This is a genomic window from Niveibacterium sp. (assembly GCF_041909475.1).
Taxonomy (GTDB): domain Bacteria; phylum Pseudomonadota; class Gammaproteobacteria; order Burkholderiales; family Rhodocyclaceae; genus Niveibacterium.
The window spans coordinates 1-56690 of the sequence record NZ_JAYRDJ010000024.1; the positions used below are offsets into that span (position 1 = coordinate 1).

Below are 56690 nucleotides of genomic sequence, written 5' to 3' on the forward strand. Positions count from 1 at the left end.
GCAGATGCGCGCCGGGCGCCAAAGATCGGCGCCCGGCTCGGTTAAGGAAAGGGCGTGCGGCGAGAAACTCAGCCGCCCACCGCATGCGTGTCGGGTACACGTTCCACCAGCAGCGTGTAGACGCGCCGGCTGTCGGCGCGCAGCACCTGGAAGCGGAAGCCTTCATGCTCGACCACTTCGTTGCGCGTCGGCAAACGGCCCAGCAGATGGATCACGAGGCCACCGACGGTCTTGTAGTCCTCGTGCGGCCAGTCGGTCGCGAAGGCCTCGTTGAAGGCCTCGACCTCGGTTGTCGCCTTCACGCGGTAACGGCCGACCTGGTCGGCGATGATGTTGCCGGCGTCTTCATCGAAATCGTATTCGTCCTCGATGTCGCCGACGATCTGCTCAAGCACGTCCTCGATCGTGATCAGGCCGGCGACGCCGCCGTACTCGTCCACGACGATCGCCATGTGGTTGCGGCTGACGCGGAACTCGCGCAGCAGCACATTGAGGCGCTTGGATTCGGGAATGAAGACGGCCGGCCGCACCAGCTCGCGCAACCCAACCGGCTGGCCCGCAAAGTAGCGCAGCAAATCCTTTGCGAGCAGCACGCCAATCACATCATCACGGTTCTCGCCAATGACCGGGAAGCGGGAGTGGCCCGCCTCGATCGCAAACGCGGCGACCTTGTCGAGCGGGTCATCGACATGCACGACATCCATCTGCGTGCGCGGGATCATGACGTCCTGCACCTGGATGTCTGCGACACCGAGGGCGCCCTCGAGGATCGTGAGGACGTCGGCGTCGAAGATATTGCGTTCGTAGGCCGCGTGAAGCAGATCGAGCAGTTCGCCGCGGTCTTCGGGTTCGCGCGTCATCAGCGCGGAGAGTCGTTCGAGCAGGGTCGGCCGACTACTGGAAGGTTCCATAAAAGGAAGGGTGAGTGGTAAGGGGCAAACTGTCGGTACTGCCCGGCAGCTTGCCGCTGACCGCTCCCCACAAATTGAGCCGCGGGGGTACAACACCCCCGCAGCGGGTTCTTCAAGGCCGATCAGGCCGCATAGGGATCAGGATAGCCCAGCGCCGCGAGGATTTCGCGCTCGACCGATTCCATCTCCTCGGCGTCATCGTCGTTCTCGTGGTCCCAACCCTGTAGGTGCAGGGCGCCGTGCACGATCATGTGGGCCGCATGCGCTTCGAGCGTCTTGCCCTGCTCTTTCGCCTCGCGCTGCACCACTGGCCAGCACACGACGAGATCGCCCACCACCAGCGGCTCCTCGGTGTAGGGGAAGGACAGCACGTTGGTCGCGTAGTCCTTGCCGCGGAACTCCAGGTTCAGCGCCTTGCTCTCGGCCTCGCCGACAAAGCGCACGGTGATCTCGGCATCGGTGCCCAGCGCGGCGGAAATCCACTCGCGAACCGCAGCCTTGGACGGCAGGCCCTTCTTCTCGTCCTTGCCAAGTTCCTTCTGCACGGTGAGTTCCAGGTCGTGTTCGGCCGCCTCGGCCTCGCCTTCCTGTTCAGCCACCGCCAGCACATGCAGGGTCGCGAGGTTAGCCGCGCCCGGTTGCACCAGCATGACAGGCAGCCCCGTTTCCGCATGCGCTTCGATCGCGAGGTCACCCATATCACCGGGCGGGAAGGCGAGGCGCAGGTAACGGCCATCGGTGAGCGGGATCTCGATCGAGGCAACCTCGATCTCGCGGCGCTTACCCTTGGCGTTCAGGACGGTGATGGTCTTCATGGTTTTGCTCCGCGGCGTCTTTTTCGTAGGCTGCGACGATGCGCGCCACCAGCGGGTGGCGCACGACGTCTTCTTTCTGGAAACGGGTCGTGCCGATGCCGCGCACCCCCGTGAGTATCCGGGTCGCCTCCGAGAGGCCACTCTTGTGGCCGCGCGGCAGGTCGATCTGTGTGATGTCGCCAGTGATCACCGCTTTGGAGCCGATGCCCATGCGGGTCAGGAACATCTTGATCTGCTCCGGCGTGGTGTTCTGCGCTTCATCGAGGATGATGAACGCGTGGTTCAGCGTACGCCCACGCATGAAGGCGAGCGGCGCGATCTCGATGCACTGGCGCTCGAAGAGCTTCGCCACGCGATCGAAGCCCATCAGGTCGTAAAGCGCGTCGTACAAGGGCCGCAGGTAAGGATCGACCTTCTGCGCCAGATCGCCAGGCAAAAAGCCGAGGCGCTCGCCCGCCTCCACAGCGGGCCGCGTCAGCACGATGCGCTCGACCTGCTGGCGCTCGAAGGCGTCGACTGCGCAAGCGACGGCAAGATAGGTCTTGCCGGTACCGGCCGGGCCGATGCCAAAGGTGATGTCGTGTTCCTGGATGTTGCGGATGTACTCGGTCTGCCGTGGCGTGCGGCCGTGCAGATCGCCCTTCCGGGTTAGCAAACCCGTCGCCGGCTGCATCGCCTGCGAGGTGTTGTTGAGTTCGACCATGCCGAGCTGGATGTCCTCGATCGTCAGCTCCTCGTCGGCCCGCTCGTACAGGAAGTTGATCGCACGCGCAGCAAGCCGCGCCTGGGCGACATCACCGCGCAAGGCAAAGCGTTCGCCGCGACGGGCAATCGCTACGTCGTACGCGGCTTCGATCTGGCGGATGTTCTCGTCGAGCGGCCCGCACAGCTTCGCAAGGCGATCGTTGTCGAGCGGGTTGAGCGAGATCTCGATCGGTTTCATCAGTCGGCGATCACCACTTCGCCACGCAGCGAGTGCGGCAACGCGGAGACGATCTTCACATTGATGAAGTGGCCGATCTGGCGTGCGTTGCCCAGGAAGTTGACGATGCGGTTGTTATCCGTGCGGCCTGCCAGCTCTTCGGCGTTCTTGCGCGACGGCCCTTCAACGAGGATGCGCTGCACGGTACCGACCATGCGCGCGCTGTGCTCGGCGTATTGCTCGTCGATGCGCTTCTGCAGCCGCGCCAGCCGCGCGAGCTTCACTTCCTGCGGCGTGTCGTCGGCCATATCGGCGGCCGGCGTACCCGGGCGCGGACTGTAGACGAAGCTGAAGCTGCCATCGAAACCGATGTCGTCGATCAGCTTCATCGTCGCTTCGAAATCGGCCTCGGTCTCGCCGGGGAAACCGACGATGAAGTCCGAGGTCAGCGACAGGTCCGGCCGAGCGGCGCGCAGCTTGCGCACGATCGACTTGAACTCAAGTATCGAGTATCCGCGCTTCATCGCCGCCAGCACACGATCCGAACCGCTCTGCACCGGCAGGTGCAACTGCGACACGAGTTTCGGCAGTGTGGCGTAGGCCTCGAACACCCGCGGCGTCATCTCGCGCGGATGCGAAGTCGTGTAGCGGATGCGCTCGATGCCGGGCAGGTCGTGCACGCATTCAAGCAGGAAGGCGAAATCACCCATCTCCTCGCCCCCCTTGGTCAGCGGCGCGCGCCAGGCATTCACGTTCTGGCCCAGCAGCGTCACTTCCTTCACACCCTGCGCGGTGAGGCCGGCGATCTCAGTCAGGATGTCGTCGAGCGGGCGCGACACTTCCTCGCCGCGGGTGTAGGGCACGACGCAGAAGGTGCAGTACTTCGAGCAACCTTCCATGATCGACACAAAAGCGCTCGCGCCCTCGACGCGCGCCGGCGGCATCGAATCGAACTTCTCGATCTCGGGGAAGCTGATGTCCACCTGCGCACGGCCGCTTTCCTTGCGCTGCGCGATCAGGCTGGGCAGGCGGTGCAGCGTCTGCGGTCCGAACACCACGTCGACATAAGGCGCGCGCTCGACGATCGCAGCACCTTCCTGCGACGCAACGCAGCCACCCACGCCGATGATCAGGTTCGGGTTGAGCTGCTTCAGGTGCTTGACCCGTCCGAGGTCGTGGAACACCTTCTCCTGCGCCTTCTCGCGCACCGAACAGGTGTTGAAGAGGATCACATCAGCCTCTTCCGGGTTGTCGGTTTTTTCGAGCGTTTCGTTGGCGCCCAGCACGTCGGCCATCTTGTCCGAGTCGTACTCGTTCATCTGGCAGCCAAACGTGCGGATATAAAGCTTCTTCGTCATTGCAATACCCTGCGCGTCGCTACCGGCTTCTCGGCACGGAACGCGACACGCGATCAACTCTGGTCAATTTCTTCGGCGGAGAGAATCCACACCCGCCACACTGCGCCCTGGCTGTCGAACTGCACGCGGACCTTCAGGCGCATGTCGCCAACGAGGTTGGCCGGCAGCACAAGCAGGTTGTTCTGATCGCGAATCTGCAGCCCCGGCGCCACCGCGAAACTCTGGTTGCGCTCGAACAGCAACAGCACGCTGGTGCCGAAAGTCATCGCGCTGCCATCGAAGGCCTTGAGCGTCGTGACCTGGCTATCGACCGGGAACTGCCGCGGTGCGCCCGCCCAAGCCGCCCCCCACACAAACAGCCCCACCAACAAAGCCATCATCGTTCGCAGCATCGGATTTCCTTAGGCCCCCAACGGGCGGCGAATCAAAACAAGGACTTGCGCGGATTATAGCCCAAGCAACGCTTGACCCGGCTTTCCGACCGCGCTATATTTGCGGGCTGCGTGGTGATGTAGCTCAGATGGTTAGAGCGATGGATTCATAACCCATAGGTCGGCGGTTCGACTCCGCCCATCACCACCAACGCATTCAAAGCCGCTGATTCCGCAAGGGTCGGCGGCTTTTTCGTTTCTCGCCACGGGCGTCGCAGTGCGTTGCTCCGCACGGTTACGGCCGCCCGAGGCCCCCGGTCAGCATACTAGGGATCGACGCGGCATGCGGCAATCGGGCAGCCGTGGCGCCGATATCGCGTCGCCAGGAGCGTCGCCCTAGCTTCACGCTCGAATCATCGCGGCGAACATCCGGCGTCCAAACGGGGGCCACCTCGTTCGAGCGACCGCACAGTCGTACGCCAACGCGCTGCGCCGCGGGCCACAAGCACCTCTGCAGCAAATGCCCCCTGCTGTTTTGCCGGCCAAGCGACTACGATGGAAGTCGGCGTCGCGCCGCTGCGGCAGGAGGTCTGCACATGAGAGCTTTGATTGCGCTGCTGTCAGTGCTGTTGCTCGGCGCCTGCACGTCGCTGGAGCCAAGCCCGGACGCACGCGCGCTCTTCGACGACAAGGCCTTCACGCCACCCGCCGAACCGATTTCAGCCCAGCGCGTGTTTGCCGTCAGCGACGCGATGCGGCGTTATCTGCAGGGGCCCGCAGCCGAACGCATGAGTCAGCTCGGCTTGAAGGCAGGCTTGGTCGACGCGCTCTACAAGCAGGACCAACTCAAGCTCGAGTACGACTCCGAAACCACGCGCACCGCGGCCGAAGCCTTCGACGCAAAAGCCGGCAACTGCCTCTCGCTGGTCATCATGACGGCTGCCTTTGCGAAAGAGCTGGGGCTGGCCGTGCGCTTCCAGCGCTACACAGCGGACCCGACGCTGGGGCGCAGCGCCAATCTGCAGTTCTCGATTGACCACATCAACGTCACGCTGGACACCCGCCCGCCCGACCCGCGGCTGGGGCAGTTGATGGTCGATTCGATGACGGTCGACTTCCTGCCGCCTGAAGACCTGCGCGGGCTGCGCGTACGGCAGGTGAGCGAAGCGACGGTGATTGCGATGTTCATGAACAATCGCGCGGCCGAATCGCTGGCGCAGGGGCAGGTCGACGCGGCCTACTGGTGGGCGCGAGAAGCGATCCGTTCGGATCGGCGGTTTACCAGCGCGTACAACACGCTGGGCGTGATCTATCGGCGACACGGCCAGCCGGCCGCTGCGATGCGCGCCTTTGACGAAGCGCTCGAACTCGAACCGAACAACACGCAGGCCCTCTTCAACCAGGCCGATGTAATGGCCGAGCAAGGCCACGTGGCCGAAGCGGCGGCGCTGCGCGAGCGCCTCGCGAAGATCGACCCGGAACCCGCCTTCAGCTTCTTCGAGCGCGGTCGCACCGCGATGGATGCCGGCGACTACGCCACCGCGCGCGACCTATTCGCGCGCGAGGTCGCGCGTGCGCCCTACTATCACGAGTTCCATTTCTGGCTGGCGCTTGCGCACTTCCACCTCGGTGAGCTGCCGCTGGCGCAACGCGAGCTGCAACTCGCGCGCGACAACAGCACCACCGGCAAGGATCGCTCACGCTACGGGGCTAAACTCGAGCATCTTCGCCGCCTCCAATCCACCCGTTGACCACGCCCGACCCACACACCCTGCCGATTCGCCGCGCTGCGCGCCTGATCGTGCTGGATGCTCGCGATCGCGTGCTGCTGTTCCGCTTCGAGCACACCGAAGGCCCGCTCGCCGGCAGCACGTTCTGGACAACGCCCGGGGGCGCATTGGCACCCGACGAATCATGGCGCGACGCGGCCTCGCGTGAATTGCTCGAAGAGACGGGGCTCGGCGGCCTCGCGATAGGGGCCGAGCTGGGCGAGCGCAGCTTCGCGATGCAGCTGCCGGATGGCGACTGGGTGCGCGCCGAGGAGCGCTTCTACCTCGTCCGCACGACGCAGACGGAAATCAGCCGCACCGGCTGGAGCGAAGCGGAGCGCCGCATCATGCGCGAGCACCGTTGGTGGTCGCAGGACGAGATCGCCAGCGCGCAACACGAGCGCTTCCCGCGCCCCCTACCCGATCTGCTCGCCAAGGCTGCGGCGACCTCAGCGCTGCGCCGAAGCCGCTCCGCGCGGAGTGATGTCGACCTCCTTGCCGTACATCGTGTGCATCATGCAACCGTAGTCCGCAATCGGCGGCAGGCCCGTCGAGGCGCGCCGGTGATCGAGTGAGTCGGAAGGAAGCATGTCAGCCGTGGCCATGAGCACGATCGTAGCGCGCCCGCGGCGCGGCGCCGGCGCTCAGGCCGTCTGCGCGCCCGGCTCGCTGGGCAGCGAGGTCAGCGTCGTATGGCCGTGGTTGATTTCGCCGGCGGTAACGACCTGCCCACGCCCCCCGTTCTTGGCGGCGTAGAGGGCCTCGTCAGCCAGTTCCAGCAGTTCGGTGCCCTCGCCCGCGTCATCCGGGAACAACGCAAGACCGGCGCTGGCGCCGACCCGCAGCACCTTGTCCTCATGGCGGATCGGGCGCGAGATGCGCAACACCAGGTCGCGTGCTCGGCGCACCGCATACACCGGGTCGTCGACCTCGCCAATGATCACGACGAACTCGTCGCCCCCCATACGGCAAACCGTATCTTCACTGCGCAGGGCGCTCTTCATGCGTTTGCTGACCCGGCGCAATACCACGTCGCCAATCGCATGGCCGTACGTGTCATTGACCGGCTTGAAACCATCGAGGTCGATCACCACCACCGCTGCATGGCAACGTCGCCGCCGTGCGCGCAGGACCGCCTGCTCAAGGCGGTCCTGCAACAGGCGCCGGTTCGGCAGGCCGGTCAGCGGGTCGCGGTTGGCCTTGGCCTCCAGCGACGAGATCCGTGCATGCCCCTGGTGCGACAGGTGCCGCATCACTCGGATCAGCACCAGCCCGAACAACAGCGCCGCAATCAGCGCCGCCGCAACCGCCCACTGCACCCACTGCAGCGATTCGAGGTGACGAACCTGGCTCAGTTCCAGGCGGTCTTCGAGCGAGACCTTCATCGCATCGATCCAGGCGTGCGCAGCCAGCAGTACATAGGTGTTGCCCAACTCGCCCGGCTGCATCGCACCAGCTTCCGGATCCAGATCGGGATTCAGCGGCGGCTGGCGTTGGCGCATGTCCAGCAGCGCACCAAGCTTGGTCAGGCGCCGCTGCTGTGCCGCATCATCGGCGGCCAACTGCAGGCACTCAGAGAGCAACCGTGACACGTTCGCGTCGTCGTCCGGCGCCACAACAGCCGGAATCGCGTTGGCGAGGATGGCCGCACGCAATGACTCAAGGCGATGCAGCAAATGCGCCAGCCGTTCGCCCTCGCGCTGCGCGTCCATCATGCGCGACGCCGCCCAGCCACCGAAGACGCAGCAGACCAGCGCGAGCAGGCTCAGCGCAATCAACTTGCGGCGCGACGGGGCATCGAGGATGTATTTGACGGACATGCGCAGGGGGGCTCGGATCAAGGCGCACCAGCCGGCGTGAAGCCTGCACCACCCGATACGCAACCGGGGATGTTAGCAGCGCCGCCAGGGCCTGAAACCGTAATGACCGCACGTCCGCGACGGGCGTCACGCCGTACTGTCAGGGCAAGGGTTCAGCCACTCTGCTCAGGGCAGAAAGTGCTGCGCCAGCCACAGCGCCAGCAGGCCGGCCCCGATCGTCAGCGACACGCTGCGGGTGTAGAGCGCAACCAGGGCCGCAAGCAGTGCGGCGATCGGCCGGGGGCTCAGCAACGACAGCGCCACCGCCCCGTCGCGCACGAAGATCTCCGGCGCGATCAGAGCCGCCAGCACGGCGGGTGGCACATAGCGCATCAGGGCTTGCAGGCGGGGGCCGAGCGCCAGCCGCCGCCCACCCGCGATGAACGAGAAGCGGGTCAGGAAGGTGACGGCGCCGCAGGCAACGAGGGTGAGAACGAGGCCGATGCCGTCACGCATGTCCCGCCCTCCGGTCGAAGCGGCGGCTGGCAGCCCCCGCGGCAATGCCGGCAACGGCGGCCGCGATGATCCACAATTTATGCGGCAAGCCTTGCGCAGCGAGCGCCACGGTGCCCGCAACCAGCGCGGCGACCAGCTCACTGCGGCGGTGAATGCCGGGCAGCAGCAAGGCGATGAAGGTCAGCGCGATCGAGAAATCGAGCGACCAGGAAGCGGGTATCGCCGCGCCGAGCAGCACGCCGGCACCGGTGGACAGCTGCCAAGAGGCCCACAGCGTGAAGCCGGCGCCGAACAGGAACCAATGCCGATTCGGCGTCGCCGGGCCATCCGCAAAGCGGCGGATCGTCGGCGCATAGGCTTCGTCGGTCAGCAGATAGGCCAGCAGTACCCGCCAGCGCATCGGCAATTCGCGCAGGTACTGCGCAAGGCTGGCGCTGTAGAGCGCATGCCGCAGGTTTACCACCCCCACGGTCGCAGTGATCACCGGCGCCGGCACCTGTGCCCCCCAAAGCTGCGCAAACACCACCTGCGATGAGCCGCCGAATACCACCGACGACATCGCGACCACCCCCCAGGCCGGCAGGCCCGCCGCGAGGCCGAGCACGCCGAAGATCAGGCCGAAGGGGACCACCCCGAGCAGCAGCGGGAGTTCAGCTTTGATGCCGGCGAGGCACTCGCCCCAAGCGGATGCGGGGGCTGTTTGGTTGGGATCAGTATCGGCTGACACGAGGCAGGACTTCTTCGGGCAAGAGCCGGGATTATCACCGAGCCAACACCCGCGCGTCGCCGCCGAACACATCTTCGACACATGGCGTTGCTATGCTGCAGCCGAATCCAATCACCGCACACGGAGGGCCCGATGTCGCGTGTTGTCCAGATCCTGATCGCTGCCTCGGAAGGCGCGCCGATGTCGCCGATGCAGGAAGTAGAGGCCGTCGCCGGCTGCGGCCTGCGCGGCGATCGCTACTTTCGCCCTGCAGGGGACGCGGACCCCGCCTCGCAGATCACGCTGATCGAACGCGAATGCATCGATGAATTCGTTGCGAACTCGGGACTTGCGCTGGCCCCCGAGCAGCCGCGGCGCAACCTGGTGACCAGCGGCGTGCGCCTCAACGATTTGTGTGGCAAGCGTTTCCGGGTCGGCGACGTGGTACTTGAGGGAATCGAACTGTGCGAGCCCTGTCGCACCTTCGCCGAACGCACCTATGCGCAGATCGTGAAAGCCTTCGTCGGCAAGGGCGGCCTGCGTGCGCGCATCGTCAGCGGCGGCCTGATCCGGCCCGGCGATACGGTCAGCGAAGTGGCCTGATCAGGCCGGTTTGCGCGGCGTGCGGTAAGGCGCCGGCCGCTCGTTCGCGAGGCGATCCAGTTCGTCTTCGCTGAAGCCAGCCTGCAGACGCGCCGGCACATTGAAGGGCGGCTTGGGCCAGGGCGCGTCGAAACGCACGATCAGCTCACGGTAGGTCGACTCGGCTTGCAGGCCGCGCGCCGCACAGCCAGCGCGGAACCAGCGGTCGCCGATTGCGACATGGCCGATCTCGTCGCGCAGGATGATCTGCAGCACCGCCACGGTGTCGGCATCGCCACCCTTGAGCAGCTTGTCGATCATCGGCGGCGTCGCATCCAGCCCGCGCGCTTCGAGCAGTCGCGGCACCAGGGCCATGCGCGCGACGAAGTCGCCCGCGGTGTCGCAACACATGTCCCACAGCCCGTTGTGGGCCGGGAAGTCACCATAGCTGTAACCATCTGCCGCAAGTCGACCGCATACCAGGCCGAAGTGCTGAGCTTCCTCCTCGGCAACGCCGAGCCAGTCGGTCACGAACGCGTCGGGCTGATCCCAGAATCGCGCGACGCAATCGAGCGCGAGGTTGATCGCGTTGAACTCGATATGCGCCACCGCGTGCAGCAGGGCCGCATGGCCCTCACGGCTGCCGGGCGCGCGTCGCGGCACCGCATCGGGTGACACCAGTTCCGGCCGCGGCGGGCGCCCGGGTACGAACACCGGTTCGCTGACGACAGCGCAACCCGCGCGCGCCAAGCGACCGGCCCGCCAGTCGGCATTCAGCGCACGCACTGCGGCAGATTTATCCGCCGGGTCCGCGCACATCAGCGCCGCCAGCGCGGCGGCTTCGACCGTGGCCAGCTGCGCCGAACTCATGCGCCAGCTTCAGCCTCGTCACCATCCGGCAGATGGATCAGGCCCGTGTGGTAGTTGTACTCGAACACCTCGCCGTAACGGCCCCACTCGATCGCGGTACGCAGGGTGTGTTCGGCGTCCGCCGCGTCCATGGTTTCGGCGAGCAGACGAAGGAAGGGCTCTTCGGCCAGCTCGCCTGAAGCCTCTTGCTCCAGGCTGTGGCGGATATGCGCGGCGATCGGCACATGCGCGAGCAACTGCTGGCCGAAGAGTTCGTGCCGCAGCGTGTTCTGCCCTTCCACATAACGGCGCCCGAGCGGCGTGACCGAGATGTCGCCGCGTGCCAGATGAACGAAGCCGAGCAGCTGCAGCGCCTCGGTGAGCGGCAGCAGCTCTTCGTCGGTGAGTTCGGATTCTTCGGCGAACTGCGGCAAGTCGGCGATGCCGTTGAAGGGCTCGCCGACCAGCAGCTCCAGCACGCCTTCCATGCGGCTGACGTCGGCTTCCGGCAGGCGGTCACCCAGATGCAGGCGCACCGGCTCTTCTGCCGGGCGGCCGGCTCGCGGCGCGCTGGCGGTCATCAAGGCATACACCTCGTCGATCAGCGCACGGATCTCGGTGCTGTCCACTTCGCGCGGGCGGCGCAGGTCGATCGCGAGTTCGGCGCGCACCCGGCCCGGGTTGTTCGCAAACACCAGCACGCGGTCGGCCATCATCACCGCCTCTTCGATGTTGTGCGACACGATCAGCATGCCCTTGGTCGGCATCTTGCCGCTGTCCCACAGCTCCAGCATGTCGTCGCGCAGGCGCTCGCCGGTCAGCACATCGAGCGCGGAGAAGGCTTCGTCCATCAGCAGCACTTCGGGGTCGGTGACCAGCGCACGCGCGATACCTACACGCTGCCGCATACCGCCGGAAAGCTCGCGCGGCAGCGCGCCTTCGAAACCAGAAAGGCCGATCAGGTCGATCGCCGCCTCGGCTTTGGCCTCGCGTTCGTCCGGCGATACGCCGCGCGCCTCCAGCCCCAGCTCTACGTTCTGCTGCACCGTGAGCCACGGGAACAGCGCGAAGGATTGGAACACCATGCTGATGCCGCGCGCCGGCCCGTACAGCGGCTGGCCACGGTAGCGCACATCGCCAGCATCCGCCGGGATCAGGCCGGCGAGGATGCGCAGCAGCGTCGACTTGCCCGAGCCGGACTGACCCAGAAGCGCAACGATCTCGCCTTCGCGCAGTTCGAAGTCGACGTTCTCCAGCACCGCACGCGGGGTGCCGTCGCTGCTGCGGTAGGACTTGCCCACGTCCTTGAGGGAAATGATCGGCCCGGTCATCGCGGACTCCTAGAAATGCATCCGGTCTTCGGCGATGCGATACAGGCGCCGCCAGACGAAATGATTGAAACCCATCACGAACACGCACATCACGCCGATACCCAGCGCAATGCGCGGGAAGTCGCCGGTGGCCGTCATCCGTGCGATGTAGCTGCCAAGCCCGTGCGCCTCAAGGGTCGTATTACCCCAAGTGACGTACTCGGACACGATGCTCGCGTTCCACGAACCACCGCTGGCAGTGATTGCGCCGGTGACGAAGCTCGGGAATACCGCGGGCAGCAGGTAGCGCTTCCACTTCAGCCAACCTTTCAGCCCGAGGTTCTTCGCGGCATAGCGCAGTTCGGTCGGCACACTCGATGCGCCCGCGATCACGTTGAACAGCAGGTACCACTGCGTGCCCAGCACCATCAGCGGCGACAGCCAGACATCCGGATTCAGGTGCCAATGCACGATCGCGAGCACCGCGATCGGGTACATCAAATTGGCCGGGAAGGCTGCGAGGAATTGCGCCACCGCCTGCAGCCGATCGGCCGCGCGCGGATGCAGCCCGATCCAGATGCCGACCGGCACCCACACCAGCGCTGCGAGCCCGATCAGTACCATCACGCGCAGCAGCGTGATGAGCCCGAGCCCGAACACATGCGCGACTTCGCCCCAACCAACTTCGGCATGCACGAAGCTGGCAAGCCGCCAAGTGGCGAACAGCACCAGCGCCGCGAGCACCGCATCCCATGCGCGGCGTACGCCCTCGCTGACCGGCTTCGGCCGCGCGCGGATCGAGGTGCCGTCGTAGTCGCGCTTGAACAGCGTGAAGGAGCGTTCGAGCAGCTTCGCCGCGCCGACCGCAATGCCCTGCAGGCGGTCGGTCCGCCGCAGCCAGGTCAGCAGCCACGAAGATTGCGCGGTCTCGCCCGAAGCCTGTTCGAAGCGGAACTTGTCGGCCCACGCCAGCAGCGGGCGGAAGAACAACTGGTCGTAGCAGATGATGCCGATCAGCATCGCGCCGATCGCCCAGCCGATCGCAACCATGTTCTGCTCTTCGATCGCACACGCGATGTAGGAGCCGATACCCGGCAGCTTGATGCTCTGGTTCGACACCGAGATCGCCTCGGACGCCACGACGAAGAACCAGCCGCCGGACATCGACATCATCATGTTCCACAGCAGGCCCGGCATCGCGAAAGGCAGCTCCAGCCGCCAGAAGCGCTGCCAGCTCGATAGCTGGAAGATGCGCGCCGCTTCCTGCAGTTCGCCCGGCACCGTCTTGAGCGACTGGTACAGGCTGAAGGCCATGTTCCAGGCCTGCGAGGTGAAGATCGCGAAGATCGCCGCACATTCCACCCCCAGAAGATTGCCGGGAAACAGCGCGATGAAGCCGGTCACCGTGATCGACAGGAAGCCCAGAATGGGGATGGACTGCAGGATATCCAGCGCCGGCACCAGCACCTTTTCGGCGACCCGGTACTTGGCCGCCAGCGCGGCGAAGATGCAGCTGAAGATCAGCGAAGCGCCGAGCGCAAGGAACATGCGCAGCGTGGTGCGCATCAGGTAATACGGCAGCCACACCGGATCGAGCGACAGCGGCAACTGCTCGCCGATCGCATAGGGGCGCGCCATCTGCGACGCGCCGTAGGCCAGCATCGTCAGCAGCGCGAGAAACAAGGGCAGCAGGGCCCAGTCCCAGCGGTTACCACCAGACTCGACCACCTGGCGCGGGAAAAACTGTTTCGGATTCATCATGTCAGGTGGTGCCGGCCGTCGGCGGCGCGAAGCGGCGGTGGAGTCTACCGGGAAGCCGCGTCAGCGATGTTACGAATCGTCAGCGGCGCCCTACCCCGGCGTTGATGGCGTTCAACTCAGGTAGCGCGCCTCCAGATGCAGGCGGAAGTGTTCCGGGTTCAGCGCCTCGCCGCTGGCGCGCTGCACCAGCTCGGGCGTGGTCCAGCGGCTGGCTTGCGACCAGATGTTCGTTCTCAGCCACTCGAACACCGGCGCATCGTCGCCTACGGCGATGCGTGCATCCAGATCCGGCGTGCTGCGGCGGATCGCAGCGAACCACTGCGCGGCATACAGCGCACCCAGCGTGTAACACGGGAAGTAGCCGAAGGCACCGCCAGCCCAGTGCGGGTCCTGCATGCAGCCATCGCGGTAGTCGCCGCGGGTGTCGAGGCCAAGCAGGTCACGCATGCCTTCATCCCACGCGGCTGGCGCGTCTTCGGCCTGCATGTCGCCGGCGATCAGCGCGCGCTCGATATCGAAGCGCAGCATCACGTGACAGGGGTAGGTCGCCTCGTCCGCATCGACGCGGATCTTGCCGGCCACCACGCGGGTCGCGGCGCGCACCCAGTTTTCCGGCTCGAACGCAGCTTGCGCGCCGAAGTAATGAGCCAGCCGCGGCGCAAGTCGCTCGAGAAAACCACGCGAGCGCGCCAGTTGCATCTCGAATGCGAGGCTCTGGCTCTCGTGGATGCCCATCGAGCGCCAAGACCCTATCGGCCGCCCCAGCCAGGCGCGCGGGCTACCCTGTTCATAGCGCGAGTGGCCGGTTTCGTGGATCGTGGAGAACAGCGCGACCGAGAAATCGTGCTCGCGGAATCGCGTGGTCATCCGCACATCCTCGGGCACGCCGCCGCTGAAGGGATGAGTGCTCTCGTCGAGCCGGCCGCGTTCGAAATCGAAGCTGAGCGCTTCGGCGATTTCGCGCACCAGCGCTCGCTGCGCATCGAGCGCGAAGGGGCCGACGGGTTCGATCACCGTTTCGCTTGCCTGCTTCTCGCGAATCCGCGCGATCAGCCCCGGCAGCCAGCCGCGCATCGCGCCGAACACGCGGGCCACTTCGTCGCTGCGCATGCCGGGCTCGAAGCCTTCCAGCAAAGCATCGTAGGGCGACACGCCCAGCGCGTCGGACAAACGTGCCGCCTCTTCACGGCTCAGGCGCAGCACCTCGCGGAAGTTCGGCAGGTAGGCCGCCCAGTCATTCGCCTGACGTTGCGCGCGCCATTCGTACTCGCAACGCGAGGCGGCCAGCCCCTTCGCTTCGACCAGTTCCGCCGGTAGCGCGGTGGCGAGCAGGTAGGCGCGCTGCATCTCGCGCAGATCGGCGCGCGCCTCGTCGTCGAGCGTCTCCTGCTCAGCCGCTTTCAGCTCATCGGCGATCACCGGATCCGTACTGCGCGCGTGCATCAGCTGTTGCAGCTCCGCCAGCGCGAGCGCTCGCGCCTCGGCGCCGCCCGGCGGCATGAGGGTCTCGCGATCGACGCTGGCGATCTGCACCAGATGATTCAAGCGGTGCAGCGAGCGGCTGCGCGCCATCAGCGCGTCGTAAGCAGGGGTGTTCGACATTGGTGGTGTCCTTCCAGTCAGTACGGCGCGACCTCGTGAGTCGCGCCGGTGGGTATGGCAAGCGTATGTGCTGCGCGGTGGCGTCAGCCCTTGGGCGGCCAGCTCGGCAGATCCAGGCGCGGGCGTTGCGAAAAGTCAGGCACCCGCGGCGGCTGTTTGCTGAGTGCCGCGAGTGCCACGTCGACCGCCTTGTCGAGCTGCGGATCGCGGCCGTTCGCGTAGTCCTGCGGCGCGATGTCGACATGCACATCGGGCTCCGTGCCCCAGTTCTCCACACCCCAGCCAACATCCTTGAACCAGAAACTGAACTCGGGCTGCGTGGTGATCGTGCCGTCGACCAGGCGATGGCGCGGCCAGATGCCGATCACACCGCCCCAGGTGCGCGTACCCACCAGCGGGCCGAGGCCCATCAGCTTGAAACAGTGCGAGAAGATGTCACCATCCGAACCGGCATGCTGGTTCGTCACGCACACCACCGGGCCGGCCACGGCATGGGCCGGGTAGGGTTCGGGCGCGCCCCAGCGCGAAACGTCGTAGCCCAGCACGCGGCGCGCGAGCTTTTCCAGCAGCAGTTGCGAGACATGGCCGCCACGGTTGAAGCGCGCATCGACGATCAGCCCGTCGCGCAGGCTTTCGGTGCGCAGGTAGCGGTGAAATTCCGAGAAGCCCCAGGTCACCATGTCCGGGATGTGAAGGTAACCGAGCCGACCACCCGAGGCTTCGCGCACGCGGGCGCGGTTGGCCTCGACCCACTCGCGGTAGCGTGCGGCATCTTCACCCGGCAGGGCACGCACCACTGCACGGCGGCGGTTGGCGCCGTCGGCATCGGCGAGCAGCAGTTCCACCTTGCGGCCGGCACGCGCCACCAGCCGCGCTTGCGGCGGATGTTCGCGGTCACAGGCGAGGCCGTCGAGCGCCAGCAGGCGCTCGCCCGGCTTGGCTTGCACGCCCACGGCAGCGAGCGGCGAATCGTGCCCCTCGCGCCACGCATCGCCGCGCACCAGGCGCTCGATGCGGTAGCAGGCGTTCGCTTCGTCCCACGAGAATTCGGCGCCCAGATGGCCCAGCGGCAGCGCGGCAACGCGCTTGCGATCGCCGCCCGATTCGTAGCAATGCGAGGTCGCCAGTTCGCCCTGCATTTCCCAGATCAAGTCCGACAGCTCTTCGCGCGTCGAGATCCGTTCGACCAGCGGCGCGTAGCGCGCCCAGATGCGGCCCCAATCCACGCCACTCATGTCGGCCGTCCAGAACTGATCGCGCTGCAGGCGCCACACTTCGCGCAGCATCTGGCGCCACTCCGAACGCGGGTCGACTTCGACCTGCACGCGATCGAGATCGACCCAGCCGGATTCGCGCGAGAAGTCGCCGACTTCGGTCTCCTCCTTCGGCTTCTCGCCGATCTTGAAGGCGCGCACGCCCTCGCTGGTGTCGGCGATCAGCGCCTTGCCAGGCAGCGCGAGCAGGAAGCCGGCCACATCGCCGAGCACCGTGTCGAGCTTCTGCTCACGCATATCCCAGCTTTGCAGCAACGCGTCGGCGACGTCGTGATCCTCATCGCTCTCGGTGGTCACCGGGTGCAGCGTCCAGTAGACGATGCCCTTCGCGGCATCGATGCGGCCGTAGCGACCGGCCCCGACCGGGAAGGCGCGCACACGGTCGGCAAGGCCTTCGAGTTCGACGACGACCGGCTTGGGCGGGCGCTTGCGCTCGGCCTGTTCGGCCTTCTTGTCGCCCTCCTCCTTGCTATCGCTTTCCTCGTCGCCGTCGTCCTCATCCTCGTCGTCTTCGTCCTCGTCGTCGCCAAAGCCACGCGGCAGGGGCTCGAACGGGTCAACGCCGTCGGCCTGCAAGGCCACCAAGTAGGGGCGCGTCGCACGCGGGAAGGAGAGGTCGAACACGATCTCGTCGTAGACCGGCTCGAAGGCGCGGGTCGAGAGGAAGTACAGGTACTTGCCGGACGGGTCCCAGGCGGGCGAGAAATCGTCGAAATCCTCGCCGCTGGCCATACCGCTGCGGCCGGTGGCGATTTCCAGCAGCTTGATGGCACGCGTCGCGCGACTCACCGAAAAGTCGTACGCGAGCCACGCGCCATCGGGCGAGAAGGCGGGCTCATCGATGCGCCGATAGTCGCAACGGTCCAGCAGTCGCACTTCGCGCGTGACGAAATCCGCCAGCCACAATTCATTGCGATGGTTCGTCACCACCACGCGCAGGCCGTGCGGTGCCGCAACGATGCCGGTAACACGGCCGAAATCCGCCTCCAGCACGCTAACGCCCTCTTCGGCATGCAATTCGAGGCGCTCTTCACCGCTGGCGTCGGACACCATCACGACGCCCACGCCTTCGGCCAACCACACCGGCAGCCGGTAGCGCGCGCCCTGCTCTTCGCCGAGCTGGCGCATCGCGCCTTCCCACAGCGGCAGGCTCACCGCCTTACCGCGCACCGCGAGCGCCACGGTGTGACCATCCGGATGCACGCTGAGCGCTTCGAGTTCCGCATCGCCGCTGACAAACTTGCGCGCCAGCTGCGGCCGCGCGGCCGGCACTTCGATGTCAATGCGCGTCGCATCGCCGCCCGCCGGGTCGAGCCGATACACATCGCCACCGCTCTGGTAGACGATCGTCGTGCCATCGGTGGAAGCGTGCCGAACATAGTGTTCGCCGTGTTCGGTGTGCCGCTGCAGATCAGCACCGGACGGCTCGCACGAATACAGGTTGCCGATGCCTTCATGGTCGGAGATGAACCAGATCCGATCGGCTATCCACATCGGGCACGCCAGGTTGCCCGCCTTGCGCGGATCACCGAAGGGGTCGAGCGCTGCAAATTCGCCCTTGCCGTCGACATCCACCCACAGGTGGCCGACGGTGCCGCCGCGGTAGCGCTTCCACAGTGCCGGGTCGCTGGTGTTACGGCCCAGCACGCAGGCGCCCGTGGCGGACCACGACGCCTCACTCGCCATGCCCCACGGCAACAACACCGGCAGCGGCGCATCCAGCGCCACGGTGAACAAGCGCCGCATGTGGAAGAAAGGCTGATCGGCGTTGCTCGCGACGACCACGCGGCCGTCCGGCGTCCAGCCGGTCACCGCAGTGTGTGCGCCAAGCCAGGTCAGCCGGCGCGCCGCGCCACCCTGCGCGGGCATCACGTAGACCTCGGAATGGCTTTCGTCCGTCGCAATGAAGGCGAGCCACTTGCCGCACGGCGAGAAGCGCGGGAAGCCGACCAGGCCCCGCCCCCCGGAAATCCGCCGCGCCACCCCGCCCGCCAGCGGTACCGACCACAGATCATCGTCGGTGACGAACACCAGGGTGTCACCCGAAACGGTCGGAAAGCGAAGATAGGCGGGAACATGGGACATGCGGTGAACTCCAGCCGGGGCGCAACAACGGCAACGCCCCGTCAAATCAAGGGAAACCGCGAATTATGCCACCGCCCCTGCCCCCACCACCCGCCCCCCACTTGGCAGGAGAAAAAAACTAGCTATAATTGCGGCCTCGCGTGGGGGGGTAGCTCAGCTGGGAGAGCGCCGCGTTCGCAATGCGGAGGTCGGGAGTTCGATCCTCCTCCTCTCCACCACCGAATTCAAAGCCGTTGATTCCGCAAGGATCAGCGGCTTTTTCGTTTCCGGACTTCAGCGCAGACGCGACAGATCAAACAAACAAGCCACCGCGTGGGCTAGGCTTTGAAGGTCCCACTCCGACTCAACGGCGAAAGGCTCGGTATGCGGCTCCTGGCGATCTTGGGTGTGCTGTTGGCAGCGTTTGTGTTGTCCCCCGCCTCGGCCGCTGCGGAAGCGCCAGCGGCAAAGCGCCCGAAGATCGGGCTGGTACTCGGCGGTGGTGGGGCGCGGGGCTTGGCGCATGTGGGGGTGCTGGAGCAGCTTGAACGCCTGCGGGTGCCGATTGACTGCATCGCGGGCACCAGCGCGGGCGCACTGGTCGGCGGGGTCTATTCGAGCGGCATGCCGCTGCCGGAAATCCGCCGGCAGGTCGAGTCGGCGGATTGGGAGAAGCTCATCGGCGGCGTGCCCGACCGGCGCAACCTGCCTTACCTGCGCAAGCAGGACGACTTCAAGAACCTCGCGGCGATGACGCTGGGGCTGGATTCCGACGGCGTAAAGCTGCCCCGCAGCGTGGTGAACTCGCAGTTCATCGATGCCTTCCTGCGCGAGCTGACCCAGGATCTGGTGATTGACTCCTTCGCGCGGATGCCGATCCCCTTCGTGGCGATCGCGACCGACCTGGAATCCGGTGACATGCGGGTCTTCAAGGACGGTGATCTGGCGATCGCGCTGCGCGCCAGCATGGCGGTGCCGGGCGCCTTTGACGTGGTGCACGACAGCGGGCGGATGTATGTCGACGGGATGTTCGTGCGCAACCTGCCGGTCGAGAACATCAAATCCAAGGCACCGGAGGGCTGCGGGGCGGATGTGACGATCGTGGTCGACGTTGGCACGCCGATGCTCAAGCGCGACGACATCAAGAGCTTTCTCGATGTGGCGGCGCAGGCGATGAACATCGCGACCGGGCGCAACGTGCTCGAATCGCGCAAGTTGATCGGCGAGCGCGACATCCTGATCGAGCCTGATCTGAACGGTTACACCCCGGCGAGCTTCACCGAGGCGAAGGACATCATCGAGCGTGGGCGCAAGAGCGTGGCCAGCGTGGAGGCGCGCCTTGCCGAACTCTCGCTGCCGGAGGCGGACTACCAGGCGTGGGCCCACCATGTATCGGGCCGAGCGACGAAGGAGCCGGTGCATTACGACCGGGTGGAGGTCGCTGAAACCCGCTTCGTGCCACCCAAGCGTGTTGAGGAAGTGCTGACGGCGCCGCCGACGCCGACGAGCCAGGACGAGCTGCTCGCGCGCTTCAACCAGCTCTACGACTCCGGCGACTTCGACGGCATCAACTACCGGCTGCGCGAGGAAAACGGCCAGCGCATCGCATCGGTTGCGCCGATCGAACGGCAAGTCGGGCCGAACTACCTGCGCTTTGGTATCGACCTGGCGTTTGACACCTACCGCACGGCGAACGTTGCGCTGCTCGCCAACTACCAGATGACCTGGCTGAACCAGTGGGGCGCGCAATGGCGCAACTTCCTGCGGCTGGGCGCCGGCGGTGAGCTGGAAAGCGAGATCTATCAACCGCTGTGGGGCTCGCCGGTGTTCGCGTATGGCACGGCCAAGGGGGGCAACGCGCTGTTCCCGGTGTACAGCGAAAACGGTTCGAAACTGATGGAGCTGGACATCCGCCACGCCGGTGTTGAAGCCGGCTTGGGCTACTCGCTCGGGCGCTACGGTGAGCTGCGCGCCGGCGCACTGATCGGCAAGATCCGTAACGAGATGACGACCGGCGTGCTGGGCAGCCTGGCGACCGAGCAGCTGGATTCAACCGTGCGCGGCTTCCGGCTGAGCGGCGTGGTGGATCAGCTCGACAACCCGAAGTGGCCGCGCCACGGCTACTACCTGCGCACCGACTACGGCCTCGCGAACCTGGATTCCAACGTCAGCACGCGCAACACCGCGCAGTTGCTGTCGGTCGATGGTGATCTGGTGGGCACTTACGCGTCCTACACCGTGCGCGGCTCGGCGCGGCTGCGCGGTTCGCTGGACAAGGATCTGGCCGGCATTCCCACGCCTTACCAGCTCGGCGGCTTCCTGCAACTGTCGGGCCTGCGCGCAGACCAGCTCTCCGGCGCACAGACGGCGCTGGCGCGGGTGATGGTCTACAAGCAGATATCGACACTACTGCCGCAACTCGGCTCCGGCACCTACATCGGCGGCTCGCTGGAATCCGGCAAAGTGTGGAACCAGCTGATCAGCGGCAAGAACACCGCGACCATCCCATCCGCTTCGGTCTATCTGGGAATCGACACCCTGCTCGGCCCGCTCTATGTGGCGGTAGGTTGGTCTGATTACATGGGCGGCAAATGGGGCGGCTACCTGTATCTCGGATACACCAAGTGAGTGCCAGTTAAGCGCCTGGGCCGCACGGCCAAGTACTGACGTGCGGCCGGATTACGCCGGCGACGCAGCAGCGAATGAAACGCGAGCAGCCTACAGACCGCCGCCCCAGCGCGTCTGCAAGGCGAGTACGACGAGGCTCATGTTGTTGCCCGTGCGCGCATAGACGCCGTCGCTGACCGCGAGCTTCACAGACTGATAGCGGCTCAGCGGCATCGCCACCGTGGCGCCGAGTCGCCAGTTCTCCTGCAGATCGTTGCCGGCCTTGCCGTCGAGGTAAGTGCGTCCGCCCTGGAAGTAGCTCGCGCTCAGCGATACCCAGGCCCCTGCTGCAAAGTTATAGACCGCGTGCGCTTGTGCGGAATACAGCGGATCCTGCTTGCGCTCGATACCACCGAAGTAGTCCGCATTGGCGGTGTAGAACGTGACACCACCCGCCAGCTCAAGCACGAACGGCCCCAGCGTTTTCGATAGGCCAATCTCCGGTTTGACGACCCAACGATGGCCACCAAGGTTGACCACCTTGCTCGGCTCATAGGCACCGGTCGGGGCGACCACCTCCAGGCTCACCCCCACGATCAGATCCGGCCGGAACGCGCTGAACTCGGGCAGCGACAGCGCTGGCGAGCCGTAAAGGTTGTAGGACGTTCGCACGATCGCATCGCCCAAGCCCTGCTGCTCACGCGACACCGCCGCGCCAGCGTAATCGGCCGTGCCGGAAAGCCATGCATAAGGCAGTACCAGATCCACGCGGGCTGTCTGGCCCGCCAGCTCGAAGATACGGGCGTAGCCAAGAATGCTGGTCCATACCTCCAAGTCCGGATTCTTCACCGGCAGCGCCGGGTCAAAGCCCACGCCGCCTTCCGAGTGACCCAGCCCAACGATGGCGAAATTCATGCCCTGCGGTGCGTTGGAGTAGTTGCGCGGCTCCATCGACTGCGCCCACGCAGCGCGATCAACCAGCAGGAACAGTGGCAGTGCGACGCATCCGCTCCGTAGCAGACAGCGCAGTCTGGCGTTCATGGTTCGCCCCTCGGTGTGCAAGCCTCTCGGCGCCCGACCACGGCCACCGCCAAGTGCGGCAACGCGGCACGCCTCCCTTGCCATCTCGTGCAAGTGGAAAACACGCACCTGCACTGCTGATTATCGCTCGCGCTGCAGCATAAGTAAGCAAGTCCGGTCATGGAATGGCCGTGGCGAGCGAACCTAGTATTGGCCCCGAGCACGCAACGACGACGCGGCGCCAGCCTTCGAACAGAGCAGCAAGGCGGCGACCCCGACGCGGAGATTGGCAAAGCGTGCGACACACCGACCCAGTGGGCCAACGAATAAGGAGAACAAGATGCGGCTGCCCGCTCTGCGTTTGCGCGCGAAACTGACTGCGGCCTTCACCGCCTTACTGCTTGCAGTGGTGGTGCTGGGCTTCTTTGCAAGCCGGCAGATTGCGGCGGTCAATGCGGTGTCGGCGCAGCTCGCCACTGTTTGGTTACCCGGCGTTCAGGTAGTCGCCGCGTTGAGCGGCGAGAAGGCGGACTTCCGCACCGCCGAACTTCAATTCGTGCTGTCGGTCGATCCTAACGACCGCAAGCGCTACGCAAAAATCCTCGACGACGCGGACAAGCATCTCGGCGACCGCGTCGCGAAGCTCAGCGCGATCACGCGCGACCCAGCGCAGCGCGAAGCACTTGAGGCCTTCTCCAAGCACTGGGCGGCCTACAAGGTCGAGCACGACAAGGCGATCCTGCTCGCGCAGCAGGACGACCCCGAAACCGCACGCGACCTGCTGCGCGCCACCGCACAGACCGAGTACGAACAGGCCGACGCCGCGCTGCGAAAAGTCGTGAGCCTCGCCGAGCAGGGCGCGGCGGCCGCCAGCGCGGATGCCGACCGGGTCACGCGGCGCGCATCGGTGTTGATCGGCGTGGTCGCATTGATCGCCGCATCGGCCGGTATCGCGCTGGCGCTGTTCATGGCCAACCGAATCGCGGTGCCGCTGCGCTCGGCGATCGCGCTCGCAGAAAAGGTGTCGCGCGGCGATCTCGCGGAACCGATCCGCAGCCACGGCAAGGACGAAATCGGCGAGCTGCTGACGGCACTGGAACGCATGCGCTGCAACCTCGCGCAAACAGTGTCCTGCGTGCGCGATAGTGCCGGGCAGGTGTCGCTCGCGGCGGGTGGCTTGTCGTCCAATACGCAGAGCGTGGCGGACGCATCGGTACGGCAGAACACGATGGCCAGCGCGGCGAGCGACGGCCTCAAGCACTTCATCGATTCGCTGGCGGAAATGGTGCGTTCGGCGGAGTCGGTCAGCGACATTTCGGATGCGGCGCTAACGAAGACACGCGACGGCAGCGAGCAAGTCGCCGCGCTGGTGGCCGAAGTTTCAGAAGCCGACGAAGCGATGAACGCGATCGCCAGCTCGGTGCGCGCCTTTGTGTCGAGCACACAAACGATCAGCACGATGACTGCAACGGTGCGCGAACTGGCCGATCAGACCAACCTGCTGGCGCTCAATGCGGCGATCGAAGCGGCCCGCGCGGGTGAGCAGGGGCGCGGTTTCGCGGTGGTCGCGGACGAGGTGCGCAAGCTCGCCGAGAAGTCGCGCCAGTCCGCCGCGTCGATCGACGAGATGACGCAGTCGCTCAGCGCGCAATCAGGCATGGTGGAATCCTCGGTTGCGCGTGGTTTGTCTGCACTCGCAAGCAGCCACGCGTATGTCGAGGGCGTGCGACACATGCTCACCGACGCCGCTGCATCGGTCGAAGACGCCGCCTCGGGCGTGAGCCGCATCCGCCAGATCGCAGTCGCGCAGCGAAGCGCATCAGAAGAAGTCGGCGCTCATGTCACGGAGATTGCAGACATGGCCGCGCAGAACGACAGCACTGTGCGCGAAACCGCGGCGCAGGCGCAGGCGCTGGAGCAGCTGTCGCGCACGCTCGACGACTCGGTCGGCCGCTTTGTGCTGCAGCCGGGCGCGATCAGCGAGCCGACATTCAGCTGACGCGCTGATCAGGTGTTCGGCGGCTCGCTCGCGATGCCGCCGACCGGCACGCGGATCTGAAAGGTGGTGCCGGCGTCTGACGACACCACCGAGATATCGCCACCGTGCGCGACAACGATCGAACGTGTGATCGCAAGCCCAAGCCCCGCACCATCGCTGGAGCGCGTGCGCGCCGGGTCGACCCGGTAGAAGCGGTCGAACAGGCGCGGCAGATGCACCTCGGGGATCGTCGGCCCCCTGTTCGTGACCGCCACGCTCGCCGCCCCATCCGTCACGGCGATGCCGATCTCCACCCTGCTGCCGGCCGCGGCATGGCGCACCGCGTTCGACAACAGGTTGGCGAGCGCGCGCCGCAGCATCAGGTGATCCGCACGCACCGTTGCAGCGCCGCTGCGCTGCAGGCGCAAGCCGCGCTCTGAGGCGACCGGCTCGAAGAATTCGATCAGCGCATCGACTTCGGCGTCCAGCGCCACCGCCTCCCATTGCGGCACCAGCAGGCCGTTGTCGGCCTTGGCGAGATACAGCATGTCCGACACCATGCGCGACAGCCGCTCGAACTCTTCGAGGTTCGAGAACAGCACCTCGCGATACTCGTCCGGCGAGCGCACACGGGACAGCGAAACCTGCGTCTGCGTCGTCAGGTTCGAGATCGGCGTGCGCAGTTCGTGCGCGAGATCCGACGAGAAGTCGGACAAGCGCACGAAGGCCTCCTGCAAACGCGCCAGCATCGCGTTGAACTGCTCGGCGAGGTCGTGCAGCTCGCGCGGCACGCGCTCGAGCTTCAGGCGTTCGTTCAGGTGCGAAGCGGATATCTGGCTCGCGGTGCGGGCGACGTCCTGAATTGGTTGAAGGGAGCGCTGCGCGATCAGACGCCCCAGTACCGCCACCGCCAGCACCGACAGCCCGATCACCCAGAACAGGCTACGGTGGAAGGCGCGCAGGAACTGCTCGTGGTGCATCACATCGACCGACAGCGTTACCCGCATCGGCGCTTCGCCCGGAATCGCCGTGCTCGCCAGCGCAGAAAAGCCGCGCATCGGCATGTCGTCCATCTTCCAGGTGTGCAGCAGCGTCTTGCCGGCCTCGATCGGGAAGGCAGGCATCGTGCCGTGATGCAGCGTCGAGAACACCTGCTCACCGTTGCCGCGCTGAATCGAGAGTTCGAGCCCGTGATGACCCACCAGCGCATCGGCCATGCGTCCGGCCAGCTGGGCGAGATCCTCTGCCGACTTCAGCCGCCCCAGCGCGTGGCGAGTCAGGTCCAGCTTGCCCTGCATCAGATCGAGATCCTGTTCCTCGAAATGGCGCTCGACAGATTGCTCGATGAACCACGCGGCAGTGCTGAACACCACCGCCGCGGCAATCGAGAACAGCAGCGCCAGCCGCGCTGCGAGCGACGCGGGTGGCCTCATTGCGCCTCGCCCTCTTCCAGTACGTAGCCCATGCCGCGCACGGTGCGGATCAGCTTGGGCTCGAAGCCGTCGTCGATCTTCGCGCGCAGGCGCCGCACCGCCACCTCGATCACGTTGGTGTCGCTGTCGAAATTCATGTCCCATACCTGCGAGGCGATCAGCGAGCGCGGCAGAATTTCGCCACGGCGCCGCAGCAGCAGTTCGAGCAGCGCGAACTCCTTGGCAGTCAGGTCAATGCGCGTGCCGGCGCGTGTCACACGCCGCCGGCGCAGATCCAGCTCGAGATCGGCAACCACCAGACTATCGGCCTCGCGCGCCTTGCCACGCCGCAGCAGCGTACGCACCCGCGCCAGCAATTCGGAGAACGCAAAGGGCTTGACGAGGTAGTCATCCGCCCCGCTCTCCAGCCCCTTCACGCGGTCTTCGACCTCGTCGCGCGCGGTCAAGAACAGCACCGGCATCTCCTTGCCAGCGCGGCGTATCGCCTGCAGCACCGTCCAGCCATCCATCGCTGGCAGCATGACATCGAGAATCACGAGGTCGTAATCCTCGTTCAAGGCCTGGTGCAGGCCATCGATGCCGTCGCGCGCAAGGTCGGTCGTGAAGCCGGCCTCGCTGAGCCCCTGCTTCACATAGTCGCCCGCCTTCGCTTCGTCTTCGACAACCAGGATTCTCATACCTTGGCCCCTCCGTGGCCTTGCCGGCAATTCTGCCGGATCGGTGTCGCGGGCGCCCTTTCCTTACAGGAATGTAATCCAGCGGTCAGCCTCGCGACAGCCGCGCGCCGCGATGATCCCCCTGCAAGCTCGCGCATTACGAATGGCGTCGGCGCGACCGAATCCCAACCCCCTTACGAAGGTTTGATATGAAAACCCTGCTGCCCATTGCCACACTGGCCATCGCCCTGTTCGCCGCTCAGCCTGCCCTTGCTGCTGACCCGCATGCCGGCCACCATGCCGACGCATCGCAAAGCGCGGGGATGTCGCACGGCACCGTGAAGAAGGTGGACAAGGCGAAAGGCTCGATCACAATCGCCCACGGCCCGCTGGAAAACCTCGGCATGGGCGCCATGACGATGAGTTTCAAGGCGAAGGACGCTGCTTGGCTGGATCAGGTCAAAGCCGGCGACACGGTCGACTTCGTCGCCGAGAATGTCGGCGGCGCGCTGACGATCACCCAACTGCAGCGCAAGTAAGCCGGCTCACCGCCAAACAGGAACGCCCATGCCACGCCGCCTCTATCTGGCACTCAGCATCGCCGCTGCACTTGCGTGCAGCAACGCCCTCGCCGACGAGGCTCGCGCGCCAGGCCGCTCGGTGGACGAGCTGCTCGCACTGGCACGCGATGCCAACCCCACGGTGCGTGCCGCGCAACAGGAAGCCGCCGCCGCGCGAGAGCGGATCGAGCCGGCCGGTGCGCTGCCCGATCCGATGCTGAAGATCGAGCTGATGGATGTGACCAACATGGGCAGCACCGGCTTGCGGTTGTCGCCAGCGCAAGTCGGCAGCACGCAATACACCTTCAGCCAGCAACTGCCTTTCTGGGGCAAGCGCGAGCTGCGCCGCGACGTGGCCGAATCCGGTGCGCGCGCGGCAGAATTCACCGCCGAGGACATGACGCAGGAGCTGCTGACCCTGGTCAAGCGCGGCTACGCCCAGTACTGGCAGGTGACGCGCTTGCAGGGGGTTACGCGCGAACTGGGTGCCTTGAGCGAGAAGATGGAGCAGGTCGCACGCACGCGCTATGCGGCCGGGCTCGTCGCCCAGCAGGATGTGATCCGCGCGCAGCTTGAGCTGACCAGTCTCCGGCAAGAGCAGATCCAACTCGACAACGAGCAGCAGACCCTGCGCGCGATGCTCAACGGCCTGCTGGCGCGCGGCCCGCAGGCACCGCTCGCTGATCCCGAGCAGCTGCGCAGCATCCCCAGCCCCGCCACACTGCAAATGGACGCACTGATCGAGCGGCTGCGCGGGCGCAATCCGCAACTGTCGGCCGAGCTTGCGAAAACACAGGGCGCAGAGAGGAACCGCGAACTGACCTACCGCAACCGCATGCCCGATCTGAACCTCGGCATCGTGCCGGTGCAGCGCGGCTCCAGCGTCAACGAATGGCAGCTGATGTTCGAGGTCAACCTGCCGCTGCAGTTCGACAGCCGCCGCAGCCAGGAACGTGAGGCCGAGCGGATGCTGGACGCCGCCCGCGCACGCGCCGAATCCACCGCCAGCCGTTTGATCGGCGAGCTGGGCGGCAGCCTCGCCGCACTCGATGCCTCACGCCGGATCGAGGCGATCACGGCCAGCACGCTGCTGCCGCAAACCGAAGCCACCTTTCAATCCGCGCTCGCCGGTTACGAGACCGGCCGCGTCGATTTCGCCACGCTGATCGATGCACAGCGCGCGATCCGCAAGGCACGGCAGGATCTGATCAAGGCCCGCGCCGACCAGCAGGCTCGGCTGGCCGACATCGAACGACTGATCGGAGAACAACTGTGAACCGCCTACTCGCTACCGGCGGCGCCCTCCTAGCGCTCGCCACGGCCGCCGGCCTCGGCTACGCGATCGGCCACCAGCGCAGTGACACGCCCACCGCGGCCGCAGCGGGTGTTCAGGGCAGCGCCGGAACGACGCGGAAGATCCTGTACTACCGCAATCCGATGGGCCTGCCTGACACCTCGCCGACGCCGAAGAAAGACCCGATGGGCATGGACTACATCCCGGTCTACGAGGGTGCGGACGACACAGCCGCCAGCGATGGCAGCGTGCGCATCAGCGTGGAAAAGGTGCAGAAACTCGGCGTACGTACCGAGGCCGCGAAGACGCAAAGCCTCGCGCGCAGCGTCCGCGCGCTGGGCCGCATCGAAGTCGATGAGCGGCGCGTCGCAACGGTGTCGCCGAAGTTCGAGGGCTGGGTCGAGCGGCTGCATGTGAACGTCACCGGCCAGCTCGTCTCGCGCGGTCAACCGCTGTTCGATGTGTACAGCCCCGAGCTGGTCTCTGCACAGCGCGAATACGCCATCGCCAGCAAGGGTAACGAGGCCTTGAAGGATGCCGACAGCAGCGCACGCGACGGCATGCGCGGGCTGGCCGAGGCCTCGCTCGCCCGCTTGCGCAACTGGGACATCTCCGAGGCGCAGATCAAGGCGCTTTCACAGCAGGGCGATGCACGCCGCACGCTGAGCCTGCGCTCGCCGGTCACCGGCATCGTGATGGAAAAGAAAGCGGTGCAAGGCATGCGCTTCGCCGCCGGCGATGCGCTGTACCAGATCGCAGACCTGTCCACGGTATGGGTGATCGCCGACGTGAATGAACAGGATGTCGGCCTGATCGCACCGGGGCAAACGGCGCGCATCACGATCAACGCCTACCCGGGCAAGCTGTTCGAAGGCGCGATCACCTACGTCTATCCAACCCTCAACGCCGAGACCCGCACCGTGCCGGTCCGCGTCGAGCTGGCGAACCCGGGCGGCCTGCTCAAGCCCGGCCTGTTCGCGTCACTTGAACTCAAGGCCGCGCCGCGCAACCCGGCGGTGACGGTGCCGCTCTCGGCGGTGATCGACAGCGGTGCGCGCCAGATCGTGCTGGTCCAGGTGGCCGAAGGACGTTTCGAACCGCGTGCGGTGAAGCTCGGCGCCCGCTCGGAGAGCGACGTCGAAATTCTCGACGGCGTGAAGGCGGGTGAGCCGGTCGTAATCTCGGCCAACTTCCTCATCGATGCGGAGAGCAACCTGAAGGCAGCGGTATCCGGCTTCGGCGCGCAGCCCCCCGCCGCCAAGGCGAAGGACGCCACCAGCGCGAACGCCGTGCACCACGGCGAGGGCCATGTCGAGGCCATCGATGCCGCAAGCGGCAGCATCAGCCTCGCGCATCAGCCGATCGCGAGCCTCAAGTGGCCCGCGATGACGATGGACTTCGTGCTCGCGAACGCCTCGCTCGGCGATGGGCTGAAGGCCGGCGCCGCGGTGCAGTTCGACTTCGTCGAGCGCCAGCCGGGCGAGTGGGTCATCACCGCGATCAAGCCGCTGGCCGCGGGTGGCGCGGGCGCTCACAAGGGCCACTGACATGCTCAATGCCCTGATCGACTGGTCGGCACGCAATCGCTTCCTCGTCCTGCTCGGCACGCTCTTCGTGGTGATCGCAGGCGTGTGGGCGGTGATGAAGACCCCGCTCGACGCGCTGCCCGATCTGTCCGATGTGCAGGTGATCGTCTATACCGAATACCCCGGCCAGGCGCCGCAGGTGGTGGAAGACCAGGTCACCTACCCGCTCACGTCGGCGATGCTGTCGGTGCCGAAGTCCAAGGTCGTGCGGGGCTTCTCCTTCTTTGGCGCCTCATTCGTGTATGTGATCTTCGAAGACGGCACCGATATCTACTGGGCGCGCTCGCGGGTGCTGGAGTACCTCAACGCCGCAGCGGGCCGCTTGCCCACCGGCGTGGCACCGCAACTGGGGCCGGACGCCACCGGCGTCGGCTGGGTCTATCAGTACGCGCTGCAGGCCAAGGACAAATCGCTCGCCGACCTGCGCGCCACGCAGGACTGGTTCCTGCGCTACCAGCTCAGCAAGGCGCATGGCGTGGCCGAGGTGGCATCGATCGGCGGCTTCGTGCGGCAATATCAGGTGACCGTCGATCCGCTGAAGCTACGCGCCTACGGCATTCCGCTGAACAAGCTCGCCGAGGTGATCCGCGCATCGAATCGCGATGTCGGTGGCCGCGTCGTCGAGATGGCGGAAACCGAGTACATGGTGCGCGGCCGCGGCTATCTGCGCAGCCCGGACGACATCGGCAAACTGGTGCTGAAGGCCGAGGGCGGCACACCGGTACGCATCAGCGATGTTGCGCGCGTGGAGTTCGTGCCGGACGAGCGGCGCGGCCTCACCGAACTCAACGGCGAAGGCGAAGTGGTCGCCGGCATCGTGATGGCGCGCTTCGGCCAGAACGCGCTGGAGGTGATCGGCAACGTCAAGGCCAAGATCGCCGAGGTCGCTTCCGGTCTGCCCGACGGCGTGTCGATCAAGGCGGTGTACGACCGCTCCGAGCTGATCGGGCGCGCGATCGACACACTCAAACGCACCCTGGTCGAAGAATCGATCATCGTTGCCGCGGTCTGCGTGATCTTTCTGCTTCATGTGCGCAGCGCGCTGGTGGCAATCGTAATGCTGCCGGTCGGGGTGTTGATCGCCTTCATAGCGATGCACGCGCTGGGCATGAACTCCAACATCATGAGCCTGGGCGGCATCGCGATCGCGATCGGCGCGATGGTGGATGCGGCCATCGTGATGATCGAGAACGCGCACAAGCACATCGAACGGCTCAGGCCCGACGATTCGCGCATCGACGCGATCATCGCCGCCTGCAAGGAAGTCGGCCCTGCGCTGTTCTTCTCGCTGCTGATCATCACGGTGTCCTTCCTGCCGGTGTTCACACTCGAATCGCAGGAAGGCCGCTTGTTCTCGCCGCTCGCCTACACCAAGACCTTCGCAATGGCCGGCGCGGCGCTGCTGTCGGTGACACTGGTGCCGGTGCTGATGATGCTGTTCATCCGCGGCCCGATCATGCCGGAGGCGAAGAACCCGGTTAACCGCGCGCTGATCTGGCTCTACCGGCCGATCATCGCCGGCGTGATGCGATGGAAGAAGACGACCGTCGCCCTCGCGGCGGTCGCACTGGCGGTCAGCGTGTGGCCGGCGTCGAAGCTCGGTTCCGAGTTCATGCCCACGCTCAACGAAGGCACGCTGTTCTACATGCCGACCTCATTGCCGGCGATGTCGATCACCAAGGCGGCCGAACTGCTGCAAACGCAGAACCGCATCATCAAGAGCTTCCCGGAAGTCGAATCGGTGTTCGGCAAGGCCGGCCGCGCCAACACCGCGACCGACCCGGCGCCGACCGAGATGTTCGAAACGGTGATCAACCTGAAGCCGGAATCCGAATGGCGGCCCGGCATGAACATCGACAAGCTGATCGCCGAGATGGACAAGGCGCTGCAATTTCCTGGCGTGTCGAACGCGTGGACGATGCCGATCAAGGCGCGCATCGACATGCTCTCCACCGGCATCCGCACACCGATCGGCATCAAGGTGTTCGGCAAGGATCTCGACGAGATGGAGCGCCTCGCCAAGCAGATCGAGGCGGTGGTCAAACAGGTGCCGGGCACCACCAGCGCATTTGCCGAACGCATCACCGGCGGCTTCTATCTCGATATCGAACCCGATCGCGACGCGCTCGCGCGCTACGGACTGGGAGTCGGCGAGCTGCTTGATGTGGTGTCGACCGCGCTGGGCGGCGAAATGGTGACCACGACCGTCGAGGGGCGCGAGCGATTCGGCGTGACGGTGCGCTACCCGCGCGAGCTGCGCGACGATCCTCAGAAGATCTCGAACCAGGTGCTGGTGCCGACGATGGGGCGCGCGATGGTGCCGCTGGGCGAAGTCGCGAAGGTCGCCATCGTCCGCGGGGCGCCGAGCATCCGCACCGAGAACGCGCTGCTATCCGCCTACATCTATGTCGACATCCGCGATCGCGATATCGGTTCGTATGTGAAGGATGCGCAGAAAGCAGTCAGCGAGCAGGTGAAGTTCCCGCCCGGCTACTACGCGAGCTGGAGCGGCCAGTTCGAATCGATGCAGCGCGCGATCGAGAAGATGAAGATCGTGCTGCCGCTGACGCTGCTGATCATCTTCCTGCTGCTGTACCTGAACTTCAAACGGCTCACCGAGACGCTGATCGTGATGCTGTCGGTGCCCTTCGCGCTGATCGGCGGCGTGTGGCTGATGTGGGCGCTGGGCTACAACCTGTCGGTCGCGGTAGCGGTGGGCTTCATCGCGCTCGGCGGCGTCGCGGCGGAGACCGGTGTCGTGATGCTGATCTACCTCGACCATGCCTGGCGCGACATCAGTGCGCGCCGCGCAGCCGAAGGCCGCACACCGTCGGCCGAGGATCTTTACGCGGCGGTGATGGAAGGTGCGGTGGAGCGCGTGCGGCCAAAGATGATGACGGTTGTCGCGATCATGGCCGGCCTGCTGCCGATCATGTGGAGCCATGGCACCGGCTCGGAAGTCATGAGCCGGATTGCGGCGCCGATGGTCGGCGGCATGATCTCCTCCACCGTGCTGACGCTCGCGGTGATCCCGGCGATCTACGCGCTGGTGATGAGCCGACGCATTCGGCGGCCCACTGCGGCACAATGACGCGATGTACCCACTTGCCCACGTTGCGCGGCTGCTGCATCGCCTGCGCTGCCGCTTCCGTAGCTGGTGCCGCGCCAACCGGCGCGCACACCAGGCTGCCCGTGTTACCTGCTGCAACGGGCGGCGCCTGCCCTGAGCCGGCTCAGGGGTGCTTCGCGCGGTAGTCGGCGATCGCTGCCTTCAGGTCGTCGTATTCCTCGCACGGCAACCAGCAGAGCTTGTCGAGCGCGGCGAGGTGCTGCTCCGCGTGCGCCAGATCGCCGGCCATCAGATAGGCCTCGCCGATGTATTCATGTGCGCCACGGTGCTTCGGATCGATCGTGAGCGCCTGCTCGTAGTAGCGGAACGCGTTGTCGAGCTTGCCCTGTTTGCGGCTCGCATAGCCGAGCAGGTTTAAGCCGTCGGCACTGCGCGGGTGGCCCGCGACGTAAGGGGTCAGGATGCCGATGGCGGCATCCCAGTCCGACTTGTCGATCGCGCCCTGCGCTGCAACAAGCTCGGGCACTTCTGCCACCGTGCTGCCGCCTCCGCCGCCACCCCCTGATGCCTGAGCGAGGCCCGCGAACAGGCTCGCGGCGAGCAGGATTCCGCTGATCTTATGCATGGCAGCCTCCACGACAACGCGGGGGCGCATCCCCCAGACGTCGTTATAGCGGCCGCACGAGCTTGTGCAACACCATCCCGGCAGCGCCTGCAGCGACCGCACGTGCGCCATAACGCGACACGCGCACTTCGGGCGACGGCAGGCCGGCGTCACGCGCATAGCGACTGAGCGTTTCGCGTGCCGCGTCGAGCAGCGGCGCACCCAGCTCGCAGGTCGGGCCGCCGAGTACGAAGCGGCCCGGATCAAAGGCCGTCCACAGGTTCTGCATCAGCACGCCGAGGTAGTGCCCCGCGCGCTGCACGGCGCTGACGGTGAGCGGATCGCCGGCACTGGCGCGCGCCAGCAAGGTGCCAGCCGATGCCTGCTGATTGCCGGCGCCGGCCGATTGCTGCGCGATCGCGCGCAGCCCGATGTAGGCTTCGGCGCAGCCCTCACGGCCACATGAACAGCGTGGGCCCGCCACCTGCAGGATCGAGTGGCCGACTTCACCGGCGAACCCGGCTGCCCCAAGAAACAGACGATCATTCACGACCACGCCGGCACCCACACCGATGCCGAGACTCAGATACACCAGCGGCTCCGGCACCGGCGCATCGCCAAATTCAAACTCGCCCAGCGCCGCGACATCCGCCTCGTTCTGCAGGTAGAGCGGCAGCTCGCCGAAACCGGCGTTCGCCAGCGCCGCGCGCAACGGCGTAGCGACATCGATATCGCGCCAGCCAAGGTTGGGTGCCACCTTCAGGATGCCAACCGCTTCATCCACCGCGCCGGGCAGCCCGACGCCAACCCCCAGCACTTTGCGACCGCTCGCGCTGACGCTGGCGATACCATCGATCAGCAGGCTCGCGAGCCGCTGCAACACACCGTCGGCATCTACGCTGAGGAAGTCTTCATCGGTCTGCCACACGATGTCGCCGGTGAGCGAAGTCGCCACCACATGAATGCGGTCGACGCCGAGCTCAGCACCGACCATCGCGAGACGATCAGGGTCGATCGCAAGTGGCGTCGGGCGACGCCCCAGCGCGCCGGTGATCTGGATTTCATGCTCGACCAGCCAACCCTCGTCGATCAGCTCCTGTGCGAGCAGGCTGACGGTCGACTTGGTCAGACCTGTTTCCTTGGCCAGATCGGCGCGCGATTGACCCGCCTGCTGTCGCACCCGCCGCACGATCGCCATGCGGTTGATCTGCTTGAGCAGGGTCTGGTCTCCAGTAATCGGCATGCACATTCCTATCGCGGCAAATATCGTCTATCGAGCGTGCTCGGCGCACCCATGGTTCAACACGCCGGGTGCCCATATTCTACTCACGGGCGAGCATGCGCCAAACAATGCAACTATCATTCTTGACGCCGGACAGCCAATATTTTCGGGCCGACCGACGAATTTTGGCGACTATAACCTTCTTGGCAATTCCGCGCCTTGCCAGGATTGCTGAACGGGAAAAATGTCCATGTCTCGGCCCGCTTTGGCACAGCCTCAAAGCGGCAGGCTAAAATTCACGCATCGGGCGACCCACGCGCCGCTATCTGCCCCTGTATGAACGGGGACTCGCCGGATGCCGGCCCACCCCCCAAAGCCCTCACGCCGACCCGCGACCATGTCCGAATCTTCCTTGCGCGTGCTGTCCGTCATTCCGCCGATGACGCAGCTGAACACGCCCTACCCGTCCACCGCGTACCTGACTGGCTTCCTGCGCTCGCGCGGCATCGATGCGGTGCAGGAAGACCTCGCGCTGGCGCTAGTGTTGCAGCTCTTCTCGCCGGACGGCCTGGCCGCGATACGCGACGCCGTCGAGGCGATGCCGCCGCGCAAGCACACGCAGCAGGTCGCCAGTTTCCTCGCGCAGTATCCGCGCTACGCGGCGACGATCGCACCGGTCGTCGCCTTTCTGCAGGGGCGCGATACCACGCTGGCACACCGCATCGGTGGGCGCGACTTCCTGCCCGAAGGCGCACGCTTCGAATCGCTGGATGTGTACATCGACCCCGACGGCGGTGACCCGCTCGCCTGGGCTTTCGGTGCGCTGGGCATGCAGGACCGCGCACGCCACCTCGCCACGCTGTACCTCAACGACCTGGCCGATGTGCTGCGTGACGCGGTAGACCCGCGTTTCGAGTTCGTGCGCTACGCGGAATCGCTGGCGCAGAGCCAGCCGACCTTCGAGCCGCTGGCGCGCGCGCTGGCCGCTCCGCCAACGCTGGTCGACGCCCGGCTCGCGGCGCTCACGCACGCGACCATCACGAAGCACAAGCCGCGCATCGTGCTGCTGTCGGTGCCCTTCCCGGGTTCGGTGTACGGCGCCTTCCGCATCGCGCAGACGATCAAGGCGATCGATCCCGCCATCGTCACCGTGCTCGGCGGCGGCTTCGCGAACACCGAATTGCGCGAGCTCTCGGAGCCACGCGTGTTCGACTACTTCGACTACGTCACGCTGGATGCCGGCGAGCGCCCGCTACTGGCGCTGATCGAGCACCTCGACGGCAAGCGTTCGCAGCAACGATTGGTGCGCAGCTTTCTGCGCGACGCCGAGAGCGGCGCGGTGCGCTATGTGAACTTCGCCGAACCGGATATCGCGTTCGCCGAAGTCGGTACGCCGACCTGGGATGGCCTGCCGCTGGACCGCTACCTCTCGGTGCTCGACATGCTCAACCCGATGCACCGGCTATGGTCGGACGGGCGCTGGAACAAGCTCACCGTGGCGCATGGCTGCTACTGGAAGAAGTGCAGCTTCTGCGATGTGAGCCTCGACTACATCTCGCGCTACGACGGCGCATCCGCCGCCACGCTGGTGGACCGCATCGACGCGATCGTCGCCGAAACCGGCCAGAGCGGCTTTCACTTTGTCGACGAAGCAGCGCCGCCCAAATCGCTGAAGGCGCTCGCGCAGGAACTGCTGAATCGCAATCGCGCCATTTCCTGGTGGGGCAACATCCGCTTCGAAAAGTCTTTCACGCCGGAGCTATGTCACCTGCTCGCGCAGAGTGGCTGCATTGCGGTGTCGGGCGGCCTGGAAGTGGCGTCGGACCGGCTGCTGAACCTGATGAAGAAAGGGGTGTCGGTCGATCAAGTCGCGCGGGTGACGCACGCCTTCACCGAAGCCGGCATCCTGGTGCACGCCTACCTGATGTATGGGTTCCCGACACAGACAGTGCAGGACACGGTCGATGCGCTCGAATACGTGCGCCAGCTGTTCGAGGCGGGCTGCATCCAGTCCGGCTTCTTCCACCGCTTTTCCTGCACGGTGCATTCGCCGGTCGGCAAGAATCCGGAGGAATACGGCGTTACGTTGCAGCCGCTACCGCCCGTGAGCTTCGCGAAGAATGACATCGGCTTCATCGATCCAACCGGCGTCGACCACGACAGCTTGGGTGTTGCACTGAACAAGGCGCTATACAACTACATGCACGGCATCGGGCTGGAGGAGGATGTGCGCAGCTGGTTTCAGACGCGGGTCCCGCGTAGCCGCGTACCGCGCCACTTCATCCAGCAGGCGCTGCGCGCACGCCCGTAGCGCATCACGCTGAAAGGACAGCTTGCGGGCAGACACCACAGGGTGCCACGACGCCCATCGCAACAGGCAGCCGCAATGCGGCAGTGCACCAGTTCGCGCTGCGCGAGGCGTGTCACGCGCGCGGCTCCATACGATCAGCACAGCAGAGACTTGCGCTACGCGAATAGCTCATGGACTATCACGCCGAATGGAAAGGCGACGTGATGCCGGGTCAGCCCGCCCTCAAACGCCCGCCCGGGGGCAACGTGTCATCGACACTCACGAGAAAGGAACCAGAGCATGAATAGAAAAGAGTTGGTAGAGAAAGTCGCTGCCGAGCATGAACTCTCGTTCGCGGCTGCTGACCGCATCGTCCGCACCGTGTTCGAATCGATCCAGACGGCCGTCAAGAAAGGCGAAGGCTTCACGCTGATCGGCTTCGGCAGCTTCGGCTCGAAGAAGCGCGCCGCCCGCACGACCCGCAACCCGGCGACCGGCGGCACCGTGAAGGTTCCGGCGAAGACCGTGCCGACCTTCAAGGCAGGCGCGACCTTCAAGGCGCTGGTTGCAGGCAAGGCCGCAGCGAAGAAGCCCGCCGCGAAAGCCGCACCGGCTGCCAAGAAGGCCAAGCCCGCCGCGAAGAAGAAGTAAGTTTCATCGTGGGGCTGCGCGCAAGGCAGCAGCCCCACTCCCACGCCGCGCCATAACGCGGCGCCGCATTCGCCCCTCGTGAGCAAGACCGCAGGTTTCCGCGCTCGACACGGTCGTCGCCACACAAGCCCCGGCGCTTCACACGCGGCGCACGATCGAAGCACCGCATTCTCCGTGTTGGAAAATTCTTAGCAGAATCACTTCGTTCGCATCACGCGTACGACGCTCTACTGTTGAGCCCGTGACCCGCATCGGTCGCGCCGCCGGGCTCCCTCCGCAGGGCGGCTCAACGACATCCAGAGAGAGGTTTCTGCCTTGAAGCTCCACCCGACAATTGCGGCGCTCGCCGCAGCACTATCCACTGCGCCCGCGCTCGCCGTCGATTCCAGCGTCACCGTCTACGGCCTGGTCGATGCCGGCTACGCCTACCGCTCCGACAACTACGACGCCACGAAGAGCAGCCGTCAGGGCTTCGATGGCGGCATCGCAAGCGGTTCCCGCCTCGGCTTCCGCGGCGTAGAGGAAATCACCCCCGGCCTGAAAGGCAAGTTCGTCATCGAAGCGGGCATCAACGTCGACACCGGCACGGCCGCACAGTCCGGCCTGACCTGGGGCCGCCAAGCCTGGGTCGGGCTCGATTTCGGCGCCGCCGAAGCGCGCCTTGGCCGCCAGTACACGCCGCAATACCTGATCTACAGCGAAATCGATCCGTTCAACCACGGCACCGTGTCGAAGGCGAGCAACATCTTCACCCATATCGTGTCGCGCGCCGACAACGCGGCCTACGTGACGACACCGTTCTTCGGCGACGTCTTCTCGGTCGACGCGCAGTACGCCTTCAACCGCAGCGGCGACGAAGCGGTGGCGAACGCAAAGGACAAGCGCTTCTACGCGATCGGGCCGAAGCTGCAGTTCGGCAAGACGGTGAAGATTCTCGCGAACTATTCCGAGACGAAGGAGAAAGGTCAGTCGAACGCCGACTCGGCGCTGGACATCGGCGCGGTGCTCGACTTCAACGTGGTGAAAATCTCTGGCGCCTACGCGCTGGCGAAGTTCGAAACCGCGCCGGTGAAGGGTGAGGCGAAGAAGTACGACCGCTTCCTGCTCGGCGCGACCGTGCCGTTCGGTAATTTCTCGCTACTCGCGTCCTATGCCTACTCGAAGGACAAGAACGACCTCGACGAAAAGGCTGTGCAGTACGGCATCGGCGGCAGTTACGCGTTCTCGAAGCGCACCGACACTTACTTCGGCTACTCGCGCATCGACGCGGATGATTCGCTGAAGGGCAAGGGCTACAGCGTCGGCGATTCGTCCAACGCCGGCAACGACTACCGCAGCGGCTTCAACGTCGGCATCCGCCACAAGTTCTGACAGACACTGGCTCCGAAATCCCCATTGAAAAGGGCGCCGCAAGGCGCCCTCTTTTTTTCTTCAACCGGCAAACTCGTGCTGCCGGCGAGCGGTGTCAGAACTTCATGCCGACCGCCGCGTAGTAGGAACGCCCCTTGCCGGCCACGTTCTGCCCCCACTCACCCATGCGGCCGCCCACGTAGGCGCCGCCGAGCGGCGCTTCGTAGTATTTGTCGAGTGCGTTCTCGATGCCCGCGTCGAGCGTGAGCTGCTTCCACTCATAGCGGGTACGCAGATTGAGAAGGCTGTAGCCGGCGGTCCGGACTTCGTTGCGCACAGCTTGTACGTCGTGCTTGCCGGCCACCATCTGCACCTCCAGCGCGCTGCTCCAGCGGTCGAGGCGGTGCTCGGCGGTGAGCCTGGCATTGAGCGGCATGATGTGGAACAGCTTGTCGCCGGTGGTGGCGTCGCGGCCATGCACATAGGCGGCAATGCCCTTGAATTGCACCTCACCCAAACCCGTCTCCAGCACCGACGACTCGGCCGAGGCATCGAGCCCGTAGAGTCGTGCGTCGTGATTGACGAACTTCAGGAAGACAAAGTTGGCCGTCTCCGTCTGGTTCATGCCCATGCAGGCACCGGGCGAGACCGGGCAGCGCTCGACGTCGATGTAGTCCTGCACATAGGTGTAGTACGGCGTGACGCGCAGCGCCCAGCCCTTGGCGGCGGCACTTTGCAGCCGCGCGGTGGCGCTGACCGTATTGGCGATCTCCGGCTTCAGATCCGGGTCGCCGACATAGCCATTCGCATCGCCGAACCAGCCGGTCATCATCATCGCCATCATGCCCTTGCCCCAGGCGTAGCGTTCGTAGAGGTTTGGCGAGCGCGTCTTGCGTGCGTAGCCGGCCTCCAGGCTGCTGATCTCAGAGGGGACAAAACGCAGCATGGCCGTAAGGTCAAGGTTGTTGTCGGTACGGGCGTGGTCGATGGCGTTGAAGGCCATCGCCGCATCGGCATCGGCGTCGGGCCCGCCCATCATGCCCATCCATGAGTAGGGCTGCACATCGCCGGTATCCATGCTGACGCGGTCGTAGCGCACACCCAGCACGCTGCGCCAGGCCGGCGACCAGCTCGCCTCCCACTCGGCGTAGGTGCCGAGCCGGTCGCGCTGACCGTTGTTGATGTTCTTGTACGCGTCGGGCCCCATCATCATGCTGCCCGGAACCGCTGGCCACCAATCGTCGAGCCGGAAGCGGTGGAACTCGTTGCCGATGCGCAGCACATCGGTGTCGGTCAGCGTCACGCTCGCCTTGATCGCATAGCCAAGGTTCTTGCCGTCGGTGTTCATCGGCATCTCGCCGCCCTTGTCTTCGAGCATGTTCATCTCGTGGCGGGTGCGGTTGTAGTAGGTCTGCAGCTCCGCGCTGCCCCAGCTGAAGCGGCCGACATAGCGCAGGTTCGCGAAGGCGGCCTGATTCTCGGTCATGTCCATCCAGGCGTTTGGATAAGCCTGATAGGGGATGTACTGCGCCCCCGCGTTGAACACCAGCAGCGCATCGTCGCTACGGTGAGCCAGCATCAGCGCGGTATTCTGCGTCGCGTAGCGGGTGGAGAGCACCTCCGTGCCGTTGCCCGCCTTGTAGTTGGCGGACTGCGAAGCGCTGCTGGTGATCCGCGCACTGAAGCGTTCGGACGCCAGCGTCGCCGCAAGGCTGCCGCCAAAGTTGTCGCCATTGCTGCGGTAGAAGCTGCCGATCTCGCCTGTCGCAAGCATCTCGCCGCTCTCGGCAAACACGGGGTCGGGCGTCTGCGCGCTGATCGTGCCGCCGATGCTGTCGCCGCCCTCGCTGACCGGCGTGATGCCGGCCATCACGTTGACGCGAGCGAGCTGCGAGGGATCGAGGTAGGACAAGGGCGGGTTCATGTGGTTGGCGCAGGCCGAGGTGATGGCCATGCCGTCGACCTCCACCCGCACGCGCTCGTCGTTGAGGCCGTGGATCGCCGGCAAGCCGGAGACACCGCCGCTGCCATACACGCTGACGCCCGGCACTTCGTCGAGCAGCGATGCGGTATCGCTGCTCGCGGCCCGACGGCGATCAAGTATCGCTTGCTCAAGCTTGTTTCGGTCCACTGCGCGGAGGCCGAAGATCGTGATGCGTTCGACCGCATCGGTGTCGCCTGCGGCGTCGGTCGCCGCGGCCGGTTGGGGAAGCGCCGCAAGGATCGCCGCGGCAATGAGGCTGGTTTTGAATTCAGTGCACATCGTGAATCACTCTGACTGTCGGTTGAACACACACCACCGCTGCCATCGCCAGAAGCGCGTGGCAAAGCAGGGTGTGGCGCGCACAGACGTGCGCAGCGAGCGCGCAACGGGGCTGCCCCGGCGCGCGCGGTATCAAGGCTTGGATGTCAGACGTGCAGGGGTGGGGCGCGCGGCGCCGCCGAGGCCCAGATGAAAAGCGGCCTTGGTGCACTGAGGAAAAGACGGGGAACGAAAATCGCCTTGGCGGAGATCAGGCCAGGCATGCTCGCCGCCTCGGGGAGCGGTGCCGCGAACTGCAAGACGCAGAACGGGCAGTGATCGAGTGAAAGCTGCGCCGGCACGCGGCCCTGCAAATCAGGGCGATCCGGTTCGCCGGGATCCGCGCGGAACATCAGGCCCCGCGCAGTACAGATCTCAGCGAAACTCGACCCACCCGCCGAACTGAATGGCGCGTTGAGAGAGGACAGGGTGCGCGACAGCGTAGGCATGCACGCCGCGACCATGATCGCGACGAACGCACCCCACCACGCGAATCGCCAGCACTGCCCCCTCATCCCCATGGCCCGAATTTAGCATCAAAGCCTGCGCGAGATTGTCAGCCTGCGGTGCTGCGCGGGGAATGGTCACCCAGAGGTGCCAATCTCAATCATCCGCATCGCGCGCCGGGTTGATCGCCGGGCGCACATGCGCCTCGGTCAGGCGTGGTGAGCAGGCCTCGATGAACTGGTAGGCGTAGCCACGCAGGTAGTGGCCCTGGCGCACCGCGATGCGGGTGACGTTCTCTTCAAAGAGATCGAAGGATTCGAGTTGCAGCAGGCTGCGATCGCGCTCTGCGTTGAACGCGACCGAGGCCACGATGCCGATGCCGAGGCCCAGCTCCACATAGGTCTTGATCACGTCCGAATCGAGCGCGGACATCACGATGTCCGGCGCCAGGCCATGCGACGCAAAGGTCTGGTCGATACGCGCGCGGCCGGTGTAGCCCTCGTGGTAGGTGATGATCGGGTACTCGGCGACGGCTTCGAGCGTGAGCGGATGTACGTCCGCCAGCGGATGCCCTTGCTGCACGATCACCGCGTGATGCCAGCGGTGGTAGTCGAAAGTCACGATGTCCGGGGCGCCGTCGAGCGCCTCAGTCGCGATGCCGATGTCGGCATCACCCGCCTGCAACAGCCCAACGATTTCGGCCGGGCTGCCCTGGTGCAGCTCCAGATGCACTTTCGGAAAAGCCTGCTTGAAGCGCGTCACCACCGGCGGCAGCACATAGCGCGCCTGCGTGTGGGTGGTCGCGATCACGAGCTTGCCTTCGTCGCGTTGGCTGAACTGCTGCGCAAGGCGCTTGATGTTGCGCGCATCGAGCAGCATGCGCTCAACGATTTCGACCAGCTCCTTGCCCGGCTCGGTCAGGCCCAGCAGGCGCTTGCCACGGCGGATGAAGAGCTCGACGCCGAGTTCGTCCTCCAGATCCTTGATGTGTTTGCTGACGCCGGACTGCGAGGTGAACAGCGCGCTGGCGACCTCGGTCAGATTGAAGTTCTGGCGCACCGCCTCGCGGATGATGCGCAGTTGCTGAAAGTTCATGATGCAGTTCCGGTAGCAAGTGCGCCCGCTGCGGGGCGCGAGAAGACAGCCAGTTGGGAGGGTACGACACGCACGCGCGAGCCTTCGACAAGGCCCAGTTCGCGCACCCGGGCGCGCGAGAGTTCCACCTCGACCTGATCGGGCACACCCGGTTGCTGTTCCGACTGCAGCTCGATGCGGGCCTGCGAACCGAACCCGAGGATGCGCGTGACGGTGGCACCGATGCCATGGCTGTGCGCATCCCCGACCACGATATCAAGCTCGTGTGGGCGGGCAAAGGCCACCACTTCCTCGCCATGCGGCAGATCAGCACTCTGGTGCGGATGTGCATGGTTGGCGACCGACACATGATTGCCATCGACGCGACCATGAAACAGATTCACCGCACCGAGGAAGCCATACACGAAGGGCGTCTTCGGCGATTCATAGACTTCGTCCGGCGTGCCGACCTGCTCGACGTGGCCCTTGTTCATCAGCACGACACGGTCCGCCACTTCCAGCGCCTCTTCCTGATCGTGCGTCACGAAGATGCTGGTGACGTGGATCTCGTCATGCAGGCGGCGTAGCCAGCGGCGCAGTTCCTTGCGCACCTTCGCATCGAGCGCGCCGAAGGGTTCATCGAGCAGCAGCACGCGCGGCTCCACCGCCAGCGCACGCGCCAGCGCGATGCGCTGACGCTGACCACCGGAGAGCTGCGAGGGGAAGCGGTCGGCGAGCCAGTCGAGCTGCACCAGTTCGAGCAGTTGCTTCACCTTCTTCGCGATCACCGCTTCGCTCGGGCGCTCCTTGCGGGGTTTCACACGCAACCCGAAGGCGACGTTGTCGAACACCGTCATGTGGCGGAACAGCGCGTAGTGCTGGAACACGAAGCCGACGTTGCGTTCGCGCACATGGGTGTCGGAGGCATCTTCGCCTTCGAGCAGCACGCGGCCGCCATCCGCCGATTCCAGCCCCGCGATCACGCGCAGCAGCGTGGTCTTGCCGCAGCCCGAGGGGCCCAGCAACGCGACCAGCTCGCCGGTCGGGAATTCGAGCGAAACATCGTCGAGCGCAACGAAGTTGCCGAAGCGTTTCTGGATGCCTTCTACCTTGATGCTCATGGGCCTTACTCCGGACGCAGGTCGTCGCTCGCCGCCCGTGCGGCTTGCCACTCGACCCAGGATTTGATGACGAGGGTGACCAGCGCCAGCATCGCCAGCAGCGATGCCACCGCGAAGGCGGCGGAGAGCTGGTACTCGTTGTAGAGAATCTCGATGTGCAGCGGCAGCGTGTTGGTGTAACCGCGGATATGGCCCGACACCACCGACACCGCGCCGAACTCGCCCATTGCGCGGGCGTTGCACAGCACCACCCCGTAGATCAGGCCCCACTTGATGTTGGGCAGCGTGACATGCCAGAAGGTCTGCCAGCCCGATGCGCCCAGCACGATCGCCGCTTCTTCCTCGTCCTTGCCCTGCGCCTGCATCAGCGGAATCAGTTCGCGCGCGACAAAGGGGAAGGTGACGAAGATGGTGGCCAGCACGATGCCCGGCACCGCGAAGATGATCTTGATGTTGTGATCGGCGAACCAGGTGCCGAACCAGCCATGGGTGCTGAAGATCAGCACATAGATCAGGCCCGCGATCACCGGCGAGACCGAGAACGGCAGGTCGATCAGCGTGATCAGGAACTGCTTGCCGCGGAACTCGAAGCGCGCGATCGCCCACGCGGCAGCCACGCCGAACACCAGGTTCAACGGCACCGCAATCACGGCGGCCAGCAAGGTCAGTGTCACAGCGGACAGCGCATCCGGCTCGACCAGCGCGGCAAGGTAGGCATCCCAGCCCTTCTTCAGGCCCTCGACAAACACCGTCGCCAGCGGCAACAGCAGGAAGAGCGAGAAGAACAGCAGCGAGACGGCGATGATGGTCCACTTCACCCACGAGGATTCGCGGGTCGCCGGATTGTCTTCGTAGTGCCGCGGCGCGGCGTGCAGATTCAGTGTTGCGGTGGCCGACATCAACCCACCCTCCCGATGCGGCGCGCACTCCACGCCTGCAGGTTGTTGATGAGGAACAGCAGCACGAACGAGACGATCAGCATCACCGCGGCGATCGCGGTGGCGCCGGCATAGTCGTACTGCTCCAGCTTGGTGATGATCATCAGCGGCGTGATCTCGGACACCAGCGGGATGTTGCCGGCGATGAAGATCACCGAGCCGTATTCGCCCACCGCGCGCGCAAAGGCCAGTGCGAAACCGGTCAGCAGCGCCGGCAGCAGCAGTGGCAGCAGCACCTTGCGGAACACCTGCCAGCGCTGTGCGCCGAGCGAAGTGGCCGCCTCCTCGATCTCGGTTTCCAGGTCTTCCAGCACCGGTTGCACGGTACGCACGACGAAGGGCAGACCGATGAAGGTCAGCGCGACCAGCACGCCCAGCGGCGTATAGGCCACCTTGATGTCGTACGGCGCCAGCAGCGCACCGACCCAGCCCTTGGGCGAGTAGATCGTCGCGAGCGCGATACCGGCCACCGCGGTGGGCAGGGCAAACGGCAGGTCGACCAGTGCATCGACGATGCGTTTGCCGGGGAAGCGGTAGCGCACCAGCGCCCACGCGAGCAGGAAACCGAACACGGTGTTGATCACCGCCGCCAGCAGTGAGGCGCCGAAGGTGAGCCGGTACGAAGCCAGCACACGCGGCGAAGTGGTGGTACTCCAGAACTCGGCCAGCGTCAGCGTGGCGGACTTGGCAAACACCGCGAACAGCGGGATCAGCACGATCACTGACAGGTAGAACAGCGTGTAGCCCAGCGACAGGCCGAAGCCGGGCAGCACACGGCGGGCGGCACTCATGCGCGGCTCCCGTGCCCTGGGGCGGCAGATGGCGTGCTGGCTGCACGCTCGTATCGGGTCTTCATGGACGGAACTCCGTATCGGGGAGCACCGAGTCTATGAGAGCGGCCTTAGAAGCCTAAACAATAAAAACTCACTTCCATATGCAGAATCGCGTTTAAGCACTCAGGCAGATTCGTGCGTCAGGGCCCGCTGGTCGCAAGGCCCTCATCACGCATAAGCACTTCAGAATTCCTTGGTTGGGCAGCCTTGCCGGGCGACGTAGATTTGTCTCGCATACATCGCCGGAGAACAGAGATGACCGCACTCATTGTCGGCGGCGACCGGGTCGCCCCGCTCGCCCGCAGCCTCGCCGCGGCGGGCTACCCCGAGGTGCGCCACTGGAGCGGGCGCAAGCCGGGCGAGCTGCATCACCGCCTGCCACCAAGCACCCGCCTGGTGGTGGTGGTGGTCGACCAGATCAACCACATGATGGCCAGCCGCATCCGCGCCGGCGCCCAGGCGCAAGGCGTGCCGATCGTGTTCTGTCAGCGCTCACGCACCCAACTCGACGCCGAACTGCGTCGAATGCAGCTCGCGCAAGCTGCCTGAGACCCATGAGTGCCGCGCTCACGACCCGACAGATCAACGCCATTCGCGCCGCATTGGGCAAGCACAGCTTCACGCCGCTGGAAGTCGCGCAGCTGGACTATCACGTGATCCGCCATGCCCAGGGCCTCGGCCCGAAGAGCATCGCCGGCATTCGGCAGTGGCTGCTCGAAGCCGGCCAGGCGGTCGGCCACTGGCAGCACGACGATGGCCACTCGCAGCGCGAGCGGCGACGCGCCCAACGCATCGCACAAGCGGTCGCGCTGCTCGAACGACACGGCTACACCGTAGTCGCGCCGCGGGAGCGCTGACACAACATGTGCCAACTGCTCGGCGTGAGTGCGCGCAAACCGGTCTCCGCGGCCTTCGCGCTGCAAGGCTTCCTGCTACGCGGCGGCGAGACCGACCTGCATGCGGATGGCTGGGGCATCGGCTACTACCAGGGCGAGCATGCCCGCATGCTGCGCGAAGCCCGCGCGGCGGCGCACTCGGGCCTCGCACTGCGTATCCGCCAGCAGCCGATCCGCTCGCGCAACTTCATCGTGCATGTACGCAAGGCAACGCGTGGCGGTATTGCGGAACGCAACTGCCACCCCTTCCGTCGCGAGCTGTGGGGGCGAAGCTGGTTGTTCGCGCACAACGGCGATCTCGGCTCTGCGCTGCCGTGGGCCCACGGCCTCTTCCAGCCGATCGGCGAGACCGACAGCGAGCGCGCCTTCTGCCTGCAGCTGAACCAATTGGTCGATCGCTTTGGCCTGCGTCGGCCACCCAACGATGTGCTGGATGACACGCTAGAAGCGGAAGCGGACAGGCTCGCGCAGCACGGCAGCTTCAACTTCCTGCTGAGCGACGGCAACCGGCTCTATGCCCGCTGCGCCACGCAGCTCTTCCATGTTGAGCGCCGCTACCCCTTCGCGCAGGTGGAATTGCTCGACTGCGCACAGCAGATCGACCTGGCACGGCACAACCATCTGGACGACCGCATCAGCGTGATCGCAACGCAGCCGCTGACGCGCGGCGAAGCCTGGCACGCATTCGCGCCGGGAGAAACGAAGATCTTCATCCGGGGTACCGAGCACACCCCCAATGCAGCCGCCGAGACACGCCCGCTGATCTACGCTTGAGTGTCACCTTTCGGCATCGAGCGCCGCGCCTGGCTGCGTCGCTCAGCACAAGCGTCACGCCGTCCCGAGGTACTTGGCCCAGTCGAACTGCGTGCGACGGCTCTCGCCGCGCTTTCGACGCGACGAGAGCGGCGTGTCGCCGCCATCAAGCGGGCCGAGCGGAAAGTCGCCGTGCGAGCGGCGCAGCAGATTGAAGATATCAAGCCCGTCCGGCCACGGGCCATGACCGGAGTCGACATTGATATGCCCAGCCGCGCCGATATTCACGAAGCGGCTGCCCCAGCGATCGGCCAGCCACGCGGCGCGCATGACCCGCACCCAGGGGTCGTTGGTGCTGGCAACAACGACGCTGGGAAAGCCCAGCGGCTCATCGGGCAGCGCGTCGCTCAAACCGAACTTGTCCGGGTCGGCCGGCGCCACCAGCATCGCGCCGGCGATCCGCTCACGATAGGCCTGCGCCACATGCGCGGTCGCGAGGCAACCAAAGCTGTGCGCAACGATCCACACATGGCCGCGCGCGCGGTCCAGTTCCTGCCGCAGGCTGCCGGCCCAGCGCGCCAGATTGGGCTCGTCCCAGTTCGACTGCTCGACACGGACACAGCCCTCGAGCTGGCGCTCAAACCAGCTCTGCCAGTGCGCTGGCCCGCTGCCATGCAGGCCGGGCACCACGAGTACGGTAGACATGGATACCTCCTTGCGTCGCTGCCCCCGCCACGACGCGCGGGCTTGGAAGCGCTAACGAAATGCAGGGGCGCACAGCGCCCCGGTGCTGGCTGGGCGCGGCCGCGCAGACAGTACAAGTCGTACGGCAAGCGGTCGCAACAACGCCGGCAGCATGTTGTTGGTGCTTCTTACAGCGTCGCGATCGACACTTCGGTGGACTTCACCAGCGCGACCACTTCGGAGCCGATTTTCAGCCCGAGTTCATCGACCGAACGGGTCGTGATCACCGAGGTGACGATACCCGACGGGGTCTCGACATCTACCTCGCTGACGACATCGCCGCGCACGATTTCCTTCACCTTGCCACGGAACTGGTTACGTACGTTGATCGCTTGAATGGTCATGTTTTCTCTCCTGTTGAATCGGTTTAGATGGCCCAGCGGACCTGATTGACCGTGCGTTGCAGCGACACGTCGCCCAACTGCTCCGGCTCTGCCACGGGTTCCGCTGGCGGTTGCTGCAACACCTTGCGCAGCAGATAGTCCTCAAGCGCGGCAAAGCGCGGGCTGCCCCGTTCACGCGGGCGCGCAAGGTCGACAGACAGATCGAGCGTGATGCGCCCCTCGTCGATCAGCACGACGCGATCGGCCAGTGCAATGGCTTCGGCCACGTCGTGCGTAACCAGCAGTGCAGTGAAGCCACGCTCGCGCCAAAGGCCTTCGATCAGCGCGTGCATTTCAATGCGCGTCAGCGCGTCGAGCGCCCCAAGTGGCTCGTCGAGCAAGAGCAGGCGCGGGCTGTGCACCAGTGCGCGGGCGAGTGCAACGCGCTGGCGCTGCCCGCCCGAGAGCCGCGCAGGCCATTCGCCGGCACGTTCGGCGAGCCCGACCTGCGCGAGGACCTCGCGCGCCTTGCCGCGCTCGGCGTCCGACAGGCCGAGCGCGACGTTGTCGATGACGCGCTTCCACGGCAGCAGGCGCGAGTCCTGGAACATGATCCGGGTATCACCGCGCGCATCGCGCTGCTCGCCACCGAAGCGGATCTCGCCGTCTGTCTTGTCGTCGAGGCCTGCGACCAGTCGCAGCAAAGTGCTCTTGCCACATCCGCTGCGCCCCACGATGGCAACGAACTCGCCCGGCGCCACGTTCAGGCTCAAACGGTGCAGCACCTCACGTTCGCCGAAGCGTTTGACGACCTGCTCGATCTGCAGCGGAATACCGCCGGCCGCACCCCTCGCCCGTTGCGCCACGGCGCGCGTTTCCTGTGAATCAATCTGCATCACACGTGCTCCGCTCAAACGGGTTGATAGCCAGGGTGCCAGCGCAGCCAGCTGCGCTCCAGCGCGCGCGCCAGCACATCGGCCAGCTTGCCGAGCAGCGCGTAGAGCAGGATGCCGACCAGCACCACATCGATCTGCAGGAACTCGCGCGCATTCATCGTCATGTAGCCGATGCCGGCGTTCGCCGAAATCGTCTCGGCCACGATCAGCAACACCCACATCAGGCCGAGCGAGAAGCGCACGCCAACCAGAATCGAAGCCACCGCCCCAGGCAGGATCACATGCCGGTACAGCCCCCAGCCGGAAAGGCCGTAACTCTTGGCCATCTCGATCAGCGCCGGGTCGACCGAGCGGATGCCGTGAAAGGTATTGAGGTACACCGGGAAGAACACCCCCACCGCCACGAGGAACAGCTTGGCCGCTTCGTCGATGCCGAACCACAGGATCACCAGCGGGATCAGCGCGAGCGGCGGGATGTTGCGCAGCATCTGCAGACTGGTGTCGAGCAGGGTTTCGAGTTTGCGGAAGCTGCCGGTCGCGAGGCCCAGCAGCAGGCCAAGCCCGCCGCCGATCACGAAGCCGAGCAGTGCCCGGCGCGTGCTCACCAGCACATGACTCAGCAACTCGCCCGACGAAGCGAGCCGGATCGTCGCGCGCAGGATGTCGAGCGGCGCCGGCAGCACGCGGCTGGAGATCAGCCCGGTCTGTGCCGCAAGTTGCCACGCCACCAGCAACAGCACTGGCGGCAGCCACGGCAACAGGGCTTGCACACGGCGCTTGTTTTTCAGAGTACTCATCGCGGCCTCAACTTTGCGACGCCTTCGGCACGAAATGGTTGGCCACCACTTCACCGAAAGGCCCGGTCAGACTGCCACCCGGCAGCGCTGCATTCGGTGCGCTGTGCGCCAGCGGCAGCAGCGGGAAGACCAGCTCCGCGAAGCGATAGGCTTCTTCCAGATGCGGGTAGCCAGAGAGAATGAAGGCCTCTGCGCCGACATCCTGGTATTCCTTCAACTTCGCGGCAACCTGCTGGGGGTTGCCGACGATCGCCGTGCCTGCGCCTCCCCGCACAAGCCCGACACCGGCCCACAGGTTGGGGCTGATTTCCAGGTCGGCGCGAGTGCGGCCCTTGCCACTGCCGTGCAGTTCGGCCATGCGGCGCTGGCCGACCGAATCCATCCGCGCCAGCGCCGCTTGCGCCGTCGCGACGGTGTCATCGTCCAGCCGGCTGATCAGGCGTTCGGCATCCGCCCAGGCCTCTTCCTCCGTTTCACGCACGATCACGTGCAGGCGCACACCGAACTTAACGATGCGGCCGCGCTTGGCGGCACGAGCGCGCACATCGGCGAACTTCTTCGCAACCTCCGCTGGCGGTTCGCCCCAGGTCAGGTAGGTTTCGACCTGCTCTGCGGCGAGCTCGTGAGCCGGCTCCGACGAGCCGCCAAACCACACCGGCGGATGCGGCTTCTGCACCGGCGGATAGAGGAGCTTCGCGCCTTTGACTCGCAGATGCTTGCCCTCGAAGTCGTAGCTTTCGCCATCGTGGCTGCGAGCAATGATCTCGCGCCAGATGCGGATGAACTCGGCCGAGGCTTCGTAGCGCTCGGCATGCGAATCGAACAGGCCATCACCCGCAAGCTCGTTGGGGTCGCCACCGGTCACCAGATTCACCAAGAGGCGTCCGCCGGAAAGGCGGTCAAACGTCGCCGCCATACGTGCGGCAAGTGCCGGCTGTGTGAGCCCCGGCCGCAGCGCAACGAGAAAACGCAGTTGCTTGGTCGCGGCAATCAAGCTCGATGTGACGACCCACGGGTCTTCGCACGAACGGCCAGTCGGCGTCAGCACACCGTAGTAGCCGAGCCGGTCGGCGGCCTGCGCAATCTGCTGCAGGTAGTCCAGATCGACGCTGCGGGCGCCTTCGCTGGTGCCCAGGTAACGGCTGTCGCCGTGTGTGGGCAGGAACCAGAATACTTTCATGCTGAAACTCCGAAATTACTGTGCCACGACTGCAGCTGGCGCTTGCCAGACAATGTCGCTGACCTTGATCGCGCGCGGGATCAGGCCCAACTCGAGAAAGGCATCGGCGACCTGTTGCTGCTCTGCGACGTGGGCCGCCACGAGGGGCTTCACATCGGTTGAGGGACGACGATCAACAAAGCGCTGCGCCGTCGGCAAGTCGAGTCCGGTGACCTTCGAGTAGGTCTGCGCCGCCTCAAGCTTGTGCGCCTGCGTCCAGGCCTCGGCCTGACTGAGCGCATCAAGCAGACCCAGCACGGCTGCCGGTTGCTGACGGGCGAAGTTCGTCGCGGCGAGATAGAAGGTGTTGTTCGATGACAAGCCTTTGCCGGACGAGAGGACGCGCGGTTTTATCGCCAGCTCGGCGGCTGCATAGTACGGATCCCAGATTGCCCAGGCATCGACACTGCCGCGCTCAAAGGCCGCACGGGCATCCGCCGGGGTCAGATAGATCGGCTCGATATCCGCCCATTTGAGCCCGGCCTTCTTCAGCGCCTGGACCACCACAAAGTGCGCGCTTGAGCCCTTCTGCAGCGCCACCCGCTTGCCCTTCAAATCGACAAGGCTTCGCAGGGCCGAATTGGCCGGCACCAGGATCGCGGAGTTCTCCGGTTTCGGTGCTTCGGCACCAACGTAAAGCAGATCCTTGCCCGCAGCCTGCGCAAACACTGGCGGGCTGTCGCCGGTCATACCGAAATCAAGGCTCCCGACCGAAAGGGCCTCAAGCAATTGCGGGCCGGCCGGAAACTCGATCCAGCTCACCTTGGCAGCTGGGAAGCGCTTTTCCAGCAAACCGAGTTGTTTGACGATCAGCAGGTTGATCGAGCTCTTCTGAAAGCCGATCCGCAGCTCGGACGGGGCTCGCTCAGCTGCGTGTGCGTTGGCGGCCAGACCGGCAAGCAGCACCAGCGCGGCGAGCAAGCCCTTGAGATGACGTGTGAAGGAAGACATGGTTGCGATCTCGATCTGCGTCTCAGCGGCGCGCCGGCAGCGTGGCGTCCTTGACCTGGATCGCCTTCGGAATCAGCTTCAGGTCATAGAAGGTGTCGGCGAGCTTCTGCTGCTCGGCCAGCACCGCGTCGTCGATCGGGCGCACGCTCAGGTTGTAGCGGTTCAGTGCCTGCTCGATCACCGCCGGGTCCAGGCCCTGCAGCGTGGTCAGCTGCGCCGCCGCGGCACGGGTGTCTTTCTTGATCTGTTGGCCCAGCTTGTGCGCCTCATCGAAGAGGATGCGGATCACGTCGGCACGCTTCTCGGCGAACTCGCGTTCGGCGAGGAAGAAGGCGTGGTTGTAGACCACCCCCTGCCCGTCGGCGAGGATGCGGGCATCGACCTGCTTCTCGGCGGCGGACTGGAACGGTTCCCAGATCACCCAGGCGTCGATCGCACCACGCTCGAAGGCGGCACGCGCGTCGGCGGGCGGCAGAAAGACGGGCTGGATATCGCTGTACTTCAGGCCATGCTTTTCCAGCAGCTTGACCAGCAGGTAATGGACGTTAGAGCCCTTGTTGAGCCCGACCTTCTTGCCCTTCAGATCGGCGACGCTGCGAATCGCGGAGGCCTTGGGCACCAGCACCGCTTCGGCGGCCGGCGCCGGCAGCTCGTAGCCGACATAAACGAAATTCGCACCGGCGGCCTGCGCGAAGATCGGCGGCGCCTCACCGACGTAGCCAAAGTCGATCGAGCCGACGTTCAGGCCTTCAAGCAGTTGCGGCCCCGCCGGAAACTCGACCCACTTGATATCCAGCCCCTTGCCCGCGAGTTGCTTCTCGACAGTGCCCTGCGCCTTCAGCAAGGACAGCACGCTGGCAGACTTCTGGAAGCCGATGCGCAGCAGTTTTGGGTTGTATTCCGCAAGCGCGGCCGGTGCGATGAGGGCGGCGGCCAGCGCCAGGCTTGCCGTGGCGAATTGGCGACGATACTGATTGAAGACGGACATTCGGTTTCTCCGTAGTGCTGGATGAGGATGTGTGCGCGCCTGCACCGGCGCGACTCGTTCGAATTCGAAGGGGGCGCTCAGGCGCTGCAACGCGCCGGCGAGAAACGCATGAATCCGTTCGACGCGTTCAGCTTGGCAAGGCAGGGTGACGCACCAAGGTGCTGCGCCAGTGCGTTGACGCCGTCGTCCAGCCGCGCCGCAAGCGCCGGTGCGAGCTGCAGCCCGCCAAGGGCATCGCTGCCGATTTCGCTGTCGAGCGCAAACACCGCGCGGCCAATGTTTGCGGCGGAGAGGCTGGCCAGCACCGGGCGCAGCGCGTAGTCGATCGCCAGCGCATGCGCGAGGCTGCCGCCCGACGCAAGCGGCCACACGAACTTGCCTTCGAAGCCACGCTGCGGGAGCAGATCGAGGAAGGTCTTCAGCAGGCCGCTGTACGCCGCCTTGTAGATCGGTGTCGCCAGCACGATCACGCTTGCGTCCGCCACCGCTTCGAGTGCCGCAACGATCGCCGGGTGGCTGCGGTCTGCCAACAGCAGTGCCTCGGCAGGCAGGCTGCGCAGCGACAGTGTTGCGACATCCAGATCGGCGGCCTCGATTGCCCTGCCAACATGGGCCAGCAACTTCGCCGAGCGTGAATCAGCCGACGGGCTGCCTGCGATGGTCAAAATGCTCACGTTGCGCTCTCCTTGGTGGATCCGGCTCGACGAAGCGAGCCCCGCGAACGGAAAACACCGCAGCGGAGTCCGCAATCTAGGCAACGCGACGCAGATCGCGAACCAAGGAATTCAGCGAAGCATTTCACTCTTCTTCTGCATTGCGTATTCACCGCGCATCACGCGGATCGCGGATATCGATTGCAGATCCACGATGCGATGCAATGCGGAAAGACTTCGTTCTCGCGCGCCGGTTCTCCACCTAGCCTCGCCTGACCCAACTAGAGGAGAGATCCACGTGAACAACTCGCGTGTACTCAGGGCGGCGCTGTCGACCCTGTTTCTGCTGCCCGCCATTGCGGGCGCCACCAACGGCTATTTCGTACACGGCGTCGGCACCGCATCGCGCTCGCTCGCAGGCGTTGGCATCGCATTGCCGCTGGACGGGCTGGCCGCCGGCAACAACCCGGCCGGCGTTTCATTTGTTGATGACCGCGCTGACGTGGGTCTTTCATGGTTCCGCCCGGAACGGGGCGCAGAAATCGTCGGCAATCTGGCGGGCGCCAACGGTCAGTACGACGGCAGCGGCAAGAAGGATTTCTTCGTCCCTGAACTGGGCCTGATCAAACACTTTGCGCCGGCACTCACCGGCAGCCTGGCGATCTACGGCAACGGCGGCATGAACACCCAGTATGCGCAGAACCCGTTTGGCGCCTTCGGCAGCAAGGGCCAGGCCGGCGTGGATCTGAGCCAACTCTTCATTGCACCGACAATCGCCTACAAGGTCACTGACACCCAATCGATCGGCGCCTCGGTGGTGTTCGCCTACCAACGCTTCAAGGCCGAAGGTCTGTCGGCGTTCGATAATCCCTACTTCACCGCCAGCCCCGGCCATGTCACCGACCAAGGCTACGACTCCTCGACCGGTTGGGGCGTGCGCCTGGGCTGGACAGGCCGCATCGCGCCGACACTCACGCTCGGTGCAACCTGGGCGTCGAAGATCAGGACCGGCGAGTTCGACAAGTACCGTGGCTTGTTCGCAGAAAGCGGCGGATTCGACATCCCATCCAACTACGGCCTCGGACTCGCCTGGGCGGCGAACGATGCGCTGACGCTGGCTGCAGACTGGCAGCGCATCGCCTACAGCGAGATCAAATCGGTCGGCAATCCGCTGGCCAAACTCAATGCCGGTAACCCGCTCGGCAGTGCGGATGGCCCCGGTTTTGGCTGGAAGGACATCTCGGTCTACAAGCTGGGAGCGAGCTACACGCTCAATCCTGCGGTGACGCTGCGCGCTGGCTACAGCCACGCCGATCAACCGATCCCGGCGGACCAAACCCTGCTCAACATCGTCGCCCCGGGCGTAGTGCAGGACCACCTGAGCCTCGGTGCCACCTGGCGCGTGTCGCCGGCGGGAGACTTGAGCCTTGGCTTCACACACGGTTTGAAGCAGACGGTGAACGGCTCGCGCTCTATCCCGCCCGCCTTCGGTGGCGGCGAAGCCAACATCCATTTGCAGGAGAACATTTTCGACATCGCCTATGGCTGGCGATTCTGAGGCGCCAACTCAGGGCGACTTGAGATACATCGACAGGCCCCGCGGGGCCTGTCTTTGCTGGAGCGGATACACGATGATCACGAGTAATTTCATACAGCCGCTCGCCGGCGGCCTGCTGATCGGCGCGGCGGCATCGCTGCTGTTGTGGCTCAACGGCCGGCTCGCCGGGGTCAGCAGCATTGTCGGCGGCGCGGTATCTGCCGACCCGCACGAACGCCACTGGCGACTGGCCTTTATCGCAGGCCTGATCGCCGGCGCCGCAGCCTTGTATGCCCTTCACGGGGCTGCGCCGCAAGCGCGCGCAGGTTTCCCGACCGGCTTGCTTGCGTTCGCTGGCATGCTGGTCGGCTACGGCACCGCGCTGGCCAACGGCTGCACCAGCGGGCATGGCGTGTGTGGTCTGGCGCGCCTGTCCCCACGCTCGCTGGTAGCGACAGCGAGCTTTCTTGCCACCGGCATCGTCACGGCGCTGCTGGTACGGCATGGATTGGGGGTGCAGTGATGGGGCGCGTACTTTCGAGCCTGTTGAGCGGGCTGTTGTTCGGCGCCGGGCTCGCTCTGGCCGGCATGACCGACCCATCCAAGGTGCTCGGCTTCCTCGACATCGCCGGTCACTGGGATCCGTCGCTGCTATTCGTACTGGGCGGTGCGGTCACGCTCGCCACACTGGCCTTTCGTCTGATCCTGCGACGCGCGAGACCGCTACTCGACACCCGCTACCACCTGCCAACGGCCACCAAGGTCGATCAGCCGCTGGTCCTGGGCTCAGTGCTCTTCGGCATCGGTTGGGGTGTCAGCGGCTATTGCCCAGGGCCGGCGGTCGCCTTGCTTGCCGCACCCAATGCCGAGACCTGGATCTTCTTGCCCGCACTGCTCGCCGGCGCCCTGCTCTTCCGACTGCAAACGCGTTTTCTTGCCGGGCGAACTTCGCCTCAGGAAGCTGGCGCGGACGCCTGAGAAGAATAAAGGCCCCGTCGCCTTGCGGGCGAACGAGGCCTGATTGCTGTCGTGACTCAGTGTGCGCGGTTGCTCGATAGCCGACGCACCACCGACACCAGCGCATCGACTTCCGCACAGGTGTTGTAGAACGCCAGCGAGGGGCGGACCGTGGCTTCGAGTCCGAAGCGGCGCAGGATCGGCTGGGCGCAATGGTGGCCGGAGCGCACCGCAATGCCCTCACGGTTCAGCGCCTCGCCCACCTCTTCGGTGCGATATCCCGCCAGCACGAAGGACAGCACGCTGGCCTTGTCCGCGGCAGTACCGATCA

At 65.5% G+C, this 56690-nt stretch carries 51 protein-coding genes and 2 tRNA genes (1 of these 53 running past the window's edge); 20 read left to right on the forward strand and 33 right to left on the reverse strand.

Annotation, left to right across the window (positions count from 1 at the left end; all coding sequences use genetic code 11):
* Positions 1-68: 68 nt before the first annotated feature.
* The 5 genes from ACE3P0_RS15100 to ACE3P0_RS15120 all read right to left on the reverse strand — a co-directional run bounded on the left by ACE3P0_RS15100 (position 69) and on the right by ACE3P0_RS15120 (position 4398).
* Positions 69-911, reverse strand: coding sequence for an HlyC/CorC family transporter (locus ACE3P0_RS15100; RefSeq protein ID WP_374403536.1), 843 nt, complete (start codon positions 909-911; stop codon positions 69-71).
* 122 nt (positions 912-1033) lie between these two features.
* Positions 1034-1726 (reverse strand): rRNA maturation RNase YbeY, encoded by a 693-nt coding sequence (gene ybeY / locus ACE3P0_RS15105; RefSeq protein ID WP_374403538.1) that lies wholly within the window; start codon positions 1724-1726, stop codon positions 1034-1036.
* The gene (locus tag ACE3P0_RS15110; RefSeq protein WP_374403539.1) at positions 1692-2669 is read right to left on the reverse strand and encodes a PhoH family protein; all 978 of its coding nucleotides are present in this window, start codon (positions 2667-2669) and stop codon (positions 1692-1694) included. The genes ybeY and ACE3P0_RS15110 overlap by 35 nt, the downstream gene beginning before the upstream one ends.
* Positions 2669-4006 carry a tRNA (N6-isopentenyl adenosine(37)-C2)-methylthiotransferase MiaB gene (gene miaB, locus ACE3P0_RS15115; protein ID WP_374403541.1) on the reverse strand — a complete coding sequence of 446 codons (1338 nt, stop codon included), beginning with the start codon at positions 4004-4006 and terminating at the stop codon, positions 2669-2671. The genes ACE3P0_RS15110 and miaB overlap by 1 nt, the downstream gene beginning before the upstream one ends.
* Positions 4007-4059: 53 nt before the next feature.
* Positions 4060-4398: a hypothetical protein gene (locus ACE3P0_RS15120; RefSeq protein ID WP_374403543.1), complete on the reverse strand. Its 339-nt coding sequence runs from the start codon at positions 4396-4398 to the stop codon at positions 4060-4062.
* 113 nt (positions 4399-4511) lie between these two features.
* Here ACE3P0_RS15120 and ACE3P0_RS15125 point away from each other — a divergent pair.
* From ACE3P0_RS15125 to ACE3P0_RS15135, 3 genes are all read left to right on the forward strand, one after another.
* Positions 4512-4588: transfer RNA gene (locus ACE3P0_RS15125), tRNA-Met, on the forward strand.
* Between the two features lie 385 nt (positions 4589-4973).
* Positions 4974-6128 carry a tetratricopeptide repeat protein gene (locus tag ACE3P0_RS15130; RefSeq protein WP_374403544.1) on the forward strand — a complete coding sequence of 385 codons (1155 nt, stop codon included), beginning with the start codon at positions 4974-4976 and terminating at the stop codon, positions 6126-6128.
* Positions 6125-6721, forward strand: a complete 597-nt coding sequence (locus ACE3P0_RS15135; RefSeq protein WP_374403546.1) for an NUDIX hydrolase — start codon at positions 6125-6127, stop codon at positions 6719-6721. Before ACE3P0_RS15130 ends, ACE3P0_RS15135 begins: the two co-directional genes overlap by 4 nt.
* A gap of 69 nt (positions 6722-6790) precedes the next feature.
* Here the strand turns inward: ACE3P0_RS15135 and ACE3P0_RS15140 are convergent, their stop codons facing one another.
* The 3 genes from ACE3P0_RS15140 to ACE3P0_RS15150 form a co-directional block, all read right to left on the reverse strand.
* Positions 6791-7966, reverse strand: a complete 1176-nt coding sequence (locus ACE3P0_RS15140) for a diguanylate cyclase domain-containing protein (RefSeq protein WP_374403548.1) — start codon at positions 7964-7966, stop codon at positions 6791-6793.
* 165 nt (positions 7967-8131) lie between these two features.
* Positions 8132-8461 carry an AzlD domain-containing protein gene (locus tag ACE3P0_RS15145; protein WP_374403549.1) on the reverse strand — a complete coding sequence of 110 codons (330 nt, stop codon included), beginning with the start codon at positions 8459-8461 and terminating at the stop codon, positions 8132-8134.
* Positions 8454-9188, reverse strand: coding sequence for an AzlC family ABC transporter permease (locus tag ACE3P0_RS15150; protein ID WP_374403550.1), 735 nt, complete (start codon positions 9186-9188; stop codon positions 8454-8456). The genes ACE3P0_RS15145 and ACE3P0_RS15150 overlap by 8 nt, the downstream gene beginning before the upstream one ends.
* A 132-nt stretch (positions 9189-9320) precedes the next feature.
* Here ACE3P0_RS15150 and ACE3P0_RS15155 point away from each other — a divergent pair, with 132 nt between their 5' ends.
* Entirely contained in the window at positions 9321-9770 is a 450-nt protein-coding gene (locus ACE3P0_RS15155; protein WP_374403551.1) for an MOSC domain-containing protein, read from the forward strand.
* On the opposite strand, the gene ACE3P0_RS15160 is transcribed toward ACE3P0_RS15155, so the two are convergent.
* The 5 genes from ACE3P0_RS15160 to ACE3P0_RS15180 all read right to left on the reverse strand — a co-directional run bounded on the left by ACE3P0_RS15160 (position 9771) and on the right by ACE3P0_RS15180 (position 18630).
* Positions 9771-10619 carry a ferritin-like domain-containing protein gene (locus tag ACE3P0_RS15160; protein ID WP_374403552.1) on the reverse strand — a complete coding sequence of 283 codons (849 nt, stop codon included), beginning with the start codon at positions 10617-10619 and terminating at the stop codon, positions 9771-9773.
* On the reverse strand, positions 10616-11929 hold the full coding sequence (locus tag ACE3P0_RS15165; protein ID WP_374403553.1) for a nitrate/sulfonate/bicarbonate ABC transporter ATP-binding protein: 1314 nt from the start codon (positions 11927-11929) through the stop codon (positions 10616-10618). Before ACE3P0_RS15165 ends, ACE3P0_RS15160 begins: the two co-directional genes overlap by 4 nt.
* A gap of 9 nt (positions 11930-11938) precedes the next feature.
* Positions 11939-13669, reverse strand: coding sequence for an ABC transporter permease (locus ACE3P0_RS15170; protein ID WP_374403554.1), 1731 nt, complete (start codon positions 13667-13669; stop codon positions 11939-11941).
* Between the two features lie 111 nt (positions 13670-13780).
* A complete protein-coding gene (locus ACE3P0_RS15175) occupies positions 13781-15271 on the reverse strand; it encodes a carboxypeptidase M32 (RefSeq protein WP_374403556.1) in 1491 nt (496 codons plus the stop codon).
* Positions 15272-15354: 83 nt separating this feature from the next.
* Positions 15355-18630 (reverse strand): S41 family peptidase, encoded by a 3276-nt coding sequence (locus ACE3P0_RS15180; protein WP_374403557.1) that lies wholly within the window; start codon positions 18628-18630, stop codon positions 15355-15357.
* 142 nt (positions 18631-18772) lie between these two features.
* On the opposite strand from ACE3P0_RS15180, the gene ACE3P0_RS15185 reads away from it, so the two are divergent.
* Together ACE3P0_RS15185 and ACE3P0_RS15190 are read left to right on the forward strand one after the other, a co-directional pair.
* Positions 18773-18848 (forward strand) — tRNA-Ala (locus ACE3P0_RS15185).
* Positions 18849-18993: 145 nt separating this feature from the next.
* Entirely contained in the window at positions 18994-21237 is a 2244-nt protein-coding gene (locus tag ACE3P0_RS15190) for a patatin-like phospholipase family protein (RefSeq protein WP_374403558.1), read from the forward strand.
* A gap of 90 nt (positions 21238-21327) precedes the next feature.
* On the opposite strand, the gene ACE3P0_RS15195 is transcribed toward ACE3P0_RS15190, so the two are convergent.
* On the reverse strand, positions 21328-22257 hold the full coding sequence (locus ACE3P0_RS15195; protein ID WP_374403559.1) for a transporter: 930 nt from the start codon (positions 22255-22257) through the stop codon (positions 21328-21330).
* 319 nt (positions 22258-22576) lie between these two features.
* On the opposite strand from ACE3P0_RS15195, the gene ACE3P0_RS15200 reads away from it, so the two are divergent.
* The gene (locus tag ACE3P0_RS15200) at positions 22577-24235 is read left to right on the forward strand and encodes a methyl-accepting chemotaxis protein (RefSeq protein WP_374403560.1); all 1659 of its coding nucleotides are present in this window, start codon (positions 22577-22579) and stop codon (positions 24233-24235) included.
* Positions 24236-24243: 8 nt separating this feature from the next.
* Here ACE3P0_RS15200 and ACE3P0_RS15205 read toward each other — a convergent pair whose 3' ends face one another.
* Together ACE3P0_RS15205 and ACE3P0_RS15210 are read right to left on the reverse strand one after the other, a co-directional pair.
* Positions 24244-25647: a heavy metal sensor histidine kinase gene (locus ACE3P0_RS15205; protein ID WP_374403561.1), complete on the reverse strand. Its 1404-nt coding sequence runs from the start codon at positions 25645-25647 to the stop codon at positions 24244-24246.
* The gene (locus ACE3P0_RS15210) at positions 25644-26324 is read right to left on the reverse strand and encodes a heavy metal response regulator transcription factor (protein WP_374403562.1); all 681 of its coding nucleotides are present in this window, start codon (positions 26322-26324) and stop codon (positions 25644-25646) included. The genes ACE3P0_RS15205 and ACE3P0_RS15210 overlap by 4 nt, the downstream gene beginning before the upstream one ends.
* A 188-nt stretch (positions 26325-26512) precedes the next feature.
* Here ACE3P0_RS15210 and ACE3P0_RS15215 point away from each other — a divergent pair, with 188 nt between their 5' ends.
* From ACE3P0_RS15215 to ACE3P0_RS15230, 4 genes are read left to right on the forward strand one after another with little or no spacing between them, the layout of a single operon-like run.
* On the forward strand, positions 26513-26842 hold the full coding sequence (locus tag ACE3P0_RS15215; protein ID WP_374403563.1) for a copper-binding protein: 330 nt from the start codon (positions 26513-26515) through the stop codon (positions 26840-26842).
* Positions 26843-26870: 28 nt separating this feature from the next.
* Positions 26871-28139 (forward strand): TolC family protein, encoded by a 1269-nt coding sequence (locus tag ACE3P0_RS15220; protein WP_374403564.1) that lies wholly within the window; start codon positions 26871-26873, stop codon positions 28137-28139.
* Entirely contained in the window at positions 28136-29704 is a 1569-nt protein-coding gene (locus ACE3P0_RS15225; RefSeq protein ID WP_374403566.1) for an efflux RND transporter periplasmic adaptor subunit, read from the forward strand. The genes ACE3P0_RS15220 and ACE3P0_RS15225 overlap by 4 nt, the downstream gene beginning before the upstream one ends.
* A gap of 1 nt (position 29705) precedes the next feature.
* Positions 29706-32834: an efflux RND transporter permease subunit gene (locus ACE3P0_RS15230; protein WP_374403567.1), complete on the forward strand. Its 3129-nt coding sequence runs from the start codon at positions 29706-29708 to the stop codon at positions 32832-32834.
* A 142-nt stretch (positions 32835-32976) separates the two neighbouring features.
* Here the strand turns inward: ACE3P0_RS15230 and ACE3P0_RS15235 are convergent, their stop codons facing one another.
* Entirely contained in the window at positions 32977-33438 is a 462-nt protein-coding gene (locus ACE3P0_RS15235) for a tetratricopeptide repeat protein (protein ID WP_374403568.1), read from the reverse strand.
* Positions 33439-33481: 43 nt separating this feature from the next.
* Complete coding sequence (locus tag ACE3P0_RS15240) at positions 33482-34660, reverse strand: ROK family protein (RefSeq protein WP_374403569.1); 1179 nt, start codon at positions 34658-34660, stop codon at positions 33482-33484.
* Positions 34661-35036: 376 nt separating this feature from the next.
* Here ACE3P0_RS15240 and ACE3P0_RS15245 point away from each other — a divergent pair, with 376 nt between their 5' ends.
* From ACE3P0_RS15245 to ACE3P0_RS15255, 3 genes are all read left to right on the forward strand, one after another.
* Positions 35037-36950, forward strand: coding sequence for a radical SAM protein (locus tag ACE3P0_RS15245; RefSeq protein ID WP_374403570.1), 1914 nt, complete (start codon positions 35037-35039; stop codon positions 36948-36950).
* Positions 36951-37229: 279 nt separating this feature from the next.
* Positions 37230-37580, forward strand: a complete 351-nt coding sequence (locus ACE3P0_RS15250) for an HU family DNA-binding protein (protein WP_374403571.1) — start codon at positions 37230-37232, stop codon at positions 37578-37580.
* 315 nt (positions 37581-37895) lie between these two features.
* Entirely contained in the window at positions 37896-38951 is a 1056-nt protein-coding gene (locus ACE3P0_RS15255) for a porin (protein ID WP_374403572.1), read from the forward strand.
* Between the two features lie 94 nt (positions 38952-39045).
* On the opposite strand, the gene ACE3P0_RS15260 is transcribed toward ACE3P0_RS15255, so the two are convergent.
* The 6 genes from ACE3P0_RS15260 to cysT form a co-directional block, all read right to left on the reverse strand.
* Positions 39046-41193 (reverse strand): TonB-dependent receptor, encoded by a 2148-nt coding sequence (locus tag ACE3P0_RS15260; RefSeq protein ID WP_374403573.1) that lies wholly within the window; start codon positions 41191-41193, stop codon positions 39046-39048.
* A 146-nt stretch (positions 41194-41339) separates the two neighbouring features.
* Positions 41340-41753 carry a DUF2946 family protein gene (locus tag ACE3P0_RS15265; protein WP_374403574.1) on the reverse strand — a complete coding sequence of 138 codons (414 nt, stop codon included), beginning with the start codon at positions 41751-41753 and terminating at the stop codon, positions 41340-41342.
* A gap of 82 nt (positions 41754-41835) precedes the next feature.
* On the reverse strand, positions 41836-42774 hold the full coding sequence (locus ACE3P0_RS15270; RefSeq protein ID WP_374403575.1) for a CysB family HTH-type transcriptional regulator: 939 nt from the start codon (positions 42772-42774) through the stop codon (positions 41836-41838).
* A complete protein-coding gene (locus ACE3P0_RS15275; protein ID WP_374403576.1) occupies positions 42771-43874 on the reverse strand; it encodes a sulfate/molybdate ABC transporter ATP-binding protein in 1104 nt (367 codons plus the stop codon). The genes ACE3P0_RS15270 and ACE3P0_RS15275 overlap by 4 nt, the downstream gene beginning before the upstream one ends.
* Positions 43875-43879: 5 nt before the next feature.
* On the reverse strand, positions 43880-44773 hold the full coding sequence (cysW, locus tag ACE3P0_RS15280; protein WP_374403577.1) for a sulfate ABC transporter permease subunit CysW: 894 nt from the start codon (positions 44771-44773) through the stop codon (positions 43880-43882).
* On the reverse strand, positions 44773-45603 hold the full coding sequence (gene cysT, locus ACE3P0_RS15285) for a sulfate ABC transporter permease subunit CysT (protein ID WP_374403578.1): 831 nt from the start codon (positions 45601-45603) through the stop codon (positions 44773-44775). The genes cysW and cysT overlap by 1 nt, the downstream gene beginning before the upstream one ends.
* A 297-nt stretch (positions 45604-45900) precedes the next feature.
* Between cysT and ACE3P0_RS15290 the strand changes: the two genes are divergently transcribed.
* From ACE3P0_RS15290 to ACE3P0_RS15300, 3 genes are read left to right on the forward strand one after another with little or no spacing between them, the layout of a single operon-like run.
* The gene (locus tag ACE3P0_RS15290; RefSeq protein ID WP_374403579.1) at positions 45901-46194 is read left to right on the forward strand and encodes a DUF2325 domain-containing protein; all 294 of its coding nucleotides are present in this window, start codon (positions 45901-45903) and stop codon (positions 46192-46194) included.
* A gap of 5 nt (positions 46195-46199) precedes the next feature.
* Positions 46200-46502 carry a hypothetical protein gene (locus tag ACE3P0_RS15295; RefSeq protein WP_374403580.1) on the forward strand — a complete coding sequence of 101 codons (303 nt, stop codon included), beginning with the start codon at positions 46200-46202 and terminating at the stop codon, positions 46500-46502.
* Positions 46503-46508: 6 nt separating this feature from the next.
* Positions 46509-47315 carry a class II glutamine amidotransferase gene (locus ACE3P0_RS15300; protein ID WP_374403581.1) on the forward strand — a complete coding sequence of 269 codons (807 nt, stop codon included), beginning with the start codon at positions 46509-46511 and terminating at the stop codon, positions 47313-47315.
* 54 nt (positions 47316-47369) lie between these two features.
* On the opposite strand, the gene ACE3P0_RS15305 is transcribed toward ACE3P0_RS15300, so the two are convergent.
* From ACE3P0_RS15305 to ssuE, 8 genes are all read right to left on the reverse strand, one after another.
* Positions 47370-47999 carry an RBBP9/YdeN family alpha/beta hydrolase gene (locus tag ACE3P0_RS15305; RefSeq protein ID WP_374403582.1) on the reverse strand — a complete coding sequence of 210 codons (630 nt, stop codon included), beginning with the start codon at positions 47997-47999 and terminating at the stop codon, positions 47370-47372.
* A 167-nt stretch (positions 48000-48166) separates the two neighbouring features.
* A complete protein-coding gene (locus ACE3P0_RS15310; RefSeq protein WP_172196566.1) occupies positions 48167-48382 on the reverse strand; it encodes a molybdopterin-binding protein in 216 nt (71 codons plus the stop codon).
* A 23-nt stretch (positions 48383-48405) separates the two neighbouring features.
* The gene (locus ACE3P0_RS15315) at positions 48406-49257 is read right to left on the reverse strand and encodes an ATP-binding cassette domain-containing protein (protein WP_374403583.1); all 852 of its coding nucleotides are present in this window, start codon (positions 49255-49257) and stop codon (positions 48406-48408) included.
* A gap of 14 nt (positions 49258-49271) precedes the next feature.
* Positions 49272-50054 (reverse strand): aliphatic sulfonate ABC transporter permease SsuC, encoded by a 783-nt coding sequence (ssuC, locus tag ACE3P0_RS15320; protein WP_374403584.1) that lies wholly within the window; start codon positions 50052-50054, stop codon positions 49272-49274.
* Positions 50055-50061: 7 nt separating this feature from the next.
* Positions 50062-51234, reverse strand: coding sequence for an FMNH2-dependent alkanesulfonate monooxygenase (ssuD, locus tag ACE3P0_RS15325; protein WP_374403585.1), 1173 nt, complete (start codon positions 51232-51234; stop codon positions 50062-50064).
* Positions 51235-51249: 15 nt separating this feature from the next.
* Positions 51250-52224 carry a sulfonate ABC transporter substrate-binding protein gene (locus tag ACE3P0_RS15330; RefSeq protein ID WP_374403586.1) on the reverse strand — a complete coding sequence of 325 codons (975 nt, stop codon included), beginning with the start codon at positions 52222-52224 and terminating at the stop codon, positions 51250-51252.
* Between the two features lie 22 nt (positions 52225-52246).
* The gene (locus ACE3P0_RS15335) at positions 52247-53212 is read right to left on the reverse strand and encodes a sulfonate ABC transporter substrate-binding protein (protein ID WP_374403587.1); all 966 of its coding nucleotides are present in this window, start codon (positions 53210-53212) and stop codon (positions 52247-52249) included.
* Positions 53213-53289: 77 nt separating this feature from the next.
* Positions 53290-53886 carry an NADPH-dependent FMN reductase gene (ssuE, locus tag ACE3P0_RS15340; RefSeq protein ID WP_374403589.1) on the reverse strand — a complete coding sequence of 199 codons (597 nt, stop codon included), beginning with the start codon at positions 53884-53886 and terminating at the stop codon, positions 53290-53292.
* Positions 53887-54163: 277 nt separating this feature from the next.
* Here ssuE and ACE3P0_RS15345 point away from each other — a divergent pair, with 277 nt between their 5' ends.
* From ACE3P0_RS15345 to ACE3P0_RS15355, 3 genes are all read left to right on the forward strand, one after another.
* A complete protein-coding gene (locus ACE3P0_RS15345; RefSeq protein ID WP_374403590.1) occupies positions 54164-55423 on the forward strand; it encodes an OmpP1/FadL family transporter in 1260 nt (419 codons plus the stop codon).
* Between the two features lie 73 nt (positions 55424-55496).
* Complete coding sequence (locus tag ACE3P0_RS15350; protein ID WP_374403591.1) at positions 55497-55925, forward strand: YeeE/YedE family protein; 429 nt, start codon at positions 55497-55499, stop codon at positions 55923-55925.
* Positions 55925-56380 carry a DUF6691 family protein gene (locus tag ACE3P0_RS15355; protein WP_374403592.1) on the forward strand — a complete coding sequence of 152 codons (456 nt, stop codon included), beginning with the start codon at positions 55925-55927 and terminating at the stop codon, positions 56378-56380. Before ACE3P0_RS15350 ends, ACE3P0_RS15355 begins: the two co-directional genes overlap by 1 nt.
* A gap of 56 nt (positions 56381-56436) precedes the next feature.
* On the opposite strand, the gene ACE3P0_RS15360 is transcribed toward ACE3P0_RS15355, so the two are convergent.
* Positions 56437-56690, reverse strand: partial view of a family 2A encapsulin nanocompartment cargo protein cysteine desulfurase gene (locus ACE3P0_RS15360; RefSeq protein WP_374403593.1) — the 3' portion only. 1603 nt of this gene lie beyond the right edge of the window; only the last 254 of its 1857 coding nucleotides appear in the window; the start codon falls outside the window, past its right edge — the gene reads right to left on this strand; the stop codon is at positions 56437-56439.

Bases quoted from the DNA above. Each gene is read 5' to 3' on its own strand.
- ACE3P0_RS15100 (WP_374403536.1), bottom strand. From the start codon at position 911: ATGGAACCTTCCAGTAGTCGGCCGACCCTGCTCGAACGACTCTCCGCG.
- ybeY (WP_374403538.1), bottom strand. From the start codon at position 1,726: ATGAAGACCATCACCGTCCTGAACGCCAAGGGTAAGCGCCGCGAGATC.
- ACE3P0_RS15110 (WP_374403539.1), bottom strand. From the start codon at position 2,669: ATGAAACCGATCGAGATCTCGCTCAACCCGCTCGACAACGATCGCCTT.
- miaB (WP_374403541.1), bottom strand. From the start codon at position 4,006: ATGACGAAGAAGCTTTATATCCGCACGTTTGGCTGCCAGATGAACGAG.
- ACE3P0_RS15120 (WP_374403543.1), bottom strand. From the start codon at position 4,398: ATGCTGCGAACGATGATGGCTTTGTTGGTGGGGCTGTTTGTGTGGGGG.
- ACE3P0_RS15130 (WP_374403544.1), top strand. From the start codon at position 4,974: ATGAGAGCTTTGATTGCGCTGCTGTCAGTGCTGTTGCTCGGCGCCTGC.
- ACE3P0_RS15140 (WP_374403548.1), bottom strand. From the start codon at position 7,966: ATGTCCGTCAAATACATCCTCGATGCCCCGTCGCGCCGCAAGTTGATT.
- ACE3P0_RS15145 (WP_374403549.1), bottom strand. From the start codon at position 8,461: ATGCGTGACGGCATCGGCCTCGTTCTCACCCTCGTTGCCTGCGGCGCC.
- ACE3P0_RS15155 (WP_374403551.1), top strand. From the start codon at position 9,321: ATGTCGCGTGTTGTCCAGATCCTGATCGCTGCCTCGGAAGGCGCGCCG.
- ACE3P0_RS15160 (WP_374403552.1), bottom strand. From the start codon at position 10,619: ATGAGTTCGGCGCAGCTGGCCACGGTCGAAGCCGCCGCGCTGGCGGCG.
- ACE3P0_RS15165 (WP_374403553.1), bottom strand. From the start codon at position 11,929: ATGACCGGGCCGATCATTTCCCTCAAGGACGTGGGCAAGTCCTACCGC.
- ACE3P0_RS15170 (WP_374403554.1), bottom strand. From the start codon at position 13,669: ATGATGAATCCGAAACAGTTTTTCCCGCGCCAGGTGGTCGAGTCTGGT.
- ACE3P0_RS15175 (WP_374403556.1), bottom strand. From the start codon at position 15,271: ATGTCGAACACCCCTGCTTACGACGCGCTGATGGCGCGCAGCCGCTCG.
- ACE3P0_RS15180 (WP_374403557.1), bottom strand. From the start codon at position 18,630: ATGTCCCATGTTCCCGCCTATCTTCGCTTTCCGACCGTTTCGGGTGAC.
- ACE3P0_RS15190 (WP_374403558.1), top strand. From the start codon at position 18,994: ATGCGGCTCCTGGCGATCTTGGGTGTGCTGTTGGCAGCGTTTGTGTTG.
- ACE3P0_RS15195 (WP_374403559.1), bottom strand. From the start codon at position 22,257: ATGAACGCCAGACTGCGCTGTCTGCTACGGAGCGGATGCGTCGCACTG.
- ACE3P0_RS15200 (WP_374403560.1), top strand. From the start codon at position 22,577: ATGCGGCTGCCCGCTCTGCGTTTGCGCGCGAAACTGACTGCGGCCTTC.
- ACE3P0_RS15205 (WP_374403561.1), bottom strand. From the start codon at position 25,647: ATGAGGCCACCCGCGTCGCTCGCAGCGCGGCTGGCGCTGCTGTTCTCG.
- ACE3P0_RS15210 (WP_374403562.1), bottom strand. From the start codon at position 26,324: ATGAGAATCCTGGTTGTCGAAGACGAAGCGAAGGCGGGCGACTATGTG.
- ACE3P0_RS15215 (WP_374403563.1), top strand. From the start codon at position 26,513: ATGAAAACCCTGCTGCCCATTGCCACACTGGCCATCGCCCTGTTCGCC.
- ACE3P0_RS15220 (WP_374403564.1), top strand. From the start codon at position 26,871: ATGCCACGCCGCCTCTATCTGGCACTCAGCATCGCCGCTGCACTTGCG.
- ACE3P0_RS15230 (WP_374403567.1), top strand. From the start codon at position 29,706: ATGCTCAATGCCCTGATCGACTGGTCGGCACGCAATCGCTTCCTCGTC.
- ACE3P0_RS15235 (WP_374403568.1), bottom strand. From the start codon at position 33,438: ATGCATAAGATCAGCGGAATCCTGCTCGCCGCGAGCCTGTTCGCGGGC.
- ACE3P0_RS15240 (WP_374403569.1), bottom strand. From the start codon at position 34,660: ATGCCGATTACTGGAGACCAGACCCTGCTCAAGCAGATCAACCGCATG.
- ACE3P0_RS15245 (WP_374403570.1), top strand. From the start codon at position 35,037: ATGTCCGAATCTTCCTTGCGCGTGCTGTCCGTCATTCCGCCGATGACG.
- ACE3P0_RS15250 (WP_374403571.1), top strand. From the start codon at position 37,230: ATGAATAGAAAAGAGTTGGTAGAGAAAGTCGCTGCCGAGCATGAACTC.
- ACE3P0_RS15260 (WP_374403573.1), bottom strand. From the start codon at position 41,193: ATGTGCACTGAATTCAAAACCAGCCTCATTGCCGCGGCGATCCTTGCG.
- ACE3P0_RS15265 (WP_374403574.1), bottom strand. From the start codon at position 41,753: ATGGGGATGAGGGGGCAGTGCTGGCGATTCGCGTGGTGGGGTGCGTTC.
- ACE3P0_RS15270 (WP_374403575.1), bottom strand. From the start codon at position 42,774: ATGAACTTTCAGCAACTGCGCATCATCCGCGAGGCGGTGCGCCAGAAC.
- ACE3P0_RS15275 (WP_374403576.1), bottom strand. From the start codon at position 43,874: ATGAGCATCAAGGTAGAAGGCATCCAGAAACGCTTCGGCAACTTCGTT.
- cysW (WP_374403577.1), bottom strand. From the start codon at position 44,773: ATGTCGGCCACCGCAACACTGAATCTGCACGCCGCGCCGCGGCACTAC.
- cysT (WP_374403578.1), bottom strand. From the start codon at position 45,603: ATGAGTGCCGCCCGCCGTGTGCTGCCCGGCTTCGGCCTGTCGCTGGGC.
- ACE3P0_RS15290 (WP_374403579.1), top strand. From the start codon at position 45,901: ATGACCGCACTCATTGTCGGCGGCGACCGGGTCGCCCCGCTCGCCCGC.
- ACE3P0_RS15295 (WP_374403580.1), top strand. From the start codon at position 46,200: ATGAGTGCCGCGCTCACGACCCGACAGATCAACGCCATTCGCGCCGCA.
- ACE3P0_RS15300 (WP_374403581.1), top strand. From the start codon at position 46,509: ATGTGCCAACTGCTCGGCGTGAGTGCGCGCAAACCGGTCTCCGCGGCC.
- ACE3P0_RS15305 (WP_374403582.1), bottom strand. From the start codon at position 47,999: ATGTCTACCGTACTCGTGGTGCCCGGCCTGCATGGCAGCGGGCCAGCG.
- ACE3P0_RS15310 (WP_172196566.1), bottom strand. From the start codon at position 48,382: ATGACCATTCAAGCGATCAACGTACGTAACCAGTTCCGTGGCAAGGTG.
- ACE3P0_RS15315 (WP_374403583.1), bottom strand. From the start codon at position 49,257: ATGCAGATTGATTCACAGGAAACGCGCGCCGTGGCGCAACGGGCGAGG.
- ssuC (WP_374403584.1), bottom strand. From the start codon at position 50,054: ATGAGTACTCTGAAAAACAAGCGCCGTGTGCAAGCCCTGTTGCCGTGG.
- ssuD (WP_374403585.1), bottom strand. From the start codon at position 51,234: ATGAAAGTATTCTGGTTCCTGCCCACACACGGCGACAGCCGTTACCTG.
- ACE3P0_RS15330 (WP_374403586.1), bottom strand. From the start codon at position 52,224: ATGTCTTCCTTCACACGTCATCTCAAGGGCTTGCTCGCCGCGCTGGTG.
- ACE3P0_RS15335 (WP_374403587.1), bottom strand. From the start codon at position 53,212: ATGTCCGTCTTCAATCAGTATCGTCGCCAATTCGCCACGGCAAGCCTG.
- ACE3P0_RS15350 (WP_374403591.1), top strand. From the start codon at position 55,497: ATGATCACGAGTAATTTCATACAGCCGCTCGCCGGCGGCCTGCTGATC.
- ACE3P0_RS15355 (WP_374403592.1), top strand. From the start codon at position 55,925: ATGGGGCGCGTACTTTCGAGCCTGTTGAGCGGGCTGTTGTTCGGCGCC.